This window comes from Paenibacillus sp. IHB B 3415, assembly GCF_000802655.2.
GTDB lineage: Bacteria > Bacillota > Bacilli > Paenibacillales > Paenibacillaceae > Paenibacillus_AQ > Paenibacillus_AQ phytohabitans.
The window spans coordinates 57,672-115,342 of sequence record NZ_JUEI01000056.1; the positions used below are offsets into that span (position 1 = coordinate 57,672).

Here is a 57,671-nt window from a genome sequence, read left to right on the forward strand (position 1 = left end):
ACGTTGACCCCGATGCAGAGGAGACTGCGGAGTAGCGCCTATACAGGCTTGTTCTAACCCCTGTTTGTCCCGAATAGTCATGAAGATAAGAGATCATGTCTATACGAGCGAAAGCGGGGAGAACGGAATGAAGGTTTCGAAAGTCGTAACTCGGCGGAGAATGCTGTGGACGCTGCTGGGACTGGCCGTGTTGTTCGGTTCGCTGGCCGTGCGTCTTGCCTATGTACAGTTATCACAAGGGGAGAAGCTGAGCGCCAAGGCTGAGGAATCCTGGCGGCGGAATATTCCCTTCACCGCCAAACGCGGCGAGATTCTGGACAGGGAGGGCGTTGCCCTGGCCTATAATATCAGCTCGCCAACGATCTATGCCATTCCTGTGCAGGTGAAGGAAAAGGAACAGACCGCGAAGCAGCTGGCTCCGCTGCTCGGTATGACCGAGGAGAAGCTGGTCACTCTGCTGACCCAAAAGAAAGCCTCGGTGAAACTGCAGCCCGGCGGCCGCAAAATTACGATGGAGCTTGCCGCGAGCATCCGTGATTTGCAGCTGCCGGGCATCGTTGTGGCTGAGGATAACAAACGGTATTATCCCTTTGGCGATTTAGCCGCACATATTCTCGGCTTCACGGGCATCGACAATCAGGGGATCACCGGGATAGAGAGCATATACGATAAGCTGCTTCAGGGCAGCGCTGGCAATATATCGTATCTGTCCGATGCCGGAGGACGGCTGATGCCTGGCTCCTCGGAGAAGTATACCGAGCCGCAGGACGGACTGAGTCTGCAGCTGACGATTGATAAGCAGATTCAGTCGATCATGGAACGCGAGCTCGATCAGGCCATGGTGAAGTATCAGGCGCAAGGTGCCTGGTCGATTGCAATGGACCCCCGCAATGGTGAGATTCTGGCCATGGCGAGCCGGCCGGGTTATGAGCCGGGCTCCTATAAGGAATACGATGCCGAAGTATATAACCGGAATCTTCCGATCTGGATGACGTATGAACCGGGCTCCACCTTCAAGATCATTACCCTGGCTGCTGCGCTGCAGGAGGGGAAGGTTGATCTGCAGCATGAGCATTTTTTCGATCCGGGATATATTGAAGTGGGCGGTGCCAAGCTGCGCTGCTGGAAAAAAGGCGGCCACGGAAGCCAGACGTTCCTTGAAGTGGTAGAGAATTCCTGCAACCCCGGGTTTGTTGCCCTGGGCCAGCGTCTCGGCAAGGATACCCTGTTTAAGTATATCCGTGATTTCGGGTTTGGCACGAAGACAGGGATCGACCTCAACGGTGAAGCTAACGGGATTCTGTTCAAGCCGGCGCAGGTAGGGCCGGTCGAACTTGCCACCACGGCCTTTGGCCAAGGGGTATCCGTAACACCGATCCAGCAGATTGCTGCGGTGTCTGCAGCGATTAACGGCGGCAAGCTGTATACTCCGCATGTTGCCAAAGCCTGGATTAATCCGGATACCGGTAATGTCGTATCCGAGGTAGAGCCGGAGGAAGTGCGGCAGGTGATCTCTGAGGAGACTTCGAAGAAGGTGCGGGCCGCCCTTGAGAGCGTAGTTGCCAAAGGCACAGGCCGGCCGGCGTTTATTGACGGCTACCGTGTGGGCGGCAAGACAGGGACGGCACAGAAGGTTATTAACGGCCGGTATTCTCCTACGGAGCATATCGTCTCTTTTATCGGATTTGCACCAGCGGATGATCCGCAGATCGTGGTCTACACCGCAGTTGACAATCCCAAGGGAATTCAGTTTGGGGGTGTGGTTGCAGCTCCGATCGTCCAGAATATTCTTGAGGATTCGCTTCATTATTTGAAGGTTCCGCAGCGTAAGGATCAGCTGCCGAAGACCTATAAATATGGGGAGACTCCGATTGTGACAGTTCCCGATTTAACAGGAGCTACCGTTCAGGATATTTATGAGGATTTGAACATGAATTTCATGCTGGCCCGCTCCGGATCAGGCAATACAGTGATTAATCAGGCACCCAAAGCGGGGGCAAGAGTGGAGCAGGGTTCAACCATCCGGATTTATATGGGAACTTCCAGTGAATAATAGGATAGTCTGACAAATGTAGAGTGAGGGATTACTATGAAAATTAATGAATTGTCATCCTGTCTTGCCGCTTCGCGTCTATACGGGGAGGGTGAGACCGAGATTACGGATTTGCAGGTGGATTCCCGCAAGGTTAAGCCGGGCGATTTGTTCATTTGCCTGCCCGGTCATACAGTGGACGGACATGATTATGCACCGCAGGCAGCCGCAAGCGGTGCGGTTGCCCTAGTCTGTGAGCGGAAGCTGGAAATCGATCTGCCGCAGATCGTGGTAGATGACTGCCGGTTTGCGATGTCCGTGCTGTCGAATGCGTTCTTCGGCTCACCCAGCAGCCGAATGAAGATGATTGGGATTACCGGGACCAACGGCAAAACCACCACTACGTATCTGATTGAGAAAATCATGCAGGACCATGGCGTGAAAACGGGGCTGATAGGGACGATTCAGATGCGTTACGACGGACAAAGTTATCCAATGTCCGGTACTACGCAGGAATCGCTTGAGCTTCAGCGCACTTTGAACGATATGGCATCCAAAGGTGTGCAGTGCTGTGTGATGGAGGTATCCTCCCATGCACTTCAGCAGGGACGGGTGAAGGGAACGGATTACCGCACGGCGATATTCACTAACCTGACTCAGGATCATCTGGATTATCACCATACGATGGAGGAGTACCGCGCGGCTAAGGCACTGTTCTTCTCGCGGCTTGGCAATGTGATCTCTCCGTGGAAGGAAGAACGTAAATATGCAGTTCTCAACGCGGATGATGCAGCAAGCAGCTATTTTGCTGACCAGACCGCTGCGGAAGTGATTACATATGGTATCGACACCCCTGCAAATGTCCGGGCCTCTCAAATTTCGATCACGTCCAAAGGAACTTTTTTCCATGTGGATACGTTTAAGGGGGAGGCAGATATTTCGCTCCGGATGGTCGGCAAGTTCAATGTCTATAATGCACTTGCGGCCATTACTGCTGCTCTGCTGGAGGATGTGCCGCTGGAAGATATCAAATCCAGTCTGGAGTCAGTAGCCGGTGTGGACGGACGTGTCGAGTCTGTGGATGCCGGACAGGATTTCGCGGTCATCGTAGACTACGCGCATACGCCGGATGGTCTGGAGAATGTGCTGAAGGCTGTCTGTGAATTCGCTGCCGGCAAGGTGATTACCGTCTTTGGCTGCGGGGGAGACCGGGATACGACCAAACGGCCGCTGATGGGCAAAATAGCTGCCAAATACAGTGATCGTGTCATGGTTACTTCCGACAATCCCCGGACAGAGGATCCGCTGCTGATTCTGCGCGATATTGAAGCGGGACTTCTTGAGGATGGCGTGTCACAGGAACGGTATGAGATGATTCCCGACCGGCGGGAAGCGATCAGAAAAGCTATTGAAATGGCAAGCCCCGGCGATGTAGTATTGATTGCGGGGAAAGGTCATGAGACCTATCAGCTAATCGGCGGAATCGTTCATGATTTTGATGACCGCATTGTAGCCAAAGAAGTGATAAGGGGCCGAAGCTATTGATTACAAGAACGCTGTATACTATCGCGGTAATGTGCGGGGGAGAGCTGTCCTCTGCTGAAGATAAGGATATTGAACTTGCGGGAGTCGTAACCGATTCCCGCAAAATTACGCCTGCCTGCCTGTTCGTTCCGCTGGCCGGAGACAACTTTGACGGCCATCATTACGCTGCTGCTTCTCTGGCAGCAGGAGCGGCCGCTACGCTCTGGCAGCGGGATAAGGGGCCTGCGCCTGAAGGCGGTCCTGCCATTCTGGTGGAAGATACACTGGCCGCTTTGCAGAGACTGTCCTCGGCTTATCTGGGCGAGCTCGCGCCGCGTGTAGTTGCCGTGACAGGCAGCAACGGCAAGACAACGACCAAAGATATGATTACGGCTCTTCTTGAAGTGCAGTACAAGGTACACAAAACACAGGGCAATTTCAATAATCACATCGGTCTGCCGCTTACGATTCTCTCCATGGACAGTGATGTTGAGATTGCTGTGCTGGAGATGGGCATGAGCTCGCGCGGTGAGATTGCCCTGCTGTCCAGGATAGCCGCCCCTGATGTGGCTGTGATTACCAATGTGGGTGAATCCCATCTGCTGCAGCTCGGGTCCCGCAAGGAAATTGCCCGGGCTAAGCTGGAGATTGTGGACGGACTTAAGCCGGGCGGCCTGCTCATCTATAACGGGGATGAACCGCTGCTCGCAGAAGTTATGGCAGAGCCCGGGTTTAATCCGCCGGAAGGGATGCTCAGCTTCCGTTTCGGGCAGTCCGGAGACAATGATGACTATCCTACAGGTCTCATGACTCACGGCGCTGGAATGACCTTCACTTCACATCTTCATGCCGAACGTGCCTTCACGCTGCCTCTGCCGGGGCGTCACAATGTCATTAATGCACTCGCTGCACTAGCGGTTGCGCGCCATTTCCGTGTGACTGACGAGAATATAGAGACCGGAATAGCCGGGCTTAAGCTGACCGGCATGCGGATTGAAGTGATGCAGGCGGCGAACGGGCTGACGCTGCTGAACGATGCTTACAATGCCAGCCCTACGTCCATGAGAGCAGCGATAGATGTGCTGCAGTCCATGAAGTGCAGCGGGAGCAGAATCGCGGTGCTGGGGGACATGCTGGAACTTGGGCCTGATGAAGTTCTGTTCCACCAGCAGATCGGTACCTATCTTGATCCTGCACTGACGGATGCGGTATACACTTACGGACCGCTCGCTGCTCATATTGCTGCGGCTGCGGCGGAGAGATTCGGGGCCGGACATGTATTTGCTTTTGAAGACAAAGAAGCATTGATCACTGCCTTGAACACCAAATGTGGTTCCAGGGATGTAGTACTCTTCAAAGCGTCCCGGGGGATGCGTCTGGAGGATGTGCTTCACCGCCTGAAAGAATATTCTGAAGCTGACTTAAACTAATGGAGGGGGTGTACCCATGGATTATCAATTACTTCTGCTGACTATTGCTGTGTCCTTTATCCTTGCGGTCATTGCCGCTCCGCTGATTATCCCGCTGCTGCGCCGGATGAAGTTCGGACAACAGGTTCGCGACGACGGGCCTCAGACCCATCTGAAGAAGGCGGGAACGCCTACGATGGGCGGAATTATCATCATGGTGGCATTCACGTTGTCTTTTCTGAAATTTTCGGTGATTAATTCGGATTTCTACGTACTTCTGGTAGCTACGCTGGGTTACGGTCTGATCGGTTTCCTGGATGACTATATTAAGATTGCCTTCAAACGTTCCCTCGGGCTGACGGCACGCCAGAAGCTTGCCGGCCAGCTGCTGGTCGGTATCGTTCTCTGCGCCCTGCTCATTTCCGGCGGACATCATACAAACATCAGCATTCCGGGAACATCGGTGAGCTTTGACTGGGGCGGCTGGTTCTACTATCCGTTTATTGTCCTGATGATGATGGCGGTAACCAATGCGGTTAACTTCACGGATGGTGTGGACGGACTGCTGTCCGGTGTCAGTGCGATCGCGCTTGCTGCTTTTGCTGTAGTCGCCATGCAGGCAACCTCAATTGCTGCCGGTGTCTGCGCTGCGGCGATGATTGGTGCAGTCCTTGGCTTTCTGGTATTCAATGCCCATCCGGCCAAAGTGTTCATGGGTGATTTCGGCTCCTTCGGGATTGGCGGTGCCATTGGCGCGATTGCCATTGTAACGAAGACCGAGCTGCTCTTCGTGGTGATCGGCGGTGTCTTCGTAGTCGAAATGCTGTCTGTAATTATTCAGGTCGCTTCGTTCAAAACACGCGGCAAACGGGTGTTCAGAATGAGCCCGATCCATCACCACTTTGAGCTGGGCGGCTGGTCGGAGTGGCGTGTGGTTGTCTCCTTCTGGGCGGTGAGCCTGGTGCTTGCGGCTGTTGGACTATATCTCATCAAGGGGTTGTAACATATGAAGCATCCGGATTTGTACCGTGGTGAAGAAGTGGTCGTCCTGGGGCTCGCCAAAAGCGGCGTCCAGGTGGCCAAGGTGCTGCATGAGCGCGGCGCGGTTGTGACGGTCAATGATAAAAAGGAAAGAGATCAAAGTCCCGAAGCTTCCGAACTGGAATCTTTGGGAATTTCTGTTATATGCGGCGGGCATCCGGAGGGGCTGATTCATGAGGGTGTTGCGCTTGTTGTTAAGAATCCGGGGATTCCCTATTCCGTGGCTCCGGTGCAGCAGGCTCTTGAGCTTGGCATCGAAGTCGTAACGGAGGTAGAGGTGGCTTACCATCTCTGCGCCGCACCTATGATCGGTATTACGGGCTCTAACGGGAAGACGACTACAACGACCTGGGTTGGCCGTATGCTGGAGGCAGCGGGGATGAGGCCTATAGTTGCCGGGAACATCGGTACGCCGCTCTGTCAGGCCGCTCAGGAGGCTGACGGGGACAACTGGATGGTTGTCGAGCTCAGCAGCTTCCAGCTCAAGGGCACGGAAGCTTTCCGGCCCAGGGTAGGCTGTCTGCTGAATGTTGCCGAGACCCATTTGGATTATCATGGGGGGATGGAGGATTATGTGGCCTCCAAATCCAAGCTGTTCGCGAATCAGGGGCCGGGCGACACCGCTGTACTGAACTGGGATGATCCGGTCTGCCGCGAGCTGGTTCCTTATATCAAAGCAGGTATCCTGCCCTTCTCCATGACCGAGGAACTGGTTCAGGGCATCTTTGTCCGTCCGTCCTATGTGCCGGAGACAGAAGATGATCTGAAGCGGGTAATCATCTACCGGGATTACACGGAGAGCGAGACCGAAATAGCCAATGTGGATTCAATCGGCCTTCCGGGCCGCTTCAATGTGGAGAATGCACTGGCCGCCTGCGGCATTGCCATAGCCGCAGGCGCGGACCCGGCAGTGCTTGGCGGAGTGCTGGCTTCCTTCCGCGGTGTGGAGCACCGGCTGGAATATGTGACAGGGGGGGGGCGGACCCGGCAGTGCTTGGCGGAGTGCTGGCTTCCTTCCGCGGTGTGGAGCACCGGCTGGAATATGTGACAGACAAGGCGGGGGCCGCCTACTATAACAATTCCAAGGCTACCAATTCCAAAGCCACAGCCATGGCGCTGGGGTCCTTCAAGAAGCCGGTTATCCTGATAGCCGGAGGTCTGGACCGCGGTTCTGATTATATGGAGCTGCTGCCTGTCCTCGGCGGGAACGTCAAGGCACTGGTGGCCCTTGGGGAGACGAAGGACAAGCTGGCCGCGGTTGCGCAGCTGGCAGGAGTAAAGACAATCATCTCCGTCGATAATGGGGAGAGCGCCGCCGCCGTGCTGCAAGAGGCCGTGCGGGAGGCTTCCGCTCTTGCGGAAGCAGGAGATGTAGTTCTCCTCTCTCCTGCCTGTGCCAGCTGGGATATGTTTACATCCTATGAGGAGCGCGGGCGTATTTTTAAAGAGGCGGTGCATAACCTTTAAGTAGGGGGGTGGATAAGCCCCTACTACGGATGCAAGAGGTGTGCTCCTGATGAACAAATCCCGTCATGCGCCCGATATCTGGCTGCTGCTTCCGATATTGGCTTTGCTGGCCATCGGTATGGTAATGGTATACAGCGCCGGGTCCGTTTTGGGCTTCCGCAATTATGGCGACTCGTTTTATTTTGTCAAAAGACAGATGCTGTTCGCAGGCCTGGGTCTTATCGCCATGTTCATCACCGCGAATACGGATTATGTGGTGCTGAAGAAGTTCGCCAGGCCAGCCCTGATTTTCTGCTTCGTACTGCTGGTGCTGGTGCTGGTTCCCGGCATCGGGGTCGTGCGCGGCGGTGCGCGCAGCTGGCTGGGAATCAGCTCCTTCGGCATTCAGCCCTCGGAGTTCATGAAGATGGGGATGATCCTCTTTCTCGCCAAATGGCTCGGAACAGAGGATTACGATATTTCCAGCTTCACCCGCGGACTGCTTCCGCCGCTTGCGCTGATCGGTTCCGCTTTTGCGCTGATCATGCTCCAGCCGGATCTCGGTACAGGCACTGTCATGTTCGGGGCTGCCTTGATGATGGTCTTCACGGCAGGGGCCCGGATGAAGCATCTGCTCTCCCTGGGCGCGCTGGGTGTTGCCGGGTTCGTGGGGCTTATTGCCGCCGCACCCTACCGTCTGCAGCGGATTACGGCCTTTCTGGACCCCTGGTCCGATCCGCTCGGGGCTGGATATCAGATCATACAGTCGCTGTACGCAATTGGACCCGGCGGACTGGGGGGCTTGGGTCTCGGTATGAGCCGGCAGAAGTACAGCTATGTGCCGGAGCCGCAGACCGATTTTATTTTCTCCATATTGGCTGAGGAGCTGGGGTTTATCGGGGGGCTGGCAGTGCTGCTGCTCTTCCTGATTCTGATTTGGCGCGGAATGAAGGTAGCGATGAGTCTGCCGGACCGTTTCGGCAGCTATCTGGCCGTAGGCATCGTCTGTATGGTCGCTATTCAGGTGATCATCAACATCGGTGTGGTTATCGGCCTCATGCCTGTTACCGGCATTACGCTTCCGCTGATCAGCTATGGGGGCTCATCGCTGACCCTGATGCTTACAGCACTTGGCATTCTACTTAATTTATCCCGTTATGCGAGGTGAAAGACATGCGTATTGTATTAAGCGGCGGCGGTACGGGCGGACATATCTATCCGGCCGTAGCCGTAGCCAGACAGCTGGAATCCGAAGAAGAGAAATCCGTCTTTCTGTATATCGGGGGCAAACGCGGTCTGGAGAGCAAGCTTGTTCCCCAAGAGAATCTGCCCTTTAAAGCGATTGATATTACCGGCTTCCGCCGAAAGCTCTCGATGGACAATGTGAAGACGGTAATGCGTTTCCTGAAGGGGGTGAAGGCCTCCAAAGCCATGCTGCGGGAGTTCAAGCCGGATGTCGTCATCGGCACCGGTGGATATGTCTGCGGTCCGGTAGTGTACGCTGCATCCCGGCTAGGCATCCCGACGCTTATCCATGAACAGAACGCGATCCCGGGTCTGACCAACCGTTTCCTAAGCCGGTATGCCGATACGGTCGCCGTAAGTTTTGAAGGCACGGAGCCCGCTTTTCCGGGGGCTAAGAACGTAATCTACACAGGCAACCCCCGGGCAACTACAGTAATGACTGCCAACCCGCAGCGGGGATTCGCTTCACTGGGGATTCCTGAAGGCAGTACGGTTGTGCTGGTGGTTGGAGGAAGCGGAGGCGCCAAGGCAATTAACCGGGCGATGATTGAAATGGCTCCGTTTGTGGGTAAGGGTAATGGTGTTCACTATGTGTATGTTACCGGAGAGGCTTATTTCGAGGAAACCCGTAAAGCTGTGCGCGAGAAGCTCGGAAGCTTGCCGAACTCCCTGCATATTCTTCCGTATATTCATAATATGCCCGAGGTGCTGGCCTGTACTTCACTCATCGTGAACCGGGCGGGGGCATCGTTTCTTGCAGAGATTACTGCGCTTGGCATTCCCTCTGTGCTTATCCCTTCTCCCAATGTGACGAATAATCACCAGGAAGCGAATGCCAGACAGCTTGAACGTGAAGGGGCAGCCGTTGTGCTGCTGGAGAAGGATCTAAGCGGCGAGGCGCTATTCGCAGCGGTGCATAGGATTATCGGAGCAGACGCTGCACGCCGCAGTATGTCTGATGCCTCAAGACGGCTGGGTAAAAGAGACTCCGCCTCGCTGGTTGTCGCCGAGCTCCGCAGACTGGCCGCAGGCCGGAAACGCTAGAATCCAGGCTTACATTGTCACACACGAGAGGTCACGAACATAGGATGATCCTATAATCGTGACAATCACCCAGAGCACTTCCAGTTCATGAAATATGGAGCGGGGTAGCTTCCCGGCCTATTTCTGTTGATCTGTGTACAGGAAGTGCCCAACGGTGGGTGAGCGGTAATCTCGGAGGTGATACATTGGACAAATTGGTGATTGAGGGTGGAAATCCCCTGTCAGGCACCATACGTATCCATGGAGCGAAAAATGCGGCCCTGCCGATCCTGGCGGCAAGCCTGCTGGCCGAAGGAGTTCACTCACTGCAAAATGTGCCGAAGCTGCTGGACATCGAAACTATGCTGGATATTCTGGAAAGGCTGGGCTGCAGGGCCGTGCATGAAGACGAAACGGTTACGGTCGATACAACCTACGTCACAACCTCTCATGTTCCGGAGGATTTAATGCGGCAGATGAGATCCTCCATTTTTCTAATGGGACCGCTTCTGTCCAGGTTTGGTGAAGTGACGATCTATCAGCCGGGCGGCTGTGCCATCGGGGAACGCAAAATCGATCTTCACCTGCAGGGTCTTAAGCTGCTCGGGGCGGAGATTGAGGAAACCAGCGGGATGATCTGCTGCCGGGCTGCCAAACTGACGGGCTGTGATATTCATCTGGATTATCCAAGCGTCGGAGCCACGGAGAATATCATGATGGCTGCTGCTATGGCGGAAGGGACTACAACGGTGTCCGGAGCGGCCAGAGAGCCGGAAATCCAGGATCTGCAGAATTTCCTGAATGCGATGGGTGCGCAAATCATCGGTGCGGGAACAGATACGATCACCATTCAGGGCGTCTCCAAGCTGTATCCGTGCAATTATGAGGTCATTCCCGACCGGATTGTCGCCGGGACCGTAATGATCGCAGCTGCAGCTACAAGGGGGAATGTGACGCTGACCCACACCAACGCAGGACATTTGACTTCTCTGATCCATGTTCTGAGGCGTGCCGGTGTTCAAATCACAGTTTGCAATGATATAATTAATATCAGCTGTATGGGGCGTCCGCGTGCAGTAGAAAGAATTGTAACCTCCCCTTATCCTTCGTTCCCTACAGATCTGCAATCTCAGGTGATGGTCCTTTTGTCCCTGGCTGACGGATTCAGTGTAATTAAAGAAACTGTATTTGAAGGGCGCTTTAAGCATGTGGAGGAGATGGCCCGGATGGGAGCCGACATTTCCATTGACCTGAACCGGGCGTTTATACGCGGAGTGCAGAGATTATACGGAGCTACGGTAGAAGCCACCGACCTGCGTGCCGGAGCTGCCCTGGTTATCGCCGGACTTGCCGCTCAAGGAACTACCGTTGTTGAGCAGGCGCATCATATTGACCGCGGATATGACGGCATCGAGATACTGTTTCAGAAGCTGGGTGCACGCATTAGCCGCAAGGTACCTGTGCCGGACCCGCTGGATTTGGCCAATTAAAGCTCCCTGTCTCCTTCGGCCCAAGTGCGCGGGAAGGAGACAGGGCCTTATTACGGAGATATGAGAATGCCTAAAACCCGAATACCTCTTCTTAAAGAGGACAAGCCCAGTAAGAGAATGAGCCGTAAAATCACTATTATCCTGCTGCTGCTGTTTATTGCGCTGCTGGCCGTGATATTTTTCCGTTCGTCCGTCAGTAAGATTACGGCTATCAATTTCCAGGGTGATAAATATACATCCCGGGAGGAATTGCTTGCCGCAAGCGGTCTTACGATCGGCGGACAATTCTTCGCGGTCTCCGGGGATTCCGTGGAAAGTGCACTGACAGGACTGAAGACGGTTCAGGAAGCGGCTGTGGACAAGAAATTCCCCGGTGTGATTAACATCAGTATTAAGGAATTCCCCGCAGTGGCGTACGAGCTGGATGAGGCTGGATCGCTTGAGGCGATTCTGTCCAGCGGAGCTGCAGTATCTGTCAAAGATACAGGGATTGCCGTTGAGAAGCCGATATTAACCAACTGGAAGGCTGATGATCCTTACAAGACGAAGCTGTGCCAGGCATTGGCTGATATTCCGAATGAACTGACCAGTGATATATCCGAGATCGTCCCCTCGCCGACTTTGTCTTTTCCGGACCGTATTAAGCTGTATACACGTTCACGGTTTGAGGTCATTACGGCAATTTCACTGCTTAAGGATAAGGTGGAATACCTGAATCAAGTGATTGAAAACGAGCAGCCGGGATTGATCAAGATGCTTGAGGCCGATTCTTATGTCCCATTTCATACAGAAGCGGAGGATTCCGGGGAGGATGCAGACACACAAGAGTAAATAGTCCCTACTAATAGAGCGGAAAAAATGCTACAATCGGTTTTACGGGCAATAAGCAATATCCCTCTTTTTTCTGCGGATTTTTTGAAATGCATTCATGGATATAGCTGTCATTTCTTAAAAGGTAGAACTTATATGCTTTAGAAAAAATTGAAAGCAGTTGTTTGCATGCCAAAAGGCTGTTATATTATTCCATTCAAAAAATTTGTAGAAAAAAGAGGGAAAGGATTAGGGATGTTGAATATGTACAGAGAAGTTTCCCGGGACCGGGATCAAAGCGTATTTTCTATTTATTTGGCTTCACAATTCATTATGATTATAACAGGAGGTGCCATAGGGCTTGAGCAACAATGACATCATTGTTAGTTTGGACATCGGTACATCCAAAGTTCGGGCTATTATTGGGGAAGTTACCAATGGAACCTTTAATATTATTGGCGTTGGATCTGCTGATTCGGAAGGAATACGCAAGGGTGCGATTGTAGACATCGATCAGACTGTGCAATCGATCAAGAGTGCCGTAGAACATGCGGAGCAAATGGTCGGTATTCAAATATCCGAGGTGTATGTCGGTATATCCGGTAATCATATCGGCCTGCAATCCAGTCACGGCGTAGTTGCCGTGCAGAATGAAGACCGTGAGATCGGCGAAGATGATATCGACCGCGTAATCAAGGCTGCTGAGGTCATAGCACTGCCTCCTGAGCGCGAAGTCATTGATGTTGTCGCCAAGCAATATATCGTCGACGGGCTTGAAGGAATTCAAGATCCGCGCGGAATGATCGGAGTTCGCCTCGAGGTTGAAGCAACGATCATTACCGGGGCTAAGACACCAATACATAATCTGCTGCGCTGCGTGGAGAAATCAGGTCTGAAGGTTAAAGATCTTGTGCTTATGTCTCTCGGGGCAGGCGGATTAGCGCTTTCCAAAGATGAGAAATCAATGGGAGCAGTACTGGTGGATATCGGTGCCGGCCAGGCGACGATAGCCGTATATGAAGAAGGTTCCTTGTGCGCAACCTCTACGATTCCGATCGGAGGAGAATTTATAACCAATGATATTGCATACGGTCTGCGAACGCTTACGGATCAGGCCGAGAAGGTCAAGCTGAAATATGGCTGTGCCTGGATTGATGACGCTGCCTCGGATGTCGTGTTCAAGGTTCTGCGGATCGGCAGCAATGTTGAGAAGGAATTCAACCAGGAGGATCTGGCGGCGATTATTGAGCCCAGAGTTCAAGAAATCTTCCATCTAATCCGCCAGGAAGTGAAACGGCTTGGTTACAATGAGCTTCCGGGAGGTTATATACTAACGGGTGGCACCGTTTCGATGCCGGGTGTCCTGAAGGTAGCCCAGACTGAGCTGGCAGCCTCCGTACGTATTGCCGTACCTGATTATATTGGAGTACGTGACCCCGGGTTCACCGGCGGCGTGGGTATACTCCATACCGTTGTGCGCAGATTCCGCGGACGAAGCAGCGGCGGAAGCGCCAATAAGAAGACGGTTAACCGCAGCAAGCAAAGTGCTGCACCTAGTCAGGATTCTTCCAAGAAGCCAGGGCTGGTAGAACGTCTAAAGAATATGTTCAGCGAGTTCATATAAGTGTAAGTCCAGATATACTTGGACTGGCCATCCAAGCACTACTCAAGGGGGAGATGGAAACAATATGTTGGAATTTGATTTTGAAATGGAGAGCTTAGCCCAAATAAAGGTCATCGGCGTAGGCGGCGGCGGAAGCAATGCTGTAAACCGGATGATTGAAAATGGCGTTCAGGGTGTTGAATTCATCACGGTTAATACAGATGCCCAAGCGCTGCATATGGCCAAATCGGAGCATAAACTGCAAATCGGGGATAAACTGACCCGCGGACTTGGCGCTGGAGCCAATCCTGAGGTGGGGAAGAAAGCGGCTGAAGAATCCCGCGATCTGATTTCAAATACGCTTAAAGGTGCAGATATGGTGTTCGTAACCGCAGGTATGGGCGGGGGTACCGGAACGGGCGCAGCGCCTGTAATTGCTGAGATTGCCAGAGAGTGCGGAGCATTGACGGTTGGCGTCGTGACCCGTCCGTTTACTTTTGAAGGCAGAAAACGTTCCAATCAGGCAGAACTGGGAATCGAAGCGTTGAAAGAAAAAGTGGATACGCTGATCGTGATTCCGAATGACCGCCTGCTGGAAATTGTGGATAAGAAAACACCAATGCTGGAGGCTTTCCGCGAAGCGGATAATGTACTCCGCCAGGCTGTGCAAGGGATCTCTGATCTCATTGCCGTTCCCGGCCTGATCAACCTTGACTTTGCCGATGTGAAGACAATTATGACGGAGCGCGGTTCAGCGCTTATGGGTATCGGTATTGCGACCGGCGAGAACCGTGCCTCGGAAGCAGCCCGCAAAGCCATTATGAGCCCGCTCCTCGAAACCTCCATTGAAGGTGCACGCGGCGTAATTATGAACATTACAGGCGGCTCCAACCTCTCCTTGTACGAGGTAAATGAAGCGGCTGAGATTGTTACCTCTGCTTCCGATCCTGAAGTGAATATGATCTTTGGTGCAATTATCGAAGAGAGCATGAAGGACGAAATCAAGGTTACGGTAATTGCTACCGGCTTTGAACATAAGCCTTCCCCTGTAGCGCCTGCCCGCCGTCCTGCAGCAAGCAGCGAACCGGCAGCTGACAAGAATGCGAATCTCCGTCCATTCGGCAATCAGACAACCTCTGATCAGCTGGATATCCCTACATTCCTGCGTAACCGCACACGCGGCAACAACGATTAAGAACTAAGAGCAATGAACTGCATAGCTTTTTTACGGAAGCACCGTATTCGACCCGCCTTTAGCCGGGACGAATACGGTGTTTTTTTGTTTTTCAGGCTGTTATAATAACGATAACGGGAGACGATATGAATGGAACTGCTGGACCCCCGGGTGGATTTTGTATTTAAACGGATATTTGCAAGCGAGAGTAACAAGGATGTGCTGCTGGCTTTTCTGAACCGGATATTCATGGATGCGGGTGATCCGCCGCTGGAGGAAGTAGTGCTGCTCAATCCGTATACGGATAAGGATGATCCGCTGGATAAACAATCGATATTTGACATTTGGGCGAAGTCTGTAGAGGGCAAGCTGATTAATATTGAAATGCAGCTGTTCAACAAATACGATATTGAGAAAAGGACTTTATATTACTGGAGCAAACGTTATGCGGGACAGCTTCAGGTAAGCGGTAAATATGCAGACCTCAAGAAATGCGTAACAATCAATATTCTGAATTATAGGGTACTGCCTAACGAATATCCCCATAGTGTATTTCATTTACGGGAAGATGCAACCGGAACGCCGCTCACGGATGATATTGAAATTCATTTCCTGGAATTACCCAAGCTGAATCAGCCTGCCGTTCCCGGCCAGGGCGGTTTGGTGAACTGGTTGCTGTTCTTGAAGGGAATAAAACAATCGGATTGGGAGGTGCTGTTGATGAACGAGCCTGCTTTAAAGAAGGCGATGGAAACCCTGGAGTTTCTGAGTCAGGATTCGGAAGCCCGACGTAAATATGAGGACCGCCAGAAGTTTCTGCTTGATGAAGCCTCGCAGAGAGATGGGGCACAAAGAGAAGGGTTTGCTAAAGGCATAGCAGAAGGCATAGTACAAGGCAGAGAAGTAGGCAGAGCAGAAGGTGAACTAGAGGCAAAACTGGAAGTAGCCAGGAATCTTCTGGCTATGGGGCTGGATCTTCCTTCTGTAATGAAGGCGACCGGACTGAATGAAGAAGAATTGAAATCTATCACTTGAATGAATATTCGAACTTGAAGTCAGCCTCTACAGGCTGGCTTTTTCTTTTATCCTCTTAATATCTCTGCTGACCTATAACTCGACAAAAAAAACGTAAGTACGCCCCCCAAGTTTAGACAGACTTTGAATGCGAGAGTTCCTATACTAATCTTATCGTCTAAAAAGAGAGCCTTCACCCTGGCCTCCGGCTAGATATCCGTTACCAGGCAGGTGAAAACACTGGTTGTTTATATTGACTTGATCTTCGCCGCCAATCTGCTGATCGACGGAATTCTATTGTGGCTGACCAGCTGGCTGGTCAAGCTGAAGGTGTCCTGGTGGCGCCTGTCTCTCTCTGCGCTGATTGGCGCGCTCTATGTCGTGATGATGTTTGTACCGGAGCTGTCCTTCATGTACACCTTCCTCATCAAGTTCGGGTTGTCGGTAGTGATGCTGTGGATCGCGTTCGGATTTAGAAGTCTGCAAAGCTATCTTCGTGCATTAGGGGCATTTTATATCATTAATTTTGCGGCGGCAGGAGGTATAGTAGGAATTCATTATTTGCTGCAAAGCTCAGGCGACATCTGGAACGGCATTATCTTTACTTCTTCAGGCGGCCAAGCTTACCGGCTGAAGATTGGATTCTGGTTCGTACTTGCGATGCTTCCGCTGGTGCTTCTTCTCTTCAAGCTGATTCAGGCCTCCCGCAGGCGCAGGGAGCAGCTGGAGACATATATCGGTGAAGTGACTGTGGAGATTGACGGTGTTATTGTTACCTGTCCCGGGCTGCTGGATACCGGAAACCGGCTCAATGATCCGCTTACGCGAATCCCGGTCATGGTTATGGAATCCTCTTTATGGGAAGGCCATCTGCCGGCCTCATGGAAAGGAAGGCTGACACAGACGGGGGCAGACACACTAGTGCTGGAAGCGGACGGGCAGTCGTTCGCCTGGCAGGACAGAATACGGCTGGTGCCGTACAGAGGCGTTAACCGCGGGGCATCCTTCATGCTCGCGTTGAAGCCGGATTCAGTGATGATAAAGCTTGGCGGCGAAACCTTTTACAGCAAGAGGGTTCTCATCGGGCTGGATGGCGGGACACTGTCGGGAGACGGAGCGTACCGGGCGGTCATACATCCTGACCTGACCCACAATGAGAGCGCTGTAGAGGCGCCGGCAGACAAGGCTATGAGTTAAGGAACATATAGGAGGAACAATAAATGGTCAAATTCAAACTTGTGCTGCAACTGCAGTATTATCGTATGCTGTTTCTGCTGGGACTGAAGAGCCAGGAAATTTATTATATCGGGGGCAGTGAAGCGCTGCCTCCTCCGCTTACACGGGAAGAGGAAGAGTTCCTGCTGCAGCGGCTCTCGAGCGGTGATGCAGCGGTCCGGGCCATGCTGATTGAACGCAACCTGCGGCTGGTGGTGTATATCGCCCGCAAATTCGAGAACACAGGGATCAATATCGAGGATCTTGTTTCCATCGGGGCGATTGGACTGATTAAAGCAGTCAATACCTTCGATCCGGAGAAAAAAATAAAACTGGCCACCTATGCCTCACGCTGCATTGAGAATGAAATTCTGATGTATCTGCGGCGCAACAGCAAAACTAGAAGCGAGGTTTCTTTTGATGAACCCCTGAATATTGACTGGGACGGCAACGAGCTGCTGCTATCGGATGTGCTGGGAACGGAGAATGACACGATTTACCGGAATATCGAAGAACAGGTGGACCGCAAGCTGCTGCAGAAGGCGCTGGAGAAGCTTAGTGAACGGGAAAGATTAATTATGGAGCTGCGGTTCGGACTGCGCGGCGGTGAGGAAAAAACCCAAAAGGATGTTGCTGATTTGCTTGGCATTTCCCAATCCTACATTTCGCGCCTGGAGAAAAGAATTATCAAGCGGCTGCGCAAGGAGTTCAACAAGATGGTGTAAGCTGAAGGAACCGAGGAATAAAATGCCGGACCGGGGAGATAATGTACAGTAATGTTTCTCCTTGGGAGGTAAATCATCATGACCCGAAATAAAGTCGAGATTTGCGGTGTGGACACCGCTAAGCTACCCGTTCTTACGAACGTGGAAATGCGGGCATTGTTCACTTCGCTGCAGCAGCAGGGCGAGCGATCCGCCAGAGAGAAATTGGTAAATGGTAACCTTAGACTTGTTCTTAGCGTAATTCAAAGGTTCAATAATCGTGGGGAGTTCGTGGATGATCTGTTTCAGGTAGGCTGCATCGGACTCATGAAAGCCATCGATAATTTTGATTTATCGCAGAATGTCAAGTTCTCTACCTATGCGGTGCCGATGATCATCGGAGAGATCCGCCGCTACTTGCGTGACAACAACCCGATCCGGGTATCGCGCTCGCTGCGGGATATTGCCTATAAGGCCCTTCAGGTCCGCGACAGCCTGACCAATCAGAATTCGCGGGAACCGACGATCCTCGAGATTTCAGAAGCGCTCGGTGTACCTAAAGAGGATGTCGTCTTTGCCCTTGATGCTATTCAGGACCCGGTATCCCTGTTCGAGCCGATCTATCATGACGGCGGTGATCCGATCTATGTGATGGATCAGATCAGCGACGATAAGAACAAAGATGTATCCTGGATTGAAGAGATTGCTCTTCGTGAAGCCATGCAGCGGTTGGGACAGCGCGAGAAACGTATTTTGTCCATGCGGTTCTTTGAAGGTAAAACCCAGATGGAGGTAGCGGATGAGATTGGGATCTCACAGGCGCAGGTATCGCGGCTTGAGAAGTCGGCTATCCAGCAAATGCAAAAGCATGTGAAGTCTTAAACAGCAGGCTATAGATAAGCGTGGGATATTCCGGAAGGCGCGTGAGCGGCTGCCCGGGGTATCCTTTTGTATGTTACGGCGAAGGCTGGCAATGAATTAAGACATGTTGCCAAGCCTTAAGGACATATACTGGAGCTATAGGTCTGAATGTACAGGGGTGGCAGGATGAATGAAGATTCCGTAGGGTCAGGCAAAAAGATGAAAATCTCTGATTTTCAAACCAAGGATGTCATTAATATTGTCGACGGCAAGCGGCTCGGACAGATTAGCGATCTGGAGCTGGATCTGCGCCGCGGGGTTATTGATGCCATTATCGTACCGGGATATACAAGGTTCATGGGACTGTTCGGAGGCGGTGCGGATCTGATTATCCCGTGGCGGAATATCGTCAAGATCGGTGCCGATGTCGTCCTGGTGAAGATTGAGGAATCCCGGATGCCTCAGGGCCAGGAAGAGCGGGAGATGATGTATCTGGAGCGGCCGGAACGCAGCGAGCGGCGCACTTATTGATCGGGTGCGTCTTTTTTCTGCGTATATGGGTAAAGGCACAGGGGGGGTTCAGGAGTGTGCAGCGTTACATCACTTTGTGGGGCTGAGTTGGTGTGGCAGGTTTTCGGGGCCCCCGCAAAGTACTTGGATAGGCATCGGAGCGTAACATCACTTTGTGGGGTAGAGTTTGTGTTACACTTAAGCGGAGGTGAAGATATGGAACCGTTTATGCGGAGTGACGGAACGCCTATGCTGCTTCATCTGGAGCCGTGGCGTGAGAAGTATAATGCAATCACAGCAGGATTCACAGGCAGAGAGGGCGGCAGCGGTACGAAGCCGTATGACAGCATCAACTGTGCGTTTCATGTCGGTGATGATCCGGCTGTTGTGCTCAGCAACAGGAGGCTGCTGGCGGAAAGTCTTGGTTTCGGGCTCCAGTCCTGGACCTGCGGAGAACAAACCCATGGTAAGGATATAGCGGTAATTACAGAACAGGACCGCGGAAAAGGCAGCCTGGACCGGTCTACAGCTTTTCAGGCTACCGACGGGCTCCTGACTAATGTGCCGGGTGTGCTGCTGACTTCCTTTTATGCGGATTGTGTGCCGCTCTACTTCTATGACCCCTTGCACAGTGTTGTGGGGCTGGCACATGCAGGCTGGAAGGGGACTGTCGCAGAGATCGCAGCAGCGATGGTGGACAGAATGAAACAGGAGTATGGAAGCCGTCCGGAGGATATCCAGGCTGCCATAGGCCCTTCGATTGGCGAATGCTGCTACGAGGTAGATGATTATGTAATGGACCATGTCCGCCGGCTGGAGGCCGGGCTGAACCCGCTGATGATGGTGGAAGGGGCGCCGGACTTATATAGAAGCTCGGATAAGGACAGCAGCAAAAGTATGCTTAACTTGAAAGAAATGAATCAACGCATTATGATAAAAGCAGGAATATTGCCGACTCATATCGAATGTACATCTTGGTGTACAAGCTGTAACAGTGATCTGTTCTTTTCGTACCGCAAGGAAAATGGGGTTACAGGGAGAATGACGAGCTGGATCGGAATAAAGGAGAGTTGAATTTTGGCCTCATTACAGGAAAGAATCGCTATCACCCTGGAACGTGTCGCACAGGCCTGCGCGGTCAGCGGCCGTGATGTAAGTGACGTCAAGGTTATCGCGGTGACGAAATATGTACCTCTGGACACGGTAGCCGCTGTACTGGAAGCAGGGCTCACGGAGATTGCCGAGAGCCGCTGGCAGGATGCAGAGCCTAAATGGAATGCGCTTGGACACAAGGGAATCTGGCACTTTATCGGGCATTTGCAGACCAATAAGGTAAAAGACGTTATCGGTAAATTTGAATATATACACTCGCTCGACCGGCTATCGCTGGCACGGGAACTCCACAAGAAGGCGGACGCTGCCGGACTGGATGTTAAGGTGTTCCTGCAGGTGAATATTTCCGGAGAAGATACAAAGTTCGGTTTGCCGCCCGAAGCGGTGGAGGGTTTCCTGAAGGACATCGCCCCGCTAAGCCGTGTGAAGGTAATCGGACTGATGACCATGGCCCCGCATGAGGAAGATCCGGAGCTTACCCGTCCCGTATTCCGGGGGCTGCGCGAGCTGCGTGATTCGCTTAACCAGCTTGCTTTGACACCTGAGCCTATACAAGAGCTGTCGATGGGAATGTCGAATGATTTTGAAGTGGCGATACAGGAAGGAGCCACCCGGGTACGCCTGGGTACGGTACTAGTAGGTCATTAGGAGGGAGATTGATGGGCGTGATGAACCGGTTTATGAGCTTCTTGGGTTTGCAGGAGGAAGAGGAAATAGTGGAGCGGGAGCAAATTTCCCGTGATGAGGATGAATACGAACCCGCCCCTGTAGAAACACGCAAAAATCAGCGGGCCAACGTCGTCAGTATCCATTCGCAAAAAAATGTGAAGGTTGTGCTCTACGAGCCGCGTTCGTATGACGAGGCCCAGGAGATTGCCGACCATCTGCGTGCGCACCGCACGGTAGTTATTAATTTGCAGCGGGTGCGTAACGACCAGGCAATGAGGATTATTGATTTTTTAAGCGGAACGGTTTATGCCCTGGGTGGAGGAATATCCAAGATTGGGGGCAATATATTTATGTGCACTCCAGATACAGTGGAAATCCAAGGCTCCATAACAGAAATTCTTGGTGACGATCAAGACTACAACAGAATGAGGTGAGCAGGTTTTGGATCAAATATCTTCAATTATAGACATCCTATTTACAATTTACTATTACATGATTATCGTATACATTCTCATGTCCTGGCTGCCTAATCTGCGTGAGAACTTTATCGGTGAGCTGCTCGGCAAGCTTGTCGAGCCGTATCTTACGCCATTCCGGAAGATTATTCCTCCGCTTTTCGGAACGATTGATATCTCCCCGATTATTGCGATTGTCGTGCTCCGGTTTGCGGTAGGCGGGCTTCATTCCATTGTGGCCCTGGTGTTCGGCTAATCACATGAAGAATGAAATTTACGGCCACTTCCACCCGGATGAACGGCAATTTGTGGACAAGGCCTGGGAATGGGTTACGAATGCAGGAGAGTACCATGAGACCAAGCTGACCGAATTTCTCGATCCCCGTCAGGGATATATACTGCAGAGCCTGGTGAACCGCCACCCCGATGTCATTATACGCTGGGAGGGCGGTTCTGACGATGCCGAGCGGAAGCGGGCTATGGTTGCGCCGGATTACCGTGATCTCACGGGTGAGGACATGGAGCTGAAGGTGCTGGCCATTACCTCTGGGGAGCAGAAATTCCTTGCGCTGGAGCATGGTGATTATATGGGCGCCATCCTGGGACTGGGCATCAAAAGAGGCAAGATCGGTGATATTCATGTGCTAGAGGACGGCTGTCACGTTGTGGTAGCTGAGGATATCGCCGATTATCTGTCCATGAATCTGACCGGTGTACACCGGATTAACGTTAGTACAGAGATACTGCCGCTATCCGGCTTACGCAGCAGCCAGGTTAAGCTGGAAACGATGGATTTCACCGTGGCTTCCCTGAGGCTTGACGGAATTGCAGCGGATGTGACCCGGCTTAGCCGGAGCAAAATTCTGGCTCCCATCAAAGCCGGACGTGTGCGGGTGAACTGGAAGGTGGAGGAAGATCCGTCCTGTAGTCTGAAAGACGGTGATGTAGTTTCTATCCAGGGCTTCGGACGGTTCAAGGTGCTGGAGATCGGCAGCTTGACTAAGAAAGGTCGTTACCGGATTCTGGTAGGCAAATTTGTCTGAATTCTTAGCAGGATTACAGGCGTGCTTGTCGAAATTGATATTCTCAAGGGAAACACCCCCCTTCACTTTTGGGGATATCCAAGCAAGCAGTCTTTCATCTTTGTCTTCCGGACAGACTATCGTTCAGGGACAATGGATGTCCGAAATTTCTAGGAGGTGCACAGCATGCCATTAACACCGCTCGATATACATAACAAGGAATTCTCTCGGAGAATCCGCGGTTATGACGAAGATGAGGTCAACGAATTTCTGGATCAGGTCATTAAGGATTACGAAAGCGTTATTCGTGAGAACAAAGAGCTGCACAACCAGCTTTTATCCATTCAGGAACGCCTTGATCATTTTGTCAATATTGAAGAAAGCCTGTCCAAGACCATTATCGTGGCTCAGGAGGCTGCAGATGATGTGAAGAACAACTCCAAAAAAGAGTCACAGCTGATCCTCAAGGAAGCGGAAAAAAATGCTGACCGGATCATCAACGAGGCGTTGTCCAAATCCCGCAAGGTAGCGATCGAGACAGAAGAGCTGCGCAAGCAGGCTTCAATCTACCGCACCCGTTTCCGGACCCTGCTGGAAGCCCAGCTGGAGCTGCTGTCGCAGGATGACTGGAATGCGCTGGAGAGCCGCGAGGTAAGCGAGAACGCGCTTTGAGCACGGATACAGTCTTATGATCCGAACCTCCGGGACGATTCAGACAGCTTGTGAATAACAAAACTCCTAAGTAGAAGATGTTGACCTTGTTTGTTCAAGAATAAACAAGACTTCTACAAAGGAGTTTTTTTGTAAATATAAGAATTTATATGTTTCACACGATAACTTATCCTTCTATTTCTCGCTGAAACGCTACCGTCCTTATAAAAGGACGGCAAATCCGTTTCTACTTGAATTATAAGATGTTTATGCAGGTGCATATACTTTACCAGTGATATTAACAGGTCCCGTTATAGTGATATCTCCCTGAAGATCCTCCTGATTCGAGGCAAACACTTGAACTGTATGGAATCCGACGGATACATTCGTAAGAATGGTCTGGAACGTTGTGGTCATTTCAAGCGGTTCATCTTCATCGTTTGAAATCTTGTTTGTTCAAGAATAAACAAGACTTCTACAAAGGAGTTTTTTTGTAAATATAAGAATTTATATGTTTCACACGATAACTTATCCTTCTATTTCTCGCTGAAACGCTACCGTCCTTATAAAAGGACGGCAAATCCGTTTCTACTTGAATTATAAGATGTTTATGCAGGTGCATATACTTTACCAGTGATATTAACAGGTCCCGTTATAGTGATATCTCCCTGAAGATCCTCCTGATTCGAGGCAAACACTTGAACTGTATGGAATCCGACGGATACATTCGTAAGAATGGTCTGGAACGTTGTGGTCATTTCAAGCGGTTCATCTTCATCGTTTGAAATGGACTCTTGCTCAGCACTGCCAACAACAACTCCATCCATAAGGACTTGAAGCAATAGCTTTGGCTGATCTGGTGGTGTAGCAAAAACGTTCGTCACCTGCCAGCCTGCTGTAGTAGTGAGCTCTACAAAATTAGTTGCAGTAGGAACACTCAGACCAAATGCTAATATCAAGGTTGGTGTTGCATTAATTGGGATAACAACTCCATTGTCGAGATTGGTTTGAACACTTCTGGCGAATTCAACCAAGGTATGTGCCATATTTTCACCTCCACTTATTCATAAGATCATTATATGTTTTTATGACTATTATGTTTGTGGCAAAGTCCTATTAATTTGATAGTCACAGAATTTACAGGGAGGAATAAAAATGAATATTCTTTTTATTACTTCAGGTTTTCGGGCGGTGTACTACTTTTTTGAGCAAAATATAGTAGAAGCATTACATAACGCAGGTCACCATTGTGAAGCTTTTACATTAAATAATGGCTTGAATGCATTAAAGCTTAAGAAAGAATCTTTGCAGCCAGATCTAATTTTGGTCATGGCCGGCTTGAAAATCTCTAAGCCTATGCTGGAATTCATAAAACAATCAAAAGTAATGTCGGCCGTCTGGATGACGGAGGATCCTTATTATATGGATTGGACTGTTCCGCTAATCCCTTACTTTGATTCCATTTTCACGATTGATCAAGCTGCATTAGAACAATATCAACAACTTGGCCATCCACAGGTATATCATCTGCCGCTGGGAACGGATCCGGAAATATTTCATCCCACCTTAGTCTCTGAAGAGTTCACAAGTGATATTTGTTTAGTGGGGGTGCCTTATAGTAACCGCATTGAGCTTGTTGAGTTCTTGTTAGAGAAAACAGAATATCGAATTCAGATCGTTGGGAGAGGGTGGGGCAAGTATTATAATGAATGGATACAAAATGCTAACCGGGATATAGATCTGGTGAATGCGTGGGTGAAGCCGGAAACAGTTGTTAATTATTATAATGGTTCTAAAATCGTATTGAATTCCCACCGTCCTTCTAATGAGAAATACAATAAAAATCGGATAGGTATTATTGCTAAAAGTATCAACAACCGTACCTTTGACGCTGCCAGTTGTGAAGCATTCCAGCTTACAGATTTCAAAGAAGAGCTGGCAAATTATTTTGATGGAAGTAAAGAAGTGATTTCTTATCTGGATAAGCCTGATTTACTTGAGAAGATTCATTATTATATTGCACATGACAAAGAACGCAAACAAATTGCTGAAGAAGCTAGAAAACGTGTTCTGACTTCACATACGTTTGAGCACCGGATTCATCATTTGTTGATGAAAATTCAATCTTAAAGACCTCGGGGTCCCGGGATAAAAAAACGTTTAACAGGAAAACTGTTAAGCGTTTTTTATTTGTGTGTGCGTATATGCGGTACAGCATTATGTAATTCATTGAAAATGTAGTCTTCTAACCTATTACCTTTTGATTATTAAAACATACTATAGCAAGTAAACAGCAAGGGGGGGATATATATTGACAAAGGTATCTATAATCATGACCAGTTACAATAAGGCCGGATATATCGCAAAGTCCATTCAATCCATTCTGGACCAGACCTGTACCGACTTTGAGCTCTTCTTGATGGATGATAACTCGAATGCAGAAACAATGAAAGTCATTGAGCCTTTTCTGAAGGATAAGAGAATCCAATTCTATCAAAGTAATATTCAAACCATGACTGAAAGAGTGGAGAAGGTTAGATATGCTGCTCTAATCAATGAAGCCCTGGTGAAAGCTTCGGGTGATTATATTTCATATGCAACGGATGATAACTGTTATAGAAAAACCAGACTGGAACAAATGGTGAATGCTTTAGAGAGCAATCCGGAGGTCATGATTGTCTATTCTGCGTCATTAGTCAATTATTTGAATGATAAAAATGAGATCACGAGAAACCAGCTAAGACCGGCAAAGAAGGTTGTTTCGGTAGCACCATGCCAAATCGATCATTGCTCCATCATGCATAGAAGATCCATTCTTCCGGTAATCAAAGAAAAATTCGGCTCATACTGGGATGAGAATCCGGAGTTTTATAGAATAGGGGACGGCCGTTTTTTTTGGCGGCTGAATCAATTCTGGGATTTCTACCCGATCGAGGATATTTTAGATGATAACTATATCACAGAATTATCCATTCATTATCAATTGCAGCAAGAAGAGAAGAGTCAATTTATACAAATGCTGCCGCCTCAAAGAACCTGTAAAGAGCTCAGAGAAGAACTGCGGTTAATGAAGCAAAAAAAATAAAAGGTCTGCCGGAGCCGATGTAATGAGGAGGGGAAAACGGAGTGTCTATCTATCTGTCTAATTACTGGTCTCTCTATAGCGAATTCATCAATGTGTTTAAGGATTTAAAATATAGAGGCATCCCCATTGCCCTCATGACGAATTTCTATCAGCAAATTAATGATGAGCTTAGAAGCGATATGGGGCGAGAAGACTTCGTGATGAAATTAAACGATTCGGGCATTAACCAACCCAACCAGATTCAACCCTTTTTCGAAACGATGGTCGCACCTTTATATCAGCCTTATAAGGCGAATGCAAATGGAAAGATATTGATCAATCTGGACTATACAAGAATTTCGCAGAAAACAATAAGTGACCATTTTAGCGGAGAGCATACGATGATTTTGTCACGTTCCAGGGCGGCTGAATATTATGGGATTCCAAATGTATGCATCGGTAATTATAAGAGGGAAACAGGCTGTGCATCAGAAGAATTAATCCGCATAGCAGCTTCAATTGTAGCTGAACACGCAGGACATCCTGCTTTTGGCAATCCTTTTTTTAGCCAAACCTTCCTTAAGCGGATTCCCGGTATTGTAGATGCAATAGATACTGTTGTTCATCTTTATGATCAAATTCCGATAGCAGTTGTAATCATGGGTACGACAGAAGATGTTGTCAGCCGAACCCTGGCCATCGTTGCAGGTATGAAAGGAATTCCCAGCGTTTGTTTGCAGCACGGGATCTTAATGGGGGAAGAAGCGTTTATTCCCGTTTTCTCTAGTCATATCGGGATATATGGAGAATACGAAAAAAAATGGTATGTGGACAGAGGGCTTGAGGAAAAACGAATCGCTGTTATCGGTCACCCCCGCTATGATGATATCTTCAATTCTCCACAGCCATCAAAGGCTGCCTTTATTGAGACATACGATCTTGACCCTAATAAAATTACGTTATTACTTGCCACAGGGCCTAACTTAGATGCAGATAAGATACAAACGCTAATCACTGAGTTGGCTGCTAATGAGAAATTTCAATTAATCATAAAACCTCATCCTTGGGAGCTTTCAAAAAAGCTGATTTCAATCTATACGGATTTGGAACTGAAATATAATTCCGTCCATGTTATCAAAGATAGAAAAGTAGATACACGTGATTTGATTATGAATTCAGACGGTGTCATCGCGACACTTACTACCGTTGCATTGGAAGGTCTTTTGTTTAATAAACCCGTTTTTGTCTATCGTTTCGTTCAGGCAAATCGTGAATACGAATATTATAATTCCCTGGATAATTATGTTCAGAAAGAGCCAGCCGAGTTAACACAAATAGTATCTAAATATTATTCAAGTAATAAAGAGAAATTAAACTATGAAGCTGTGAAGAACAAGTTTTTATTAAATTCATATACAACACAACATTCTGGCAGAGAGCTTTCAAATTTGATTAACCAATTGATCGGTGTAAGACCTGAATAAATGAAAAGGGAGGAGGGGAGATATGTTTTTCAGGAATAAAAAAATCCTGGTTATCGGCGGAACAGGCACCATCGGGAAAAGCATTGTGAAGCTTATTTTACAAGAGGACCCTAAGGTCATTAGAATTTTCAGCAGAGATGAGTATAAACAATTCGAGCTGCAAAATGAAGTGAATGGAAATTCAAAGCTTCGTTACTTGATAGGTGATATCCGTGATTATGATCGTGTGTCAGATGCGATGGAGGATATGGATTACGTGTTCCATACAGCAGCAATGAAGCATGTTTCTTTTTGTGAATATAACCCCTTTGAGGCTGTACTTACGAATATTGTCGGCACGTATAACGTGATAAAAGCAGCGAAGCAACAAAACGTGCAAAAAGTAGTGTTCACAAGTACAGATAAAGCCATTTCTCCGACCAACAATTATGGGGCAACCAAATTATCCGCTGAGAAGCTTATTTCCTCTGCAGAATATTTGAAGGGCTCAGGTACAACCGTATTCTGTACTGTCCGGTTTGGGAATGTGATGGGCTCCAGAGGTTCGGTCATACCTTTATTCGTTAAGCAAGTCAGGGAAGGCAAAGCTATTACCGTAACCGACTTATCCATGACAAGATTTATGATGACGTTAGAACAGGCGACTAAGCTTACCATTCAGTCACTGCAAATAGCTAAAGGCGGAGAAACGTTTATTCTAAAAATGCCAGTGATAAAACTAAAGGACTTAGCAGAGATTGTCGTGGAAGAAACGCCGAAGAAATACGGGCTTGATCCGTCCGCGGTTGAAATCGTTGAAATTGGCTTGAAGCCTGGTGAAAAAAGATATGAAGAGCTAATGACGTATGACGAATCATTGATTGCTTATGAGTTACCCCATTTATATATTGTCCCTTCTCCGTTTGCCCCGAAAAAATTATACGGGAAAGCAAGCAGAGCGGAACCAGGTACCTATAGCTCCGAAGGAGCGATCCCGCTGACTAAGGAACAAGTGCGGAAGTTAACGATTGAACAAAATTTAATCTAGTGGAGGTTAATATGAACATATTAGTAACCGGTGGCACCGGTTTTATTGGCAGATGGGTCGTTGGACGTTTGTTAAGGGATGGACACAACGTATGGGTAATAGATAACTTAGCAAATTCCACACTTGATAATTTGAACGAGTTTGCGGGCAATGAAAATCTGCAAAGGGTCAAAATTATGGATCTCAAAGACCGGGAATCATTAATGGAGTTGTTCCGGGAGACCCCATTTGACCTGTGTTACCATCTTGCCGCAAGCATCAATGTTCAAGACAGTATCGATGATCCTGAAACAACGTTCAACAATGACACTGTGGCTACCTTTTATTTACTGGAAGAATGCCGCAAGCAGCAAGTGAAAATAGTCTTTATGAGTACATGCATGGTTTACGCCAGAGCAAGCGATGAACATGGAATTGATGAGCAATCTCCTATCAAACCTGCTTCCCCCTATGCCGGAGCCAAAATTGCTGCTGAAAATATGGTGTTATCCTATTATTTCGCATACGGTTTACCAGTTGTTGTTGTGAGACCGTTCAATACGTATGGTCCATTTCAGAGAACCGGCGGTGAAGGCGGAGTTGTAGCCATCTTTATTCATAATAAATTAAAAGGCGAATCCCTAAACATCTATGGAGACGGCACACAATCACGAGATTTAGTATACGTAGAGGATTGTGCTGATTTTGTGGTTGAAGCGGGTTACAGTGATCAGCTACATGGAGAAATCGTGAATGCAGGCACAGGAAAAGATATTACCATCAATCATTTAGCAGAGCTTATTTCAAACGGGCAAGCGCCTATTCATCATATTCCCCATATTCATCCGCAAAGTGAGATCCAAAAGCTGTTATGTAATTCTCAAAAAGCTGAAAAAACCCTGTTCTGGACACCTAAGGTAACGATTGAAGAGGGAATAAAACAGACTGAGCAATGGATACAATCAGCCTTTCATAGACAGGAGCGTTTTAAATCATGAGCCCAAGCAGATTAGCAATCCACGGTGGAACTCCAGTACGCAGCAGCTATTTACCTTATGGAAAACAAGTCATCGATGAGGAGGATATTGCGTCGGTTGTTAAGGTGTTACGAAGTGATTTCCTGACGAGTGGTCCTGCGATTGAGCGATTTGAATCTGAAATTGCCAAATTTACAGGCGCGAAGTATGCTGTGACATTTTCAAGCGGAACTGCAGCACTACATGGTGCCTGCTATGCTGCCGGGATTGGCGAGGGGGATGAGGTCATTACAACGCCAATGACTTTTGCCGCCTCAGCTAACTGTGTGTTATACCAAGGAGGCAAGCCGGTATTCGCCGATATTGATCCGCTAACTTATAATCTGGATCCAGCCCGGATAAAGGAAAACATCACAGACAGAACAAAAGCAATCATTCCGGTTCATTTCACAGGCCAGCCGGCTGAGCTTGATGAAATCATTCAAATCGCACGTGAAAATAACTTAATTGTGATTGAAGATGCTGCACATGCGCTCGGTGCAAAGTACAGGAATAAAAGCATTGGATCTATTGGGGATATGACGATGTTCAGCTTTCATCCAGTAAAGCATATAACAACGGGAGAAGGCGGAATGATTACAACGAATAACCCGTTGTACTATGAGAAACTGCTGCAATTTCGAACGCATGGCATTACAAGGGATCAGAGCCGGTTAAGGGGCAATCATGGCCCCTGGTATTATGAAATGCAATTTCTAGGGTTTAACTACAGGATTACAGACATTCAAACATCACTAGGCGCATCACAATTAAGCAAAATCGGAAGCTTCATAGAGAAGCGCAAGCAGCTTGCAGAATGGTATACCCAGAAACTGAGCCCCATCGAAGAAATCCTTCTCCCGCATCAGCGTTCCTATGTTGATTCGAGCTGGCATCTGTTTATTATCAGGCTTCAACTCTCCAAACTGACTGCCGGCAGGAAAGAGATATTTCAAGCACTGCAAAAAGAAAATATCGGTGTGAATGTCCACTACATCCCAGTCTATCTTCACCCTTATTACGAAAGCTTAGGTTTTCAAAAGGGAATTTGTCCGGTTGCTGAAAGCTGTTATGAAGAATTTATTACCCTCCCTTTATTTGCGGGAATGGATCATCGCGATGTGATGGATGTTGTTGAGGCTGTGAAGAAGGTGATAAGCCATTATTCCAATAAATAAAGAAGGAGTGGTCAAGGTGGCAAAAGTGAAAGTCATTGCTGAAATTGCTAATGCCCATTTGGGCGACCCCGCCAGGCTGACAGAATTGATTATTGCTGCCGCAGATAGCGGCGCGGATGGTGTGAAATTTCAATGGTTTAAATATGACAGTATAGCTACACCGGACTTTACCTACTATCAAACTTATATTGATTTGTCTATCGATAAGAACATATGGGCCGATTCCTTAAAACTCGCGAAAGGTCTGGGATTAGAAGTTTGGGTGGATATATACGATGAATGGGGAGTCCAGGTATTAGCTGAACTTGAAAGTCTAGTTGATGGTTTAAAATTACCAACAACAGTAATACAGTCCAATACATTAATTCAAGCTTTAAAGAAGTTTGAAAAACCAGTATTAATTGGTGTGGGAGGTTGGTATGAAGAAGAAATTGATAAACAACTTTCCTACATTAAAAATAACTTTAAGGGTCAAATTATTTTAATGCATGGTTTTCAAGGATATCCTACGCGAACAGAAGATTCAAATCTAAGACGTCTCGCTTACTTGAAACAAAAATATCAATTGGACGTTGGATTTGCTGATCACGAAGATGCTGACAATGAAATGGCCATAGACCTGCCTGTTTATGCCTATTTATTGGGAGCAGGAATCATTGAGAAGCATATTACCATTGGTCGTTCGAGTAAAGGGCTTGATTATTATTCAGCGCTGGAACCTCTAGAGTTCAAAGTAATGGTGGAGAAGTTACGCAGAGCAGAGATTGTATTCGGCAGCTTGGACATCAAAGAATCAGAAAGAAAGTATCTTGAGGATTCTTCTTTAAAAATAGTTTCCAGAAAAGGTATTAGCACAGGTGAGATTATTACAGTTGAAAAAATAAGATATAAACGATCTTCCGTACCTAATGCATTTATGGCACAAAACGCTTCAGAACGATTTCCGCTTATCTCAAAATCATATATTCCCGCTGATACACCAATCACCCCGGACATGGTAAATAAACCCAAAGTTTGTATTGTAGTGATTTGCAGGTTGAAATCAACAAGACTTCGGCAAAAGGCTCTGCTTCCTATAAACGGTGTCCCTTCAATTGAAAGATGTCTAATCAATTGTTTAGCAGTCCCTAATTGTGACCAAGTAATTCTGGCAACCTCTGATCTTCCAGAGGATCAACCCCTTACGAATTTCACCTTGGATCATAAGGTACAAATAGTAACTGGAGATCCAATAGATGTTGCCAAAAGAATGCTTAGAGCTGCTGAAGAAACAAATGCAGATATTGTTGTTCGTGTCACAGGTGACTGTCCTTCTGTTTCACCAGAAATCCTTGCCTTTTTAATAGATCACCATATAAACAGTGGAGCCGATTTCAGCCATGCAAAGGAATCTACAATGGGTACTGTTGGTGATGTGATTACAGTTGAAGCGCTTGAAAGATTATTGGGATTATTACAAAATTCAGAGGACCGCACTTATACAGAATATCTGTCTTTTTATTTTATGAATAATCCTACTCTGTTCAATGTAAACTCTATCGTTATTCCTGATCAATGGATTTTTCCGAATTGGAGATTGACACTGGATGAAGCTAAGGATTTGGAATTATTCGAGAAAATATATAAAGATTTAGATGTTGGGAAAAGGCCGCTTTACTTTGAAGAATTAAAGTCTTTTTTGTTGAAAAACCCGATGTTGATTGATATTAATAAGGGAGTCAAGATGAAATGGTTGGATGATACGGCACTAATTAACGAGTTGAATAAAGCGACAAGGTTTATTTAAGTCACCGGGAGCATTGATATTTTAGTAAATAATGCCGCATTTAGCTCGCCGGGTAAACTAGCCACAATGAGTGAAGAGAATTGGTTAAAGGGCTTAGATGGAACAATTAATGGATAACAGGTGAGAATATTTCTGTCGACGGTGGCTGGACGGCATGGTAACAGGAGGACCCCACAATGAATATAGTCTTTCGAGTCGATTCTTCATATGAAATGGGCACTGGTCATGTCATGCGTTGTCTGGCACTTGCCAATGAATTTAAACACAGGAGAGCGAAAGTCTCATTCATATGCCGTGATTTACCTGGGAATCTCGCAAGTTATATAACGGACAAGGGCTATCCTGTATTTTTGCTGCCTCTGCCAAGTGAACGAGCTTATGCATCCTGGCTGCAAGTGGACTTACAAACAGATGCGATGGACACAGCGCAAATACTTGTCAAATTCCCGCATGTCGATTGCTTGATCATTGACCATTATGGAATCGATCAAAGATGGGAGAGATTAATAGAGGAGTACGTGACGCAGATTGTTGTAGTTGATGACTTAGCGGACCGGCCCCATCAGTGCAGCATTTTGCTGGATCCCAATATTTCATATGCAAAGGACCGTTACCAGGACTTAGTCCCAGCCAGCTGCGTGAAATTCGTGGGTACTCCTTATGCAATACTCCGGCCTGAATTTCGGTCAGTTAAGATGCAGTTAGCTGAGCGTGACGGAAGGATAAACAGAATTCTTGTGTTTTTTGGCGGCACAGATCCTACCAATGAAACCTTAAAAGCATTACAGGCATTAAGCAAATTCCATTCTGCTGATCTGTATATTGATGTCGTAGTAGGCGAAATGAATAAAAGAAAAGAGGTTATCCAACGAATATGCAGCCTTATGAAAAATGTGTTTTTTCATTGTCAGATTGAATACATGGCTGCATTAATGAGGAAGGCCGACTTTGCAATCGGAGCAGGCGGAAGCTCAACCTGGGAACGGTGCTATTTGGGATTACCTTCCCTTTCAATTATAACTGCAGCTAACCAAAGGGAGATAACAAAGCTGGTGCATGATCAAGGGGCTACTTGTTGCTTGGGTGTTAGTGCTGAAGTCACAACGATAAAGATTGAGCACGGAATAAACACTATGCTTGCCAGCCCGTCATTGGTAAAAGGGATATCGGACAAAGCGCTTCAGCTTATGGGAGAAGATAAATTTAATGATGTTATAGAGATGATTATGGGAGGGGACAATGGCAGACATTAACGACTATAGACTGGAGAATGTAGATCGAAAGGATCTGAAGCTTGTATTGGAATGGCGTAATGCAGATCATATCCGTCCTTTTATGAAGCATGGTGATTGCATCCGGTTAGAAGAGCATTACCGATGGTTTGAGTCCTTAGACAAGGATGCAAGTAAACTGGCGAAGCTGTGTTTATATAAAAAGAAACCCATTGGTTTCGTTAACTTTTCACAAATCGATCTCAACAACAAAACCTGTGAATGGGGATTTTATATTGGGGATCAGGCCTGTCCCCGCGGCTCAGGAAAGGTCATGGGGATCTTAGCATTAGATTTAATATTCAAAGAAAGATGTATGAGGAAAGTATGTGCTCAAATCCTGGACTTTAACCGTAAGAGCTTATCCTATCACCGCAGATTAGGGTTTACTGAAGAAGGCAGGCTGGTTAAGCAAATATGCAAAAACAACCAATATGTAGATGTCGTGTTGATGGGAGTATTTAAGGAACAATGGGAGAAGCAAAGTGAATTGCTGAAAGAGGAGGCCCAGAGAGCAAATGAAGGAAATCACGATCGGTAACCGGTGTATAGGAAGCGGGCATCCTCCTTTTATCATCGCGGAAATGTCCGGCAATCATAATCAGTCTCTGGATCGGGCGCTTGAGCTGGTTAAGGCGGCGGCCAAGGCTGGAGCACACGCGTTTAAAATTCAAACGTATACACCTGAAACGATGACGCTGAATATCCAGGAGAGAGATTTCATGATTCCGGAATCCAACGGGCTTTGGAAAGGGAAGTCTCTATTTGAGCTCTATAAGGAGGCGTATACCCCTTGGGAATGGCACGGGAGAATATTTGATGCCTGCAAGGAACTAGGGATGATTCCCTTCAGTACACCGTTTGATGAAACCTCGCTTGAGTTTTTGGAGACCCTGGGTGTTGCCTGCTATAAAATTGCCTCTTTCGAAAATAATGATATCCCGTTGCTCAGAAAAGTCGCCTCCAAAGGAAAGCCGATGATTATTTCTACAGGAATGGCTTCGCTCGGCGAAATTGAGAATATAGTGAAAACAATTACGGATGCAGGCTGCGATGATTTCATCTTATTAAAATGCACAAGCAGTTATCCGGCTTCGCCCGAAAACTCAAATCTGAACACCATTCCGTATTTGAGAGAAGTGTTTCATTGTCAGGTTGGCTTATCCGACCATACCTTGGGAATTGGAGCAGCTGTTGCAAGTGTAGCACTAGGCAGCACAGTCATCGAGAAGCATTTTACTCTTAACCGTGATGAAGGCGGGGTGGATGCGGCTTTTTCTCTGGAGCCCGGGGAATTTGCTTCCCTCGTGAGAGAGACGGATACGGCCTGGAGGGCACTCGGCAGAGTTTCCATCGGTTCCACGAAGGAAGAGGAGAAATCACTTCAATTCAGACGGTCGATATATATATCTAAGGATATAAAGGCTGGTGAAGTGCTGACGGGGGATAATATTAAAGTGATTCGTCCAGGATATGGTTTAGATCCGAAATACTACGACCTGCTGTTAGGAAAACAAATGAAAAAGGATCTTCCCCTCGGCACTCCGGTAAGCTGGGAGCAGTTATTATAACCCGGCCCTCCCGGTTCCGGGCCTATGGATCTTGACAATTGGTTCTAAACAGACTATAACTAGAACATATCTGTAATCCATTGAATCGAAATTCGATGACGGGACAAGTACGATAAGGTAACGTTCTCCAGAGAGTCGGTGTTTGCTGCGAGCCGATCGTTCACGCCTTGCCGGAAGATCCTCCCCTAGAAGCTAAGCTGAAGCGTATATGCATACGTGTGTAAGCTATGTCGTCTGCCGGACGTTATCCCGGACCCGTGTGGCATTTCTGCATGCGGAACTGAGATTGTACTGAATACACTCCCCTAAGGATGTGCGTGAGGTGCAGAATTAGGGTGGTATCGCGAGCGCTGTCTCGCCCCTTTGGGGGCGGGATGTGGGGGGGGGGGGGGGCGCTCGTTTGTGTTTACATCCCCCTAAATCCCCCTTTCCAAGGGGGACCCCAAGGGCTGGCCGCCCTCTGGACACCCGCAGGCAAGTGCTCCGAATGGAGAGTGACGATGGCGGAAGGGGAAGGATTGGAGGGCGCGGCCCTTCTTAGGCTGCCCTGGCGGGTATGCCTGCGGAGCCTTAGCTACACCGCCGGGCGAAGCCCAGCCAGTGCTGCCATACGGGTTCGCGGGCCGGTGGCTTGAGGTAGAGCGTGCCGCTTGCGGCGTAAGCGGGCATTACAACAAAATTAACGTCCCAAACACCTTTCCCCGGCAGATCGACAAACTTTCCGGGTGTCCAGAGGGCGGAGCCCTTGGGGCCCTCTCTTGGCTAAGGGAGGGTTTGGGAGGGATCGAAAAGGTTTAAAGACTAAACCAAGGAAGGATTGACCATCATGCATAAAGTAGATGTAAAAGAAAAAGCACGGGCCAGAGATGTCCGTATCCTGAAGAAATGGAGCGACGAGAATACGTTCCGCAGATCCATGGAAAACCGCGAGGGACGCCCGAACTATGTGTTCTATGAAGGACCTCCGACGGCGAACGGCGTGCCGCATATCGGGCATGTGCTGGGCCGGGTCATCAAGGACTTCGTCGGCCGCTATCAGACAATGAAAGGCTTCCGTGTGATCCGTAAAGCGGGCTGGGATACCCACGGCCTGCCGGTTGAACTCGGTGTGCAGAAGAAGCTTGGTATCTCCGGCAAGCAGGACATCGAAGAGTACGGCGTGGAGAAGTTCATCAAGGAATGTAAGGAAAGTGTATTCGGCTATGAGAAGCAGTGGCGTGAGTTCACCGAAGCGATCGGCTACTGGACGGATCTGGATAACCCTTACGTTACGCTGGATAACACCTACATCGAGAGCGTGTGGAATATCCTCGCTACAGTACATGACAAAGGCTTAATGTACCGCGGACACCGCGTCAGCCCGTACTGCCCGAGCTGTCAGACGACACTGAGCTCCCATGAAGTGGCGCAGGGCTACAAGACAGTCAAGGACCTGAGTGCTACAGCTAAGTTCAAGCTGGACGGCAGCGGCGATTATGTGCTGGCCTGGACGACGACGCCTTGGACCCTTCCGGCGCATATGGCGCTGGCAATGAACCCGAATATGGAATATGTGCGTGCCCAGCAGGAAGACGGCGTATATGTACTGGCCAAGAATCTCGTGGATGAGGTGCTCAAAGGCGAGTATACGATCCTGTCCACCCATACAGGTGCGGACTTCATCGGCCAGAGCTACACTCCGCCGTTCGATTATATTAAGGCAGAGAAGCATAATGTGATCGTAGGCGCATCGTTTGTTACGGATTCCAGCGGTACCGGGATCGTGCATATGGCTCCGGCACATGGTGAAGATGACTACAAGAGCTGCCGCGAGAATGGCATCAGCTTCGTCAATGTGGTGGATACTTCAGGTAAATACACCAGTGTAGTGAGCGATTTTGCCGGACGGTTCGTCAAAGACGTCGACCTCGATATCGTGAAGGTATTGTCCGAACGTGGACTGCTCTACAGTAAAGAAAAATACGAGCACAGCTATCCGTTCTGCTGGCGCTGCGATACTCCGCTGCTCTATTATGCAACAGACAGCTGGTTCATCCAGACAACAGCGATCAAGGATCAGCTGATCGCCAACAATAACAGTGTGAACTGGTATCCGGACCATGTGCGTGAAGGCCGCTTCGGCAAGTTCCTGGAGGAGCTGGTGGACTGGAATATCAGCCGTAACCGCTACTGGGGCACGCCGCTGAATGTCTGGGTCTGCCAGGACACCGGCAAGGAATTCGCACCGCATAGCATCGCTGAACTAAGATCGATGGCGATCGGCGAAGTAGCGGAGGATATCGAGCTGCATAAGCCGTATGTGGACAACATCAAGCTGCGGAGTCCGTTCAGTGAAGGTGGCGTAATGGTGCGCACACCTGAAGTCATCGACGTATGGTTCGACAGCGGCTCGATGCCGTTCGCCCAGAGTCACTATCCGTTTGAGAATGAGGACAGATTCGCAGACCAGTATCCGGCGGATATGATCTGCGAAGGGATCGACCAGACACGCGGCTGGTTCTACAGCCTGCTTGCCGTATCGACGCTGTTCACGGGCAAAGCGCCTTACAAAGCGGTAATCGCCCATGGTCATATTTTCGATGAGAACGGCCAGAAGATGTCCAAGTCCAAGGGCAATGTCATCGACCCTTGGGAGATCATGAACGAATACGGCACCGACGCGTTCCGCTGGGCCATTCTGTCCGACAGTGCGCCATGGAACAACAAACGGTTCTCGCGCGGTCTGGTGGGAGAGACAAAGTCCAAGGTTGTAGATACCCTGGTTAACACGCATGCGTTCCTGACGCTGTATGCCGGTATCGACGGCTACGATCCTGCGGATCACCCGTTCAAGCTGTCAGAGCATAAGCTCGACCGCTGGATTCTGTCCCGATTGAACAGCCTGATCCTGCTGGTGGATAAAGGTCTTGCCGTTAACGATTTCGTGAATACGTCCAAAGCAATTGAGAATTTCGTGGATGAGCTGAGCAACTGGTACATCCGCCGTTCCCGTGACCGTTTCTGGGGCAGCGGGCTGGGCGAAGAGAAGCTGGACGCGTACCGCACACTTACGCATGTACTACTGACCACAGCTACGCTGATGGCACCTTTCACACCGATGCTGTCCGAGGATATCTTTACGAACCTGGGCGGCGGCGAAAGCGTGCATCTCGCGGATTATCCGGTAGCGGATGAGAGCCTGATCGATCTTGCACTGGAAAAAGATATGGAGAGCGCCAGAGGGATCGTGGAACTGGCCCGCAACGTGCGTAACGAGAGCGGCATCAAGACCCGCCAGCCTTTGTCTGAGCTGATCGCCTCGATTGACGATAACTTCAATGTGGCAGATTATGAAGAGCTGATCAAAGACGAAATCAATGTGAAGCATATTGTGATCGAGCACAGCGACAGCGGCTTTGTAGACTTCACCCTGAAGCTGAACCTGAAGGTCGCAGGCAAGAAATACGGCAAGAACGTCGGCTTCCTGCAAGGCTTCCTCAAGGCCATGGACAGTGACGCTACCCGCAAAACCGTACAGGACGGCGGACTCGCCATTGTATCGCCGGACGGGGAAGAGCTGCAGATCACATCCGAGGAGCTGCTGGTCGAGAAGCAGGCCAAACCGGGTTTTGCCTCGGCTTCCGGCTATGGACTGACGGTGGCGCTGAACACCGAAATCACACCGGAGCTGGTGCAGGAAGGCTGGGTACGCGAAGTCGTCCGTGCAGTACAGGATTACCGTAAACGTCTGGATCTGCCGATCGACAAACGGATTGCTCTTACGCTGCATGTGGATGACGAGCTGAAGGCAGCGGTTACCGCATTCGAGCATGTGCTGCGCGAGAATGTTCTGGTGACAACGGTTGATTTTGACGGAGACTATACCTATGAAACTGTGGATGCCGGCGGCAAGAGCATCGGAATTCATATCGGCGCTTAAGTAACACACCCTGCATCACTTGTCCCTATATGGCATATACTAGCCGCAAAGGAAAAGCTTCTATGGGTTAGAATGCAAAATGACGAGCCCCGTGCTTAAAGAGAGAAGTCTCTTTAACCGGGCTCGTTTGCTTTGCGGGTCATAGAGATTCGAGGGAGGTGCCGGAGGCATGGGCGGATGGAAAGATGGAGATACGGAGGGCGGGAAGCCGGAGAGGCCGGAAGGGCCGGGCAGAATTTCAATTCAGACCTCGGGAGTAGACAGCAGCAGGGATACCGGTAAAGTACCGGAGGAGAAGCGGCAATTCCTGCATTCCGGGGAGCGGATACAGACACCACTTTCTTCTCAAAAGCCTGCAGCCGCGCTCGCAGCAGCCGGTGATCCGGCGGATCTGCCGCAGGAGGAAAAGCTGAACGCGCTGTACCGGATGACCACCCAGCTGGCCCAGCAGATGGAGAAATCGCGGATTTCAGAATATACGGAGCTGCTGCATTCGCCGTTCCGGCTGATCTGGCTGAATATTTTATCCGGAGTAGCCCGGGGGCTGGGGATTGCGCTCGGGTTTACTTTTTTTGCGGCGACGATTATTTATGTGCTTCAGGTGCTTGGGGCATTGAATCTGCCGATTATCGGGGACTATATTGCGGACATCGTGCGGATCGTGCAGCATCAGCTGGAGCTGAAGACCTTCTGACCCGGGTCCAAATTAAAAAAGAGCAGCACGGGGCTACTCCCTTTCTTTTTTGAGCGGGTCCAGCAGATAGTCGCCTTCCCCGTCGTCCATGTAATGCCGGTAACTGTTGCCTTTGATGATGGTTAGATGATTTCCCGTAATGTCGGTAGCGACGAAATTCTCCCACGGCTCCACGAAGCCTTCGGTTTCGTCCGCTTCGATCTCCATATCATTGTAGGAGCTGATGTTGTTGCCTTCGGCCATGGCAGGGGAATCGGAATTGCCCCAGCTCTCTACAATCTGCCAGGCATCCTCCCCGTCGAAGCCGTTCTGGTCCTCCCGCTCATCCAGGCTGGTCCGTCCAAAAGGCGGAGACAGCAGCTCCTCCTCCACCGGGCGGGTAAACGGAGCGCTCTGGCGGGGAGCATGCTCTTTGGTGTAACGGGTGGATGGAATCGCGGCCAGACGTTCATAAGGAATCGGTTCGCCGCTGGCTATGCAAATGCCATAGGTGCCTTCATCCATCGCCCGCAGCGCCGCTTCAATATCGTCCAGCTCATGCTCGTCCCGCTCCAGCAGGGATATATCCATGGAACGGTTATACAGCTCGGTGGCGGCATCGCCGGGATGGTTGTCGATCTCGGACAGCTCTCCGGTACTATCGCGTATGGCCTCCTGCAGTCCGTAATGCTCATTATTTTGCAGCCTGTGCTTGATGTCCTCCTGTTGCTGTAGCAGTAATGCGCGCAGCCCGGAGAGCTGGGTTGGTGTCAGATGGCTCATTGTTGTGAGCTCCTTTCGGTGGCTTATTCCTCGCTGAAACGGTACCGTCTTTATAAAGGAGGTCGAGCCGTTTCCGCTTGTATAGCTTGGCCGCAGGGGCCCTTTTTTAGCGATGGAAAATAGTGCCCGGACTTTGGAGGGTTTAGAGTGCCTTGCAATGGACGGTATCTTGAGGCCTGTGCTACAATATACAAGTCTTTATACAGTATTCGTACCGCGGACCGCGGGAAAAATAAGAACGGAGTGACAACTTCTGTGGTGTACTTTCTGATTGCGCTAATTGTATTTTTGATTGACCAGGGTACCAAATATCTGATTGCTACCCGGCTGGAGATCGCAGAGCAGATTCCGGTTATAAAGGATTTCTTCATCATCACGTCCCACCGCAATCGTGGAGCCGCTTTCGGAATTCTTGAAGGACAACAGTGGTTCTTCATTGTAATTACGGTTATAGTTGTTGCCGGTATCGTCTGGTATCTGAACAAGGCCCGGAAGACCCGTAAATTGCTGCCTACAGCATTATCGCTGGTGCTTGGAGGAGCCGTCGGAAACTTCCTCGACCGGATTCTGAACGGTGAAGTTGTGGATTTCCTGATGTTCAATTTCGGCAGCTATACCTTCCCGATCTTCAACGTAGCCGATTCCTGCATCGTGGTCGGGGTAGCCCTGATTATTCTCGATACGCTGCTGGATGTGAAAGGCGAACAGGAAGTCACCGAAGTTAAGGAATCACAGGAAGTCAAAGAAGGGAATGAATGATTTTGAATAAAGACGTCAATGAGCAGGCGGTTTCTGGCGCCCTCGAAGAAGAAAGAGACGTCACCGAATGGATGGTTGCCGCGGAGAATGCCCGGGAACGGATTGATAAGTACATTACGGAGTCTTGGGAAGAAGAGGTTTCCCGCTCCCAGGTTCAGCTGTGGATCAGCGGCGGACATGTTACGGTGAACGGCGCGCCGGTCAAAGCTAACTACAAGCTGTATGAAGGCGATAAGGTGGCTGTTACGGTTCCGGAAGCCGAAGTTACGGATTTAATTGCGGAGAATATCCCGCTTGAGGTTGTATATGAAGACAGCGATGTTATCGTGGTGAATAAGCCGCGCGGTATGGTGGTGCATCCCGCAGTAGGTCATCCCTCAGGCACCCTGGTCAATGCGCTGATGTATCATTGCAAGGACCTGTCAGGCATTAACGGCGAGATTCGTCCAGGCATTGTGCACCGTATCGACAAGGATACCTCCGGTCTGATTATGGCTGCCAAGAATGACGCCAGTCATGCTTCACTGGCCGCCCAACTGAAGGAGCACAGTGTAACCCGCCGCTACATCGCAGTGGTGCATGGCAATCTGTCTCATGATAAGGGGACGGTGGATGCGCCAATCGGGCGTGATCCGCATGACCGTAAGCTGTATATGGTCACTGAGAAGAACAGCAAACGTTCTGTGACGCATTTTACGGTGCTTGAGCGGTTCGGCGACTGTACGCTGCTTGAGCTGCAGCTGGAGACCGGACGGACGCATCAGATCCGTGTGCATATGAAGTTCATCGGCCATCCGCTGGTCGGCGATCCAATCTATGGACGCAGCAAAGGTACGACGATGACTGGACAGGCTCTGCATGCCGCTGTCCTGGGATTTGTGCATCCTGCCACAGGAGAGTACAAGGAGTTCAGTGCGCCGCTTCCGGCAGATATGGAAGAAGTGCTGTACACACTGCGCAGCAGATAAGTACAAATGAATAGATTATAAGTCCATGGCTTCTAAGGCAGCTTTGCTTCATATTTAGATCATGGATTCACAACAAAAGCCAGGAGATGAGACGAAGATTATGAGTATTGAACACTATCAGGAAACATTCATTCAGACTAATTTTGCGGACCGCATCGGCGGCGCCGGATATGGCAAGGACACTTCCATCTACAAATTTGAGAAAATCAAACGCGCCAAAGCATCGGCGAAGCAGGATTTTCCTAACATTGAATTGATCGACATGGGCGTCGGCGAGCCGGACGAAATGGCGGATGAAGGTATTGTGGCAAGACTTGCCCTTGAAGCTGCCAAAGAAGAAAACCGCGGATACTCCGACAACGGAATTCCTGAATTCAAAGCGGCGGCTGCAGTTTATCTCAAGGAAGTATTCCAGGTAGACGGCATCGACCCTGTAAATGAAATCGTACATTCCATCGGTTCGAAGCCTGCACTGGCTATGCTGCCATCGGTCTTCATTAACCCGGGCGATATCACCATTATGACTGTTCCGGGTTATCCGGTGCTGGGCACTCACACCAAATATCTGGGTGGACAAGTCTACTCCGTTGAGCTTAAGAAGGAGAATAACTTCCTGCCTGACCTGAACTCTATTCCGGAAGACGTAGCCCACAAGGCGAAGCTGCTCTACCTGAACTATCCCAATAATCCTACAGGTGCAAGCGCAACTCCTGAATTTTTCAGCGAAGTAGTAGCCTGGGCGAAGAAATATGATGTAGTCGTTATCCATGACGCTCCTTATGCAGCACTGACGTATGATGGCGTGAAGCCGCTGAGCTTCCTGTCCGTACCTGGTGCCAAGGATGTTGGCGTGGAGCTGCACTCCCTGTCCAAGTCCTACAACATGACTGGCTGGAGAATCGGTTTCGTTGCCGGCAACCCGCTGATCGTTAAGGCGTTCAGTGATGTGAAGGACAACAATGACTCCGGTCAATTCATCGCGATTCAAAAAGCTGCCGCATACGGTCTGTCTCATCCTGAGATTACCGAAGCGATTGCTGCCAAATACTCCCGCCGCCACAACATGCTGGTGGATGCACTGAACAGCCTGGGCTTCAAGGCAGAGAAACCGAAGGGTTCCTTCTTCCTGTATGTAGCTGCTCCAAAAGGTGTCAAAGGCGGACGCCGCTTCGAATCCGGCGAGGACTTCTCGCAGTTCCTGATCCGCGAGAAACTGATTTCCACCGTGCCTTGGGATGATGCCGGCGCGTTCGTACGTTTCTCCGTTACCTTCGTTGCCAAGGGCGAGGAAGACGAGAAACGTGTAATTTCTGAAATTCAAAGACGCCTGAGCGACGTTGAATTCGAATTTTAAGTTTAGTTGATGGAGCCGCTGCAGAGAAATCTGCGGCGGCTTTTATTATGGCAGCCGATCGCTCCCGAGCCTCACTATTCACTCCGGTCTGGTCAAATGTTGTACAAACTGCAACTTTACTCAGACGAAACAGGCCCTGAAAGCGCAAATCCTGCACTTTTTACAACAATCCGCTTCAGAAAAGTAAATATTCATCCTAAATGCTGTAAAAAATACAACATTTAGCCCAATGATGCATTTGCGGAGCAAAAATCCTGTAAAATGTGCAACATTACTTGGACAGGCAGGCCGGTAACAGGGGGGACAGCCTACATGTGACGGTGCTGAGAGTGAGCTGGCGTTAGCAGCCTCTGATATAAAGATAAGCCAGCCGGAAACTCCGGCTGACCTGATGAACAGCAGCCTAACCTTTCCGGTAAGCCTTGCTGTGAAAGGCATTGATATAACGGAACAGCGCTTCGCCGTCATCCGGTACATTCCCGGCTCCATCCAGCGGCAGCAGCATCGCCTGATACGGTTCAGGCACCCAGATATATTGATGAACATAGGAGGTCAGGATAAATCCGTTCCGCTCCCAGAAATGAATGCGCTCCTTGTGTGTATCCGAGGTTCCGGATTCAGCTTCGATAATAATCCCTCGGATGCCGTGACCTCGGACAGCCCAGTCCCTGATCTGTCCGAGGAGCCAGGTTCCCGTACCCGCCCCGCGCAGCTCCTTATCGACCGCCAAGTAATCTATGATCAGTACCTTATCGTCAGTCCTTCCCACGACCCCAGTAACGGCCATGGCGACAACCTGCCCCTGCTGATCCAGTCCCGCATGTAAATAAGCAATCCGCCGCTCCAGCATACTGCGGAGAATCCCTTCCGGTTTGGCTCCGCTGGGAAAAGCCTCCCTGTACACCGGCTCCATCTGTTTCCAGAGTTGCTCATCCCATTGATCTATAGTAATAAACTGTAAATTCATCATTTTGTTCGCCTCCGTTTTTATCATAGCAGAGGCGGGGGTGGAACGAAAATAAGCCAGCGGGCAGGATAGTTCAATCATTTCACGAATTTTTTATAAGCTGGATAATTTTATAAATTTACGCAATGATTATTTTTTGAAGGTATGATTAAGTTGAAGCAAGCGAGATCATCAAGTTGTCTCTCAAATAGTTGATGATTCCATATTATTAGAATTGGGTTTTAATGTAATAGCAGATACCATAATCAACACAGTATTTAAGAAATTACGTAAAAGAAACGCACTATAAGGAGGAATGTGAACGATATGAAGTTCGACCCTCGAGAATTAGCGTTGTTTGCAGAGCAGGCTGTAACAAAGGCGGGTGACAGAATTTCCGAATTGCGCAGCCGGGAAAAAATTGAAGTGAATTACAAGGATTATGGTGAACTTGTGACATCCGCTGATTTGTTATCGGAAAGAATCATTCAAGAAGCCATCATGGATAAATTTCAAGGTCATCGAATTCTTTCGGAGGAAAATGGAGTACATAACTGGGATAATTTCAAGTTTGACGGTCCGGTTTGGGTAATTGATCCCTTAGATGGAACAGTTAATTTTGCTCGCAACCTGCCGCATTACGGCGTTTCATTGGCTTTTGCCCTTGATGGCGTAGTGCTGGCAGGAGCAGTATATGCGCCGGATTTGCACTGTACTTATGTTGGGATTAAAGGGGAAGGCTCCTTTTGCAATGGTGAGCGTTTACGAATTCGTACATGTACTTCGCTGCTAGATGCTGTCATAGGCACAGGTTTTCCGCATGATCCAGCAAAAGTGGAGCCAGCAATAGAAAGAGTGAACCGACTCAGAAGAAACTGTCGTGACATTAGGCGTTTTGCCGCACCAACAGTAGACATTTGTTATGTGGCGTCCGGTAAATTAGATGCGCATACGGAAAGTCTTTCACCGTGGGACGTAGCCGCCGCAGGCTTGATTGCACGGGAGGCGGGAGCATTAAGTTGCAATGTACAAGTGGTGCCCGATCACATCCCTAATGAACTCTATGGTGAAGAGGCCGTATTCACGACACCCGGAATCTTCGATGATCTCTTGACATTATTGCGGAAGGAATCTGAATAAAAGGTTCATTCTCTTTTCAGCATTGTTGCATGTAATAAAATGTCAGATTAGTAAAGCATGTTCTTTAATGAAAAGGCCATGCTTTTCAGGATAGCTTTAGTTCCAAGTATGCACGATCAGCGCAGCGCTATAGTGCCGCCTTTCCTGCCCCACCCCTCCCCGGGTGGTGGCAGTTGCCAATCTTTCATACCGTTTAGTGGAAGCGGCGGAGGGGATTTTGGAACTGTAGGAGCGTTAGCGTCCGCCTTTATGTTTGGATTTCTACCGCGGCCGCGGTAATAATCAGGAAATCCAAACATAACAGGTTGCCAATCTTTCATACCGTTTAGTGGAAGCGGCGGAGGGGATTTTGGAACTGTAGGAGCGTTAGCGTCCGCCTTTATGTTTGGATTTCTACCGCGGCCGCGGTAATAATCAGGAAATCCAAACATAACAGCGGCCGGAAGTCCAAAATCACCGCAGCCGCGCCTTTTACCTAAACTAACTCTTTAAACATTTGACACCGCCCCTTTCATCTGTCATAATTCCCTATAGTTGAATATGCGCCTTTAATTCAGTCCCGTGAGGCTGGCAAGGTAACGTGAATCGAGGTTCGCGATCATTTGAAGGAATCCGTATGAGTACGGAGGGCCTTTTTATGCGCGCGGACACGCCATCTTTTTGAATCTGCGGATTTCACTCCTTGCCTGTTTCGGGCAAGGAGTTTTTTGTTTATCCGGGAACTTGAACAGGCGATCAAGCAGGAGGATGGCACGATGATGGTTACTGAAAAAAATGTCATTATGGACGAAACGGCGATTCGCCGGGCACTGTCACGCATTGCACATGAGATTTTGGAGAAGAACAAGGGTATTGAGAATTGTCTGCTGGTCGGCATCCGTACAAGAGGGATTTATCTGGCCCAGCGGATTGCGGAGCGCATCAAGGAGATTGAAGGCGTGGATATACCTTACGGTGAGCTGGATATCACGCATTACCGCGATGACCGCGAAGGCGGCGGTGACAACAGGGAGTCGATGGACAAGGCTGTGGTTAACAGCAATCTGACCCTGCCCCCGGGCAGCAACGGCATCCAGGACAAGAAAGTGATTCTGTTCGACGATGTGCTGTACACCGGCAGAACGATCCGGGCGGCGATGGATGCGCTGATGGATTGCGGACGGCCGCGGATGATCCAGCTGGCGGTACTGGCTGACCGCGGACACCGGGAACTGCCCATCCGCCCCGACTATATCGGCAAGAACGTACCCACCTCCAGGCATGAGCAGATTGAAGTGTCACTGACCGAATACGACGGCAAGGACGAAGTGTACATTATTTCAAACCGGGAGGAACGATAACAATGATGACGGCAACCAAAGTGAAGGAACGCAGTCTGCTGGGGATTAAGGAGCTGGACGCTTCGGAAATCAGCCAGCTTTTGAACAGAACGGCTTACTGGGACAATCAGAGCGAGAAGCTCACGCCGGTACTGAGAGCGCATTTTGTTGCCAACATGTTTTTTGAGAATAGCACACGGACCCGCTTCTCCTTCGAAATGGCCGAGAAACGGCTGGGCGTTCAGGTCCTGAACTTCACGGCGGCAGCTTCCAGTGTAGAAAAAGGCGAGTCGATCTACGATACCGTACGCACCTTAGAATCGATGGGGATCGATGCCGGAGTTGTGCGTTTGAAGCCTGCAGGCGTGCTGCAGCAGCTGGCCGAGAAGGTAAGCATCCCGCTGATTAATGCCGGAGACGGCAACAATGAGCACCCGACACAGGCGCTGCTGGATCTGTACACGATGCGCAAGCATTTTGGAGAACTGAAGGGCCTGAAAGTGTCGATTATCGGAGATATTATGCATAGCCGGGTGGCACGCTCCAACCTGTGGGCATTGACCAAGATGGGCGCAAGCGTCCAGTTCTGTGCACCGGCGAATATGCAGGCTCCTGAGCTTGCCGCGTACGCTCCATACGTTTCAATGGAAGAAGCGCTGAAAGCGGATGTGGTTATGATGCTGAGAGTGCAGCTGGAACGGCATTCCTCCGGTATTATTTTATCGGCAGCAGAGTACCGGGAGCACTTCGGACTTACGGAAGAACGCGCTGCGAAGCTGGACAAGGGGACGATCATCATGCACCCGGCGCCGGTTAACCGCAATGTCGAGATCGATGATGCAGTGGTGGAGAGCAGCCAGTCACGGATTTTCCCGCAGATGGCGAATGGAGTGCCGGTACGGATGGCAGTGATGGAGAGAGCACTTCAGTAGCAAGATTCCGCAAAAAAACCTCACATAACTTTACTAATAAATATACACAAAGATGAATTTTTATTATATAATAACTAAAGAGCTTACGGCTGCGGCCAGAGGCACAAAGGAGAATCATAACCGTGATCATTAAAAACGCCAGTGTACTGGGCCAAGAAGGCGTGCTGGAGCGCAAGCATATTGTAGTGCAGGACGGGGTAATCTCTAAGATTCTGGATGCCGCAGAAGCGGTTGAAGAAGCCGGGGAGATTATTGAAGCGGAAGGCAAGCTGCTGATTCCGGGACTGATTGATATGCATGTGCACTTACGTGAACCGGGGTTTGAGCATAAGGAAACGATTGAGACCGGCGCACGTTCGGCGGCCAAGGGCGGATTCACGACCATCGCCTGCATGCCGAATACACGCCCGGTAACAGACAGTGCAGAGATCGTCCAATTGGTAAAAGATAAGGCGCGTGAAGCCGGACTCGTGAAGGTGCTGCCTTATGCGGCCATTACGAAGAATGAGCTCGGACTTGAGCTGACTGATTTTGCCGCACTGAAAGAGGCTGGAGCGATCGGCTTCACCGACGACGGTGTAGGCGTACAGAGCGCACAAATGATGAAGGATGCGATGAAGCTGGCGGCAGGACTGGATATGCCGGTCATCGCCCATTGCGAGGACAACTCGCTGGTTGAGGGCTGCGCGGTAGCGGAAGGTACGTTTGCCGACAAGCATGGGCTTAAGGGGATTCCGAATGAGTCGGAAGCCATCCATGTAGGCCGCGACATACTGCTGTCTGAGGCTACGGGCGTTCACTACCATGTGTGCCACGTCAGTACCGAGCAATCGGTACGGCTGATCCGTCAGGCTAAGCAGATCGGCATCAAGGTGACCGCTGAGGTGTGCCCTCATCATCTGCTGCTCTCGGAGGAAGACATTCCGGGAATGGACGCGAACTGGAAAATGAACCCGCCGCTGCGCTCGCGCCGCGATGTGGAGGCTTGCATCGAAGGCCTGCTGGACGGCACGCTTGATATCATCGTTACCGATCATGCACCGCACAGTGCGGAAGAGAAAGCAAAAGGCATGCAGCTTGCACCGTTTGGCATCGTCGGTTTTGAGACTGCCTTCCCGCTGCTGTATACCGCTTTTGTGGCTACTGGCAAATGGGATCTGTCCCTGCTGGTCCAGCGGATGACCGCTGATCCGGCCCGGGTGTTCAGATTGAACACTGGCAGCCTTGCAGTAGGGGCGCCTGCCGATCTGACACTGATTGATTTGAATGAAGAGAAGGAAGTGGACCCGGCAACGTTTGCCAGCAAAGGGCGGAATACTCCTTTTGGCGGATGGAAGCTTAAGGGCTGGCCGGTGAAGACTTGGGTAGACGGCAGAGCCGTATGGAGTGAAGTATAACTGACGGTTACTGGCAGCCAGGCTGCCGGCCGTGACATAAGCATCAGACTACAGAAACAAGAAGGAGTGGAAGGGAATGCAGGCGAGATTGCTGCTTCAGGACGGAACGCTGTTTACAGGCACCGCATTTGGCGCGGAAGGCGAAAAGACGGGCGAGGTTGTATTTAACACAGGAATTACGGGATATCAGGAGGTGCTGTCGGACCCTTCGTACTGCGGCCAGATCGTCACAATGACGTATCCGCTGATCGGAAATTACGGCATTACCCGTGATGATTTCGAATCTGTGCGCCCTTTTGTGCACGGCTTTGTGGTGCGGCGTCATGAGACTGTGCCCAGCAACTGGCGTGCTGAATACAGTGTAGACGATCTGCTGAAGGAATACGGCATTCCCGGAATCAGTGAGATTGACACCCGGATGCTGACCCGCATTATCCGCCACTACGGCACGATGAAGGCGATCCTCACCACTTCGAATAAACGTGTGGAAGAACTGATGGAAATGATGGGCGATACTACAATTGAAGAATTGCGCAATCAGGTAGCCCGTACCTCCACAACGAAGACATATAGCAGTCCCGGTAACAAGGAACGTATCGTGCTGGTAGATTACGGCGCGAAGACAGGCATTCTGCGCGAGCTGAACAGCCGCGGCTGTGATGTGGTTGTCGTGCCTCACGATGTGACTGCAGATGAGATCCGCCGCCTGAATCCGGATGGCATCCAGCTGTCGAACGGCCCTGGGGACCCTAAGGATGTACCTTATGCGGTTAAGACCATTTCCGAGCTGCTCGGCGAATATCCGATCTTCGGCATCTGCCTGGGTCATCAGCTGTTCGCGCTGGCATGCGGCGCCGATACCGAGAAGCTCAAATTCGGCCATCGCGGCGGTAACCATCCGGTAAAAGAGCTGGAGAGCGGACGCTGCTTCATCACATCGCAGAACCATGGCTACACGGTTAATGAAGAATCCGTAGTGAACACGGATCTGGAAGTTACGCATATTAACAACAATGATAAGACCGTCGAAGGACTGAAGCATACCCGTTACCCCGCTTTTTCGGTGCAATATCATCCGGAAGCGGCGCCGGGACCGCATGACAGCAGCTACTTGTTCGACCGTTTCCTGCAGATGATCGCAGACCACAAGGCGAAACTGCCGGCAGGCTCGCGCCAGGCGCAGCTTGCGGCCAATGCCAGAATCACGGCACCGAAACCTGCAGCACAGCTTGAAGCCGTGAAAGGAGCACTATAACATGCCTAAGAACGATAAACTCAAAAAAATTCTGGTTATCGGCTCCGGTCCGATTGTCATCGGCCAAGCCGCAGAATTCGACTATGCGGGCACACAAGCCTGCCAGGCTCTTAAAGAAGAAGGCGTAGAGGTTGTGCTGATTAACAGCAACCCGGCTACGATTATGACCGATACCAATATGGCTGACAAAGTATACATTGAACCGATCACGCTCGAATTCGTGACGGCGATTATCCGCCAGGAGCGTCCGGACGGCCTGCTGCCGACACTGGGCGGACAGACCGGCCTCAACATGGCTGTGGAGCTGGCCCGTGCAGGCGTACTGAAATCCGAGAATGTGAAGCTTCTGGGTACACAGCTGGAATCCATTGAGAAAGCAGAAGACCGCGACTTGTTCCGCGATCTGATGCGTGAGCTGGATCAGCCTGTTCCTGAGAGTGCCATCATCACCAGTGTGGAAGAAGCGATGGGCTTTGCCGCCGGCATCGGCTATCCGCTGATCGTCCGTCCGGCCTACACGCTGGGCGGAACAGGCGGCGGGATCTGCGACAATGAGGAAGAGCTGCGCGAAACCGTCAAAGCAGGTATCCGTTACAGTCCGATCGGCCAATGTCTGGTGGAGAAGAGCATCGCCGGCATGAAGGAAGTCGAATATGAAGTGATGCGTGATAAGAACGACAACTGTATTGTAGTCTGCAATATGGAGAACTTTGATCCGGTTGGCATACATACTGGCGACAGTATCGTAGTGGCACCAAGCCAGACGTTGTCTGACCGTGAATATCAGATGCTTCGCAGCGCTTCCCTGAAGATTATCCGCGCGCTGAATATTGAAGGCGGCTGTAACGTACAGTTCGCATTAGATCCGCAGAGCTATCAGTACTATGTCATTGAAGTGAATCCGCGCGTAAGCCGCTCGTCGGCGCTGGCGTCGAAGGCGACTGGGTATCCGATTGCCAAGATGGCTGCCAAAATCGCCCTCGGCTACACGCTCGATGAAATCGTCAATCCGGTTACCGGACAGACATATGCCTGTTTCGAGCCGACACTGGATTATATCGTCAGCAAAATCCCGCGCTGGCCGTTCGACAAGTTCATCTCTGCGAACCGTAAGCTCGGTACCCAGATGAAGGCAACCGGAGAAGTGATGGCCATCGGGCGTACCTTCGAAGAGTCTATTCACAAGGCGATCCGGTCGCTGGAGATCGGTGTGCACCGTTTCCGTCTGCCTGGCGCAGAGCTGCTTGAAGACAGTGTACTGCGTAATAGACTTGCCAAAGCGGATGATGAGCGCCTGTTCCTGATCGCAGAAGCGTTCCGCCGCGGCTACGGGCTGCAGGATATTCAGGATACGACGAATGTTGACTGGTGGTTCCTGTCCAAGATCGAAGGCCTCGTGAACTTCGAGGACGAGATCCGTGCAGAAGAAACCTTGTCCGCAGAAATTCTCTATCAGGCTAAGCGCAAGGGCTTCACGGACCGGGCGATTGCCGAGATCCGTGCCGAAGGGCGTCCGGGCGGGGCATTCACCAAGGAATCCGAAGTACGCGTGCTGCGTCTGCAGCAGGGTCTGGTTCCGGTATTCAAAATGGTCGATACCTGCGCCGCCGAATTCGAAGCCTCAACGCCATACTACTACTCGACCTATGAGACCGAGAATGAAGTGATTCATTCCGATAAACAGAAGGTTATCGTGCTCGGCTCCGGTCCGATCCGGATCGGCCAGGGTATCGAGTTCGACTACTCTACCGTGCATGCGGTATGGGCGATCCAGAAAGCCGGCTATGAAGCCGTAATTATCAATAATAATCCAGAGACAGTGTCGACGGATTTCAATACATCAGACCGCCTGTACTTTGAACCGCTGTTCTTCGAGGATGTCATGAACGTTATCGCCCAGGAGAATCCGATTGGGGTTATCGTACAGTTCGGCGGACAGACAGCAATCAACCTGGCTGCACCGCTTGCAGCAGCAGGTGTGAATATTCTGGGCACGAGCCTGGAGAGCATCGATGAAGCGGAGAACCGCAAGAAATTCGAAGCCCTTCTGGCCCGTCTCGATATCGCACAGCCAAAAGGCAAGACGGTTATCAACATTGACGAAGCCGTTGAAACAGCGCAGGCGCTGGGCTATCCGGTGCTGGTTCGTCCATCTTATGTTCTCGGCGGCCGTGCGATGGAGATTGTCTACAATGATACAGAGCTGCTGAGCTATATGGTTGAAGCGGTGAAGGTTAATCCGGAGCATCCGGTGCTGATCGACCGTTACATGCTGGGCAAAGAGGTTGAAGTCGACGCGATCTGTGACGGCGACACCGTAGTGATTCCGGGAATTATGGAGCATGTAGAACGTGCAGGGGTTCACTCGGGTGACTCCATCGCCGTCTATCCGCCGCAATACCTGGATGAAGGCCTGAAGCAGAAGATCTCCGAGATCACCATCAAGATCGCTAAGGAACTGAAGACGATCGGACTGGTCAACATTCAGTTTGTCATCTATCAGAACGAAGTGTATGTCATCGAGGTTAACCCGCGCTCCTCGCGTACGGTTCCTTTCCTGAGCAAAGTGACAGGCATTCCAATGGCTAATCTGGCAACCAAGATCATCCTCGGCGGCAAGCTGAAGGAAGACGGGTACACAGAAGGGCTGTGGCCGGAAAGCGACTACGTTTCGGTAAAAGTACCTGTGTTCTCCTTCGCCAAGCTGCGCAGAGTAGAACCGACCCTAGGACCGGAAATGAAATCGACCGGTGAAGTTATGGGCCGCGACAAGCTCTATGCCAAAGCGCTCTACAAAGGGTTGATCGGCGCAGGAATGAAGATTCCGGCCACCGGAGCAATCATCGTTACCGTAGCAGACAAAGATAAGGCTGAAGCGGTTGAGCTGATGAAGGGCTTCCATGCCATGGGCTACAAAATCATCGCCACCGGCGGTACCGCGCTTGCGCTTGAGCAGGCCGGGCTGAACGTGATGAACGTCAACAAGCTGGATGAAGGTGAGCCGACCATTCTGGATCTGATCCGCGGCGGTCAAGCGAACTTCGTCTTCAATACACTGACCAAAGGCAAGACGCCTGAGCGTGACGGGTTCCGTATCCGCCGGGAAGCGGTAGAGAACGGCGTTGTATGTATGACTTCGCTGGATACCGTAACCGCGCTGCTGAGAATGCTGCAGACGATCAACTTCTCGTCACAATCGATGCCTGCTTTTGTCGGACAATAATAAAATAGGGTGAGGGCAGCCGCTACAGGCTGCTACAAGGACGGTTTGCGTTAGCGCAGACCGTTCACCTATGCCCGGGACCTTGAAGAGCTCATTACCAATTGAATAAAGAAAGAAGGCTGGCAAATGGACGGGACCGCAGCACAGCAGCAACACGAACATGAGAACATCGGACAAGTAGAAAAGCGTAATGAAATGGCCGGACGGCTGATGGTTGCCCTGGACTATCCGGATGCGGCACAGGCGAGGCTATTACTCGACCAGCTGGAAGGTATCCCTTGCTATATGAAGGTTGGCATGCAGCTGTTCTATGCTGCCGGGCCGGACTTCATCCGGGAGCTGAAGGAACGCGGCTATTCGGTCTTCCTGGACGTCAAAATGCATGATATCCCGAACACAGTACGGGGCGGGGCTGAGAGTCTGACCATGCTGGGCGTTGATATGTTCAACGTGCATGCCGCCGGAGGAGCTGCCATGATGTCTGCTGCGCTGGAAGGTGCCGCCAAGGCCGTCAGTCTGCATCCGTCGCTGCATATTCCGCTTATTATCGCGGTGACCCAGCTGACCAGCACGAGCCAGGAGGTTATGAACAGCGAAATCGGCATCGCCGGCTCGGTGACGGACACGGTTGTACGTTACGCCAAGCTTGCGGCAGAAGCCGGGCTGCATGGTGTGGTGGCATCGCCGCAGGAATCAGCGGTGATCGCAGCAGCCTGCGGACCGGATTTCCGCACAGTGACCCCGGGTATCCGGCCTGCCGGTGCCTCGCTGGACGACCAGTCCCGCGTAATGACACCCGGACAAGCTATACGGCAGGGCAGCCACTACCTGGTAGTGGGCCGGCCGATTACGGCGGCGGCAGATCCGCGCGCCGCAGCACTTACCATTATTGAGGAGATGAGCGAAGTATGAGCCCATTAGAGAATAAAAGTGAACAAGTTGCACGTTATTTGCTGGAGATTGGAGCGGTAGCCCTGCGTCCGCAGGAGCCGTTCACCTGGACGTCCGGCATCAAATCGCCGATCTATTGCGATAACCGCCTGACCTTGTCTTTCCCGGTTGTCCGGAGCTACATTGCCGACGCCTTCGCAGAGCTGATCAGAGCCAGCTATCCGGACGCTGAGGTGATTGCCGGGACTGCAACCGCCGGAATTCCGCACGCGGCCTGGGTGGCCGATAAGCTCGGTCTGCCGATGGCTTATATCCGTGATAAGGCTAAAGGCCATGGCAAGCAGAACCAGATCGAAGGACTGATCGCTCCCGGCCAGAAGGTGATCGTGATCGAGGATCTGATCTCCACCGGCGGCAGCTCGATCAAGGCCGCGCAGGCTGTGCAGGAAGCTGGCGGCGTACCGCTGGCCGTACTGGCCATCTTCAGCTACGAGCTGGACCGCGCCGTAGAAGCCTTCGCCGCTGCGGATATCCCGCTGCAGAGCCTGTCCAACTACAGCACACTCATTGATGTGGCGCTGGCTCAAGGCACGATCGCTGACTCGGATGTAGCGCTGCTGCAATCGTGGCGCAAAGACCCGGCAGCATTTGGCGTATAAGCTGGATTGCTGGCTGTCAGCAGGTTCAGGAGGGCGGAATACATCAATTCCTCCCACTGGATTTGTTACCGGCCAATTGGAGTATACTTTGTGAGCGGTGTGGACATTAATGTTGTACGTTTTACAACTTTGACTCATGAATAGCCAGGTGTTCAGGAGGATTGTTGTATGAAATACAAGAATATTCCTGCTAAGCCGCTTGGTGAAGAGGAAATGCTGCATTTTCTACAACAAATTTCGATATGGGCCGATAGGATGAGGAAAATGTTGTATTATGGGCAGGATTTTATGGAAAGCTGACTGATCTCTACCATAGAAGGCGGATGAATGGGGAATTTCATGCGACAACAGCCGCCGCCCGGAAGCAGGCAAGAAATACAGCAAGAAGCCCCGTGCCTTGACAGGCTCAGCAGGGGCTTCTTTTGCGTTAGAATGAAGCAGTCTGTGCCAAGGTGAACAAACTGTCTTTTTAGTTTAAACGGGATGTCACTTCCGATATTCGAATAGGCTATATAATGCTAAATAAAGGAATGTTCAGCCACTTGTCCAGGCTTATGATATTTCATTAGGAGGTTATAAATATGGCTAAATCAACGATTCATCTTCTGCTCAGGCGCGGGCTTCCGCTGGCACTCTGTGCGGCGGTACTGCTGCCTGTTGTTCCAGATGCCGCCTCTGCCACTGCGGCCAAACCCTTGGCGCCAACCGTGGTGACGCAGCCATCAGGCGGGCAGCGTGTCCTGCGGATCGGCAGCCTGTGGAGTAACAGCGAAGATACCTATCTGCGCCAGAACCTGACTGACCTCTATGAATTTACACATCCGGACGTGAAGCTGGAGTTTGTTCCGGCGGTGGATCAGGAGCAGTTCCGCTTCACCAACACGTACATGGTGGAAGGACCGGAAGTTTTGAGGCATATGCGTGATATCATGCTGGGCAGTGATCCGGTCGATGTGATTATAGGAGACAGTAGCCTGATCGAAAATCTGGCGGATCAGAATCTGCTTGAGCCGCTGCAGCCGCTGATTGACCGTGACGGCTATGATATCAGCAATATGGCACCGACGATGCTAAATGGTGTCCGCGAGCTTGGCAGAGGCCACCTGTTTGCTCTGGCACCTACTTTCAACGCCAGCGTAGTTTTCTACAATAAAGGGATATTCGATGCTGCCGGAGTGAGTTATCCAACGGACGGGATGACCTGGGATGAATTCTTCACGCTTGCAGGTATGGTGACGAAGACCTCCAAGCAGTTGGATGAGCGGATATATGGCTTCACAAGGAGCCGTTATGTCGGCGATCCGTTCGGGGATATGCAGGCTTATCTCTCTCCTCTGCAAGTTGCTATGTACGATAACCAAGGCGGGGCAATGACAGTAAATAATGCGCTGTGGAGCAAAGGCTGGACTACCTTCAGCAATCTGATTCAGAAGAAGATTATCCCCGGCCCGGATGATATTGAAGCCGCAGCCGCAGCCGCAGCTGTTGCCGAACCTGCAGAGGCCGAATTTAACCCGTTTCTGGGAGACTGGTTTCTGACGGGCAAAGCGGCAATGGTCATCGGGGAATATGGTTATATCAACGAGCTGGCTTCCGCGGACCGCAATGCGCTCCTGATCAAGAACATTAATTTCAGACATGTGGATTGGGGAATCGCTGCCGTACCTACGTTTGCCGAGAAGCCGGGCGTGGCTGTAGGCGCCGGACTGGATCAGATGCTGGCCATCAGCAGTACCGCGCAGAATGAAGAGGATGCCTGGGAATTGATCAAATTTGTGAACAGCAACGAAGTAGCCAAAATCAAGGCGGCCAATCCTTATCAGCTTACCTCCCGGATGGATTTCAACCGTTCACAGAAGGCTGGAGTAAGCCTTGAACCCTTTTACAATGTGAAGCCGGTGCCGGTGACGGACGCTAATGTGAATAGTCTGGCATACAAGATACCTAATATTTATCAGATTAATCTGGCCGGACAAATGCTGTTCAGCGAAGTCATTCAAGGCAAACGGACGGTAGCGAATGCCCTCAAGGCCTGGGAGCAACAGGGCAACCATATGCTTAACGCG

51 protein-coding genes and 1 pseudogene (2 of these 52 cut by a window edge) are annotated in these 57,671 nt (G+C 50.1%); 48 read left to right on the plus strand and 4 right to left on the minus strand.

Annotated features, from left to right (window positions below; translation table 11 throughout):
• The 23 genes and pseudogenes from QW71_RS22820 to QW71_RS22935 all read left to right on the plus strand — a co-directional run.
• Nucleotides 1-35: the end of a PASTA domain-containing penicillin-binding protein gene (locus QW71_RS22820; RefSeq protein WP_235441526.1), read on the plus strand. 2,110 nt of this gene lie to the left of the window's left edge; 35 of the gene's 2,145 nt are visible here — the last part of the coding sequence; its start codon lies off the left edge, out of view; it ends in the stop codon at nucleotides 33-35.
• Between the two features lie 92 nt (nucleotides 36-127).
• Entirely contained in the window at nucleotides 128-2,053 is a 1,926-nt protein-coding gene (locus QW71_RS22825; protein WP_039304248.1) for a stage V sporulation protein D, read from the plus strand.
• Nucleotides 2,054-2,089: 36 nt separating this feature from the next.
• Nucleotides 2,090-3,577, plus strand: a complete 1,488-nt coding sequence (locus QW71_RS22830) for a UDP-N-acetylmuramoyl-L-alanyl-D-glutamate--2,6-diaminopimelate ligase (RefSeq protein WP_039304251.1) — start codon at nucleotides 2,090-2,092, stop codon at nucleotides 3,575-3,577.
• Entirely contained in the window at nucleotides 3,574-4,986 is a 1,413-nt protein-coding gene (murF, locus tag QW71_RS22835) for a UDP-N-acetylmuramoyl-tripeptide--D-alanyl-D-alanine ligase (protein ID WP_039304254.1), read from the plus strand. Before QW71_RS22830 ends, murF begins: the two co-directional genes overlap by 4 nt.
• A 16-nt stretch (nucleotides 4,987-5,002) precedes the next feature.
• Entirely contained in the window at nucleotides 5,003-5,968 is a 966-nt protein-coding gene (gene mraY / locus QW71_RS22840) for a phospho-N-acetylmuramoyl-pentapeptide-transferase (protein WP_039304257.1), read from the plus strand.
• Between the two features lie 3 nt (nucleotides 5,969-5,971).
• Nucleotides 5,972-7,473, plus strand: a pseudogene (gene murD / locus QW71_RS37240) (UDP-N-acetylmuramoyl-L-alanine--D-glutamate ligase).
• Between the two features lie 49 nt (nucleotides 7,474-7,522).
• A complete protein-coding gene (gene spoVE, locus QW71_RS22850) occupies nucleotides 7,523-8,620 on the plus strand; it encodes a stage V sporulation protein E (protein ID WP_039304260.1) in 1,098 nt (365 codons plus the stop codon).
• A gap of 5 nt (nucleotides 8,621-8,625) precedes the next feature.
• Nucleotides 8,626-9,741, plus strand: a complete 1,116-nt coding sequence (gene murG / locus QW71_RS22855) for an undecaprenyldiphospho-muramoylpentapeptide beta-N-acetylglucosaminyltransferase (protein ID WP_039304263.1) — start codon at nucleotides 8,626-8,628, stop codon at nucleotides 9,739-9,741.
• Nucleotides 9,742-9,926: 185 nt separating this feature from the next.
• On the plus strand, nucleotides 9,927-11,210 hold the full coding sequence (gene murA / locus QW71_RS22860; protein WP_039304266.1) for a UDP-N-acetylglucosamine 1-carboxyvinyltransferase: 1,284 nt from the start codon (nucleotides 9,927-9,929) through the stop codon (nucleotides 11,208-11,210).
• Nucleotides 11,211-11,276: 66 nt separating this feature from the next.
• On the plus strand, nucleotides 11,277-12,041 hold the full coding sequence (locus QW71_RS22865; RefSeq protein ID WP_039304269.1) for a cell division protein FtsQ/DivIB: 765 nt from the start codon (nucleotides 11,277-11,279) through the stop codon (nucleotides 12,039-12,041).
• A 340-nt stretch (nucleotides 12,042-12,381) separates the two neighbouring features.
• Complete coding sequence (gene ftsA / locus QW71_RS22875) at nucleotides 12,382-13,644, plus strand: cell division protein FtsA (RefSeq protein WP_039304274.1); 1,263 nt, start codon at nucleotides 12,382-12,384, stop codon at nucleotides 13,642-13,644.
• Between the two features lie 64 nt (nucleotides 13,645-13,708).
• Nucleotides 13,709-14,818, plus strand: a complete 1,110-nt coding sequence (gene ftsZ / locus QW71_RS22880; RefSeq protein ID WP_039304277.1) for a cell division protein FtsZ — start codon at nucleotides 13,709-13,711, stop codon at nucleotides 14,816-14,818.
• A 129-nt stretch (nucleotides 14,819-14,947) separates the two neighbouring features.
• Nucleotides 14,948-15,832 carry an Rpn family recombination-promoting nuclease/putative transposase gene (locus tag QW71_RS22885; protein ID WP_039304281.1) on the plus strand — a complete coding sequence of 295 codons (885 nt, stop codon included), beginning with the start codon at nucleotides 14,948-14,950 and terminating at the stop codon, nucleotides 15,830-15,832.
• Between the two features lie 210 nt (nucleotides 15,833-16,042).
• Nucleotides 16,043-17,008, plus strand: coding sequence for a sigma-E processing peptidase SpoIIGA (spoIIGA, locus tag QW71_RS22890; RefSeq protein WP_200905962.1), 966 nt, complete (start codon nucleotides 16,043-16,045; stop codon nucleotides 17,006-17,008).
• A gap of 23 nt (nucleotides 17,009-17,031) precedes the next feature.
• On the plus strand, nucleotides 17,032-17,751 hold the full coding sequence (gene sigE / locus QW71_RS22895) for an RNA polymerase sporulation sigma factor SigE (protein WP_039304286.1): 720 nt from the start codon (nucleotides 17,032-17,034) through the stop codon (nucleotides 17,749-17,751).
• 78 nt (nucleotides 17,752-17,829) lie between these two features.
• Nucleotides 17,830-18,612, plus strand: a complete 783-nt coding sequence (sigG, locus tag QW71_RS22900; protein WP_039304289.1) for an RNA polymerase sporulation sigma factor SigG — start codon at nucleotides 17,830-17,832, stop codon at nucleotides 18,610-18,612.
• A 165-nt stretch (nucleotides 18,613-18,777) separates the two neighbouring features.
• Nucleotides 18,778-19,122, plus strand: coding sequence for a YlmC/YmxH family sporulation protein (locus QW71_RS22905; protein ID WP_039304293.1), 345 nt, complete (start codon nucleotides 18,778-18,780; stop codon nucleotides 19,120-19,122).
• A gap of 195 nt (nucleotides 19,123-19,317) precedes the next feature.
• Nucleotides 19,318-20,175 carry a peptidoglycan editing factor PgeF gene (gene pgeF / locus QW71_RS22910; RefSeq protein WP_039304296.1) on the plus strand — a complete coding sequence of 286 codons (858 nt, stop codon included), beginning with the start codon at nucleotides 19,318-19,320 and terminating at the stop codon, nucleotides 20,173-20,175.
• A gap of 3 nt (nucleotides 20,176-20,178) precedes the next feature.
• Nucleotides 20,179-20,862 carry a YggS family pyridoxal phosphate-dependent enzyme gene (locus tag QW71_RS22915; protein ID WP_039304298.1) on the plus strand — a complete coding sequence of 228 codons (684 nt, stop codon included), beginning with the start codon at nucleotides 20,179-20,181 and terminating at the stop codon, nucleotides 20,860-20,862.
• An 11-nt stretch (nucleotides 20,863-20,873) separates the two neighbouring features.
• Nucleotides 20,874-21,317: a cell division protein SepF gene (locus tag QW71_RS22920; RefSeq protein ID WP_039304302.1), complete on the plus strand. Its 444-nt coding sequence runs from the start codon at nucleotides 20,874-20,876 to the stop codon at nucleotides 21,315-21,317.
• A gap of 7 nt (nucleotides 21,318-21,324) precedes the next feature.
• The gene (locus QW71_RS22925; RefSeq protein WP_039304304.1) at nucleotides 21,325-21,594 is read left to right on the plus strand and encodes a YggT family protein; all 270 of its coding nucleotides are present in this window, start codon (nucleotides 21,325-21,327) and stop codon (nucleotides 21,592-21,594) included.
• A 4-nt stretch (nucleotides 21,595-21,598) separates the two neighbouring features.
• Nucleotides 21,599-22,381: an RNA-binding protein gene (locus QW71_RS22930; protein ID WP_039304306.1), complete on the plus strand. Its 783-nt coding sequence runs from the start codon at nucleotides 21,599-21,601 to the stop codon at nucleotides 22,379-22,381.
• Nucleotides 22,382-22,546: 165 nt separating this feature from the next.
• A complete protein-coding gene (locus QW71_RS22935) occupies nucleotides 22,547-23,032 on the plus strand; it encodes a DivIVA domain-containing protein (protein WP_039304308.1) in 486 nt (161 codons plus the stop codon).
• A 246-nt stretch (nucleotides 23,033-23,278) separates the two neighbouring features.
• Here QW71_RS22935 and QW71_RS40575 read toward each other — a convergent pair whose 3' ends face one another.
• Entirely contained in the window at nucleotides 23,279-23,428 is a 150-nt protein-coding gene (locus QW71_RS40575) for a hypothetical protein (RefSeq protein WP_160311833.1), read from the minus strand.
• Nucleotides 23,429-23,619: 191 nt separating this feature from the next.
• Nucleotides 23,620-24,057: a hypothetical protein gene (locus tag QW71_RS22945; RefSeq protein WP_039304311.1), complete on the minus strand. Its 438-nt coding sequence runs from the start codon at nucleotides 24,055-24,057 to the stop codon at nucleotides 23,620-23,622.
• Between the two features lie 109 nt (nucleotides 24,058-24,166).
• Between QW71_RS22945 and QW71_RS22950 the strand changes: the two genes are divergently transcribed.
• The 12 genes from QW71_RS22950 (at nucleotide 24,167) to QW71_RS23010 (ending at nucleotide 40,000) form a co-directional block, all read left to right on the plus strand.
• The gene (locus tag QW71_RS22950) at nucleotides 24,167-25,141 is read left to right on the plus strand and encodes a glycosyltransferase (protein WP_039304314.1); all 975 of its coding nucleotides are present in this window, start codon (nucleotides 24,167-24,169) and stop codon (nucleotides 25,139-25,141) included.
• Between the two features lie 181 nt (nucleotides 25,142-25,322).
• Nucleotides 25,323-26,096, plus strand: coding sequence for a glycosyltransferase family 2 protein (locus tag QW71_RS22955; protein ID WP_039304317.1), 774 nt, complete (start codon nucleotides 25,323-25,325; stop codon nucleotides 26,094-26,096).
• A 41-nt stretch (nucleotides 26,097-26,137) separates the two neighbouring features.
• Nucleotides 26,138-27,559 carry a hypothetical protein gene (locus QW71_RS22960; RefSeq protein WP_039304319.1) on the plus strand — a complete coding sequence of 474 codons (1,422 nt, stop codon included), beginning with the start codon at nucleotides 26,138-26,140 and terminating at the stop codon, nucleotides 27,557-27,559.
• A 22-nt stretch (nucleotides 27,560-27,581) separates the two neighbouring features.
• A complete protein-coding gene (locus QW71_RS22965; protein WP_039304322.1) occupies nucleotides 27,582-28,586 on the plus strand; it encodes an SDR family NAD(P)-dependent oxidoreductase in 1,005 nt (334 codons plus the stop codon).
• A gap of 11 nt (nucleotides 28,587-28,597) precedes the next feature.
• Nucleotides 28,598-29,563 (plus strand): NAD(P)-dependent oxidoreductase, encoded by a 966-nt coding sequence (locus QW71_RS22970; protein WP_039304325.1) that lies wholly within the window; start codon nucleotides 28,598-28,600, stop codon nucleotides 29,561-29,563.
• Nucleotides 29,560-30,759: a UDP-4-amino-4,6-dideoxy-N-acetyl-beta-L-altrosamine transaminase gene (gene pseC / locus QW71_RS22975; RefSeq protein WP_039304329.1), complete on the plus strand. Its 1,200-nt coding sequence runs from the start codon at nucleotides 29,560-29,562 to the stop codon at nucleotides 30,757-30,759. Before QW71_RS22970 ends, pseC begins: the two co-directional genes overlap by 4 nt.
• 16 nt (nucleotides 30,760-30,775) lie before the next feature.
• On the plus strand, nucleotides 30,776-32,545 hold the full coding sequence (locus QW71_RS39140) for an N-acetylneuraminate synthase family protein (protein WP_039304332.1): 1,770 nt from the start codon (nucleotides 30,776-30,778) through the stop codon (nucleotides 32,543-32,545).
• Between the two features lie 176 nt (nucleotides 32,546-32,721).
• A complete protein-coding gene (pseG, locus tag QW71_RS22985) occupies nucleotides 32,722-33,798 on the plus strand; it encodes a UDP-2,4-diacetamido-2,4,6-trideoxy-beta-L-altropyranose hydrolase (protein ID WP_039304335.1) in 1,077 nt (358 codons plus the stop codon).
• Complete coding sequence (pseH, locus tag QW71_RS22990; RefSeq protein WP_039304337.1) at nucleotides 33,785-34,357, plus strand: UDP-4-amino-4,6-dideoxy-N-acetyl-beta-L-altrosamine N-acetyltransferase; 573 nt, start codon at nucleotides 33,785-33,787, stop codon at nucleotides 34,355-34,357. Before pseG ends, pseH begins: the two co-directional genes overlap by 14 nt.
• A complete protein-coding gene (gene pseI, locus QW71_RS22995) occupies nucleotides 34,335-35,387 on the plus strand; it encodes a pseudaminic acid synthase (protein ID WP_039304340.1) in 1,053 nt (350 codons plus the stop codon). The genes pseH and pseI overlap by 23 nt, the downstream gene beginning before the upstream one ends.
• A gap of 826 nt (nucleotides 35,388-36,213) precedes the next feature.
• Nucleotides 36,214-39,306, plus strand: coding sequence for an isoleucine--tRNA ligase (ileS, locus tag QW71_RS23005; RefSeq protein WP_039304346.1), 3,093 nt, complete (start codon nucleotides 36,214-36,216; stop codon nucleotides 39,304-39,306).
• A 391-nt stretch (nucleotides 39,307-39,697) separates the two neighbouring features.
• Entirely contained in the window at nucleotides 39,698-40,000 is a 303-nt protein-coding gene (locus tag QW71_RS23010; RefSeq protein WP_144026082.1) for a DUF5665 domain-containing protein, read from the plus strand.
• A gap of 33 nt (nucleotides 40,001-40,033) precedes the next feature.
• Here the strand turns inward: QW71_RS23010 and QW71_RS23015 are convergent, their stop codons facing one another.
• Complete coding sequence (locus QW71_RS23015; RefSeq protein WP_039304348.1) at nucleotides 40,034-40,762, minus strand: TraR/DksA C4-type zinc finger protein; 729 nt, start codon at nucleotides 40,760-40,762, stop codon at nucleotides 40,034-40,036.
• Nucleotides 40,763-41,017: 255 nt separating this feature from the next.
• On the opposite strand from QW71_RS23015, the gene lspA reads away from it, so the two are divergent.
• The 3 genes from lspA (at nucleotide 41,018) to QW71_RS23030 (ending at nucleotide 43,843) form a co-directional block, all read left to right on the plus strand.
• Nucleotides 41,018-41,521, plus strand: a complete 504-nt coding sequence (gene lspA, locus QW71_RS23020; protein WP_039304467.1) for a signal peptidase II — start codon at nucleotides 41,018-41,020, stop codon at nucleotides 41,519-41,521.
• Nucleotides 41,518-42,489 carry an RluA family pseudouridine synthase gene (locus QW71_RS23025; protein ID WP_039304352.1) on the plus strand — a complete coding sequence of 324 codons (972 nt, stop codon included), beginning with the start codon at nucleotides 41,518-41,520 and terminating at the stop codon, nucleotides 42,487-42,489. Before lspA ends, QW71_RS23025 begins: the two co-directional genes overlap by 4 nt.
• Nucleotides 42,490-42,589: 100 nt before the next feature.
• Nucleotides 42,590-43,843, plus strand: a complete 1,254-nt coding sequence (locus tag QW71_RS23030) for an LL-diaminopimelate aminotransferase (RefSeq protein ID WP_039304354.1) — start codon at nucleotides 42,590-42,592, stop codon at nucleotides 43,841-43,843.
• Nucleotides 43,844-44,246: 403 nt separating this feature from the next.
• On the opposite strand, the gene QW71_RS23035 is transcribed toward QW71_RS23030, so the two are convergent.
• The gene (locus QW71_RS23035; protein ID WP_083442679.1) at nucleotides 44,247-44,813 is read right to left on the minus strand and encodes a GNAT family N-acetyltransferase; all 567 of its coding nucleotides are present in this window, start codon (nucleotides 44,811-44,813) and stop codon (nucleotides 44,247-44,249) included.
• A gap of 303 nt (nucleotides 44,814-45,116) precedes the next feature.
• Here QW71_RS23035 and QW71_RS23040 point away from each other — a divergent pair, with 303 nt between their 5' ends.
• From QW71_RS23040 to QW71_RS23080, 10 genes are all read left to right on the plus strand, one after another.
• Nucleotides 45,117-45,929 carry an inositol monophosphatase family protein gene (locus tag QW71_RS23040; RefSeq protein ID WP_039304357.1) on the plus strand — a complete coding sequence of 271 codons (813 nt, stop codon included), beginning with the start codon at nucleotides 45,117-45,119 and terminating at the stop codon, nucleotides 45,927-45,929.
• Between the two features lie 758 nt (nucleotides 45,930-46,687).
• A complete protein-coding gene (gene pyrR, locus QW71_RS23045) occupies nucleotides 46,688-47,269 on the plus strand; it encodes a bifunctional pyr operon transcriptional regulator/uracil phosphoribosyltransferase PyrR (protein WP_039304472.1) in 582 nt (193 codons plus the stop codon).
• Nucleotides 47,270-47,271: 2 nt separating this feature from the next.
• Nucleotides 47,272-48,180, plus strand: a complete 909-nt coding sequence (locus tag QW71_RS23050; protein WP_039304360.1) for an aspartate carbamoyltransferase catalytic subunit — start codon at nucleotides 47,272-47,274, stop codon at nucleotides 48,178-48,180.
• A gap of 122 nt (nucleotides 48,181-48,302) precedes the next feature.
• On the plus strand, nucleotides 48,303-49,577 hold the full coding sequence (locus QW71_RS23055) for a dihydroorotase (protein WP_235441527.1): 1,275 nt from the start codon (nucleotides 48,303-48,305) through the stop codon (nucleotides 49,575-49,577).
• 76 nt (nucleotides 49,578-49,653) lie between these two features.
• On the plus strand, nucleotides 49,654-50,832 hold the full coding sequence (carA, locus tag QW71_RS23060; protein WP_047013924.1) for a glutamine-hydrolyzing carbamoyl-phosphate synthase small subunit: 1,179 nt from the start codon (nucleotides 49,654-49,656) through the stop codon (nucleotides 50,830-50,832).
• A 1-nt stretch (nucleotide 50,833) separates the two neighbouring features.
• Nucleotides 50,834-54,055, plus strand: a complete 3,222-nt coding sequence (gene carB / locus QW71_RS23065) for a carbamoyl-phosphate synthase large subunit (RefSeq protein ID WP_039304366.1) — start codon at nucleotides 50,834-50,836, stop codon at nucleotides 54,053-54,055.
• 195 nt (nucleotides 54,056-54,250) lie between these two features.
• Nucleotides 54,251-54,967, plus strand: coding sequence for an orotidine-5'-phosphate decarboxylase (gene pyrF, locus QW71_RS23070; protein WP_039304477.1), 717 nt, complete (start codon nucleotides 54,251-54,253; stop codon nucleotides 54,965-54,967).
• On the plus strand, nucleotides 54,964-55,605 hold the full coding sequence (gene pyrE / locus QW71_RS23075; protein ID WP_039304369.1) for an orotate phosphoribosyltransferase: 642 nt from the start codon (nucleotides 54,964-54,966) through the stop codon (nucleotides 55,603-55,605). Before pyrF ends, pyrE begins: the two co-directional genes overlap by 4 nt.
• A 168-nt stretch (nucleotides 55,606-55,773) precedes the next feature.
• Nucleotides 55,774-55,905 (plus strand): hypothetical protein, encoded by a 132-nt coding sequence (locus QW71_RS41850; RefSeq protein ID WP_268794631.1) that lies wholly within the window; start codon nucleotides 55,774-55,776, stop codon nucleotides 55,903-55,905.
• A gap of 281 nt (nucleotides 55,906-56,186) precedes the next feature.
• Nucleotides 56,187-57,671, plus strand: the 5' portion of a protein-coding gene (locus QW71_RS23080; RefSeq protein WP_052770139.1) for an extracellular solute-binding protein. 72 nt of this gene lie beyond the right edge of the window; the window shows 1,485 of its 1,557 coding nt (coding positions 1-1,485); its start codon is at nucleotides 56,187-56,189; the stop codon falls past the right edge of the window.

Bases quoted from the DNA above. Each gene is read 5' to 3' on its own strand.
- QW71_RS22825 (WP_039304248.1), top strand. From the start codon at position 128: ATGAAGGTTTCGAAAGTCGTAACTCGGCGGAGAATGCTGTGGACGCTG.
- QW71_RS22830 (WP_039304251.1), top strand. From the start codon at position 2,090: ATGAAAATTAATGAATTGTCATCCTGTCTTGCCGCTTCGCGTCTATAC.
- mraY (WP_039304257.1), top strand. From the start codon at position 5,003: ATGGATTATCAATTACTTCTGCTGACTATTGCTGTGTCCTTTATCCTT.
- spoVE (WP_039304260.1), top strand. From the start codon at position 7,523: ATGAACAAATCCCGTCATGCGCCCGATATCTGGCTGCTGCTTCCGATA.
- murG (WP_039304263.1), top strand. From the start codon at position 8,626: ATGCGTATTGTATTAAGCGGCGGCGGTACGGGCGGACATATCTATCCG.
- QW71_RS22865 (WP_039304269.1), top strand. From the start codon at position 11,277: ATGCCTAAAACCCGAATACCTCTTCTTAAAGAGGACAAGCCCAGTAAG.
- ftsZ (WP_039304277.1), top strand. From the start codon at position 13,709: ATGTTGGAATTTGATTTTGAAATGGAGAGCTTAGCCCAAATAAAGGTC.
- QW71_RS22885 (WP_039304281.1), top strand. From the start codon at position 14,948: ATGGAACTGCTGGACCCCCGGGTGGATTTTGTATTTAAACGGATATTT.
- sigE (WP_039304286.1), top strand. From the start codon at position 17,032: ATGGTCAAATTCAAACTTGTGCTGCAACTGCAGTATTATCGTATGCTG.
- sigG (WP_039304289.1), top strand. From the start codon at position 17,830: ATGACCCGAAATAAAGTCGAGATTTGCGGTGTGGACACCGCTAAGCTA.
- QW71_RS22905 (WP_039304293.1), top strand. From the start codon at position 18,778: ATGAATGAAGATTCCGTAGGGTCAGGCAAAAAGATGAAAATCTCTGAT.
- pgeF (WP_039304296.1), top strand. From the start codon at position 19,318: ATGGAACCGTTTATGCGGAGTGACGGAACGCCTATGCTGCTTCATCTG.
- QW71_RS22920 (WP_039304302.1), top strand. From the start codon at position 20,874: ATGGGCGTGATGAACCGGTTTATGAGCTTCTTGGGTTTGCAGGAGGAA.
- QW71_RS22930 (WP_039304306.1), top strand. From the start codon at position 21,599: ATGAAGAATGAAATTTACGGCCACTTCCACCCGGATGAACGGCAATTT.
- QW71_RS22935 (WP_039304308.1), top strand. From the start codon at position 22,547: ATGCCATTAACACCGCTCGATATACATAACAAGGAATTCTCTCGGAGA.
- QW71_RS40575 (WP_160311833.1), bottom strand. From the start codon at position 23,428: ATGACCACAACGTTCCAGACCATTCTTACGAATGTATCCGTCGGATTC.
- QW71_RS22945 (WP_039304311.1), bottom strand. From the start codon at position 24,057: ATGGCACATACCTTGGTTGAATTCGCCAGAAGTGTTCAAACCAATCTC.
- QW71_RS22950 (WP_039304314.1), top strand. From the start codon at position 24,167: ATGAATATTCTTTTTATTACTTCAGGTTTTCGGGCGGTGTACTACTTT.
- QW71_RS22965 (WP_039304322.1), top strand. From the start codon at position 27,582: ATGTTTTTCAGGAATAAAAAAATCCTGGTTATCGGCGGAACAGGCACC.
- QW71_RS22970 (WP_039304325.1), top strand. From the start codon at position 28,598: ATGAACATATTAGTAACCGGTGGCACCGGTTTTATTGGCAGATGGGTC.
- pseC (WP_039304329.1), top strand. From the start codon at position 29,560: ATGAGCCCAAGCAGATTAGCAATCCACGGTGGAACTCCAGTACGCAGC.
- pseG (WP_039304335.1), top strand. From the start codon at position 32,722: ATGAATATAGTCTTTCGAGTCGATTCTTCATATGAAATGGGCACTGGT.
- pseH (WP_039304337.1), top strand. From the start codon at position 33,785: ATGGCAGACATTAACGACTATAGACTGGAGAATGTAGATCGAAAGGAT.
- pseI (WP_039304340.1), top strand. From the start codon at position 34,335: ATGAAGGAAATCACGATCGGTAACCGGTGTATAGGAAGCGGGCATCCT.
- ileS (WP_039304346.1), top strand. From the start codon at position 36,214: ATGCATAAAGTAGATGTAAAAGAAAAAGCACGGGCCAGAGATGTCCGT.
- QW71_RS23015 (WP_039304348.1), bottom strand. From the start codon at position 40,762: ATGAGCCATCTGACACCAACCCAGCTCTCCGGGCTGCGCGCATTACTG.
- QW71_RS23025 (WP_039304352.1), top strand. From the start codon at position 41,518: ATGATTTTGAATAAAGACGTCAATGAGCAGGCGGTTTCTGGCGCCCTC.
- QW71_RS23030 (WP_039304354.1), top strand. From the start codon at position 42,590: ATGAGTATTGAACACTATCAGGAAACATTCATTCAGACTAATTTTGCG.
- QW71_RS23035 (WP_083442679.1), bottom strand. From the start codon at position 44,813: ATGATGAATTTACAGTTTATTACTATAGATCAATGGGATGAGCAACTC.
- QW71_RS23040 (WP_039304357.1), top strand. From the start codon at position 45,117: ATGAAGTTCGACCCTCGAGAATTAGCGTTGTTTGCAGAGCAGGCTGTA.
- pyrR (WP_039304472.1), top strand. From the start codon at position 46,688: ATGGTTACTGAAAAAAATGTCATTATGGACGAAACGGCGATTCGCCGG.
- QW71_RS23050 (WP_039304360.1), top strand. From the start codon at position 47,272: ATGATGACGGCAACCAAAGTGAAGGAACGCAGTCTGCTGGGGATTAAG.
- carA (WP_047013924.1), top strand. From the start codon at position 49,654: ATGCAGGCGAGATTGCTGCTTCAGGACGGAACGCTGTTTACAGGCACC.
- carB (WP_039304366.1), top strand. From the start codon at position 50,834: ATGCCTAAGAACGATAAACTCAAAAAAATTCTGGTTATCGGCTCCGGT.
- pyrF (WP_039304477.1), top strand. From the start codon at position 54,251: ATGGCCGGACGGCTGATGGTTGCCCTGGACTATCCGGATGCGGCACAG.
- pyrE (WP_039304369.1), top strand. From the start codon at position 54,964: ATGAGCCCATTAGAGAATAAAAGTGAACAAGTTGCACGTTATTTGCTG.
- QW71_RS41850 (WP_268794631.1), top strand. From the start codon at position 55,774: ATGAAATACAAGAATATTCCTGCTAAGCCGCTTGGTGAAGAGGAAATG.